This is a genomic window from Flavobacterium pygoscelis (assembly GCF_023162025.1).
Classification (GTDB): Bacteria; Bacteroidota; Bacteroidia; order Flavobacteriales; family Flavobacteriaceae; genus Flavobacterium; species Flavobacterium pygoscelis.
Genome location: NZ_JALNUB010000004.1, coordinates 1 through 57,671, shown reverse-complemented (window position 1 = coordinate 57,671; position 57,671 = coordinate 1). Strand labels below are relative to the sequence as shown.

General features: G+C 31.5%; 49 protein-coding genes. 15 read left to right on the top strand and 34 right to left on the bottom strand.

The features are described from left to right. Positions 1 to 177: 177 nt before the first annotated feature. From MW871_RS06970 to truA, 7 genes are all read right to left on the bottom strand, one after another. Positions 178 to 942 carry a LytR/AlgR family response regulator transcription factor gene (locus tag MW871_RS06970; RefSeq protein WP_188049850.1) on the bottom strand — a complete coding sequence of 255 codons (765 nt, stop codon included), beginning with the start codon at positions 940 to 942 and terminating at the stop codon, positions 178 to 180. A gap of 59 nt (positions 943 to 1,001) precedes the next feature. Beyond that, entirely contained in the window at positions 1,002 to 2,321 is a 1,320-nt protein-coding gene (locus tag MW871_RS06965) for a RagB/SusD family nutrient uptake outer membrane protein (protein ID WP_248428057.1), read from the bottom strand. 11 nt (positions 2,322 to 2,332) lie between these two features. Then, positions 2,333 to 5,671 (bottom strand): SusC/RagA family TonB-linked outer membrane protein, encoded by a 3,339-nt coding sequence (locus tag MW871_RS06960; protein WP_248428056.1) that lies wholly within the window; start codon positions 5,669 to 5,671, stop codon positions 2,333 to 2,335. A 9-nt stretch (positions 5,672 to 5,680) separates the two neighbouring features. After that, the gene (locus MW871_RS06955; RefSeq protein ID WP_248428055.1) at positions 5,681 to 8,278 is read right to left on the bottom strand and encodes a zinc-dependent metalloprotease; all 2,598 of its coding nucleotides are present in this window, start codon (positions 8,276 to 8,278) and stop codon (positions 5,681 to 5,683) included. Between the two features lie 86 nt (positions 8,279 to 8,364). Beyond that, a complete protein-coding gene (locus MW871_RS06950; protein WP_248428054.1) occupies positions 8,365 to 9,936 on the bottom strand; it encodes a sensor histidine kinase in 1,572 nt (523 codons plus the stop codon). A 46-nt stretch (positions 9,937 to 9,982) separates the two neighbouring features. Then, complete coding sequence (locus MW871_RS06945) at positions 9,983 to 11,737, bottom strand: ABC transporter ATP-binding protein (RefSeq protein WP_188049855.1); 1,755 nt, start codon at positions 11,735 to 11,737, stop codon at positions 9,983 to 9,985. 93 nt (positions 11,738 to 11,830) lie between these two features. Next, positions 11,831 to 12,586: a tRNA pseudouridine(38-40) synthase TruA gene (gene truA, locus MW871_RS06940; RefSeq protein ID WP_248428053.1), complete on the bottom strand. Its 756-nt coding sequence runs from the start codon at positions 12,584 to 12,586 to the stop codon at positions 11,831 to 11,833. Positions 12,587 to 12,828: 242 nt separating this feature from the next. On the opposite strand from truA, the gene MW871_RS06935 reads away from it, so the two are divergent. Continuing rightward, the gene (locus MW871_RS06935) at positions 12,829 to 13,326 is read left to right on the top strand and encodes a metallophosphoesterase family protein (protein WP_210643895.1); all 498 of its coding nucleotides are present in this window, start codon (positions 12,829 to 12,831) and stop codon (positions 13,324 to 13,326) included. On the opposite strand, the gene MW871_RS06930 is transcribed toward MW871_RS06935, so the two are convergent. The 3 genes from MW871_RS06930 to MW871_RS06920 form a co-directional block, all read right to left on the bottom strand. Further along, positions 13,301 to 15,028, bottom strand: coding sequence for a tetratricopeptide repeat-containing sensor histidine kinase (locus MW871_RS06930; RefSeq protein ID WP_248428052.1), 1,728 nt, complete (start codon positions 15,026 to 15,028; stop codon positions 13,301 to 13,303). The two genes, MW871_RS06935 and MW871_RS06930, sit on opposite strands and share 26 nt — an antisense overlap. A 132-nt stretch (positions 15,029 to 15,160) precedes the next feature. Further along, positions 15,161 to 15,823: a response regulator gene (locus MW871_RS06925; protein ID WP_188049859.1), complete on the bottom strand. Its 663-nt coding sequence runs from the start codon at positions 15,821 to 15,823 to the stop codon at positions 15,161 to 15,163. A 150-nt stretch (positions 15,824 to 15,973) separates the two neighbouring features. Continuing rightward, the gene (locus MW871_RS06920; protein ID WP_188049860.1) at positions 15,974 to 16,387 is read right to left on the bottom strand and encodes a DUF4293 family protein; all 414 of its coding nucleotides are present in this window, start codon (positions 16,385 to 16,387) and stop codon (positions 15,974 to 15,976) included. Between the two features lie 183 nt (positions 16,388 to 16,570). On the opposite strand from MW871_RS06920, the gene rho reads away from it, so the two are divergent. Continuing rightward, positions 16,571 to 18,367: a transcription termination factor Rho gene (gene rho / locus MW871_RS06915; protein ID WP_248428051.1), complete on the top strand. Its 1,797-nt coding sequence runs from the start codon at positions 16,571 to 16,573 to the stop codon at positions 18,365 to 18,367. Between the two features lie 101 nt (positions 18,368 to 18,468). Here rho and MW871_RS06910 read toward each other — a convergent pair whose 3' ends face one another. The 3 genes from MW871_RS06910 to MW871_RS06900 all read right to left on the bottom strand — a co-directional run bounded on the left by MW871_RS06910 (position 18,469) and on the right by MW871_RS06900 (position 23,351). Then, positions 18,469 to 19,692: an RsmB/NOP family class I SAM-dependent RNA methyltransferase gene (locus MW871_RS06910; protein WP_188049862.1), complete on the bottom strand. Its 1,224-nt coding sequence runs from the start codon at positions 19,690 to 19,692 to the stop codon at positions 18,469 to 18,471. Positions 19,693 to 19,829: 137 nt separating this feature from the next. Next, positions 19,830 to 21,791, bottom strand: coding sequence for a KUP/HAK/KT family potassium transporter (locus MW871_RS06905; RefSeq protein ID WP_188049863.1), 1,962 nt, complete (start codon positions 21,789 to 21,791; stop codon positions 19,830 to 19,832). 114 nt (positions 21,792 to 21,905) lie between these two features. Then, positions 21,906 to 23,351: a hypothetical protein gene (locus MW871_RS06900; RefSeq protein ID WP_248428050.1), complete on the bottom strand. Its 1,446-nt coding sequence runs from the start codon at positions 23,349 to 23,351 to the stop codon at positions 21,906 to 21,908. A gap of 115 nt (positions 23,352 to 23,466) precedes the next feature. On the opposite strand from MW871_RS06900, the gene MW871_RS06895 reads away from it, so the two are divergent. Next, complete coding sequence (locus MW871_RS06895; protein WP_248428049.1) at positions 23,467 to 24,522, top strand: WD40/YVTN/BNR-like repeat-containing protein; 1,056 nt, start codon at positions 23,467 to 23,469, stop codon at positions 24,520 to 24,522. A gap of 68 nt (positions 24,523 to 24,590) precedes the next feature. Here MW871_RS06895 and MW871_RS06890 read toward each other — a convergent pair whose 3' ends face one another. The 4 genes from MW871_RS06890 to MW871_RS06875 all read right to left on the bottom strand — a co-directional run bounded on the left by MW871_RS06890 (position 24,591) and on the right by MW871_RS06875 (position 27,262). After that, complete coding sequence (locus MW871_RS06890; RefSeq protein ID WP_248428048.1) at positions 24,591 to 25,049, bottom strand: sensor of ECF-type sigma factor; 459 nt, start codon at positions 25,047 to 25,049, stop codon at positions 24,591 to 24,593. Positions 25,050 to 25,092: 43 nt separating this feature from the next. Next, positions 25,093 to 25,509, bottom strand: coding sequence for a hypothetical protein (locus MW871_RS06885; RefSeq protein WP_248428047.1), 417 nt, complete (start codon positions 25,507 to 25,509; stop codon positions 25,093 to 25,095). Positions 25,510 to 25,541: 32 nt separating this feature from the next. Next, complete coding sequence (locus MW871_RS06880; RefSeq protein ID WP_248428046.1) at positions 25,542 to 26,084, bottom strand: RNA polymerase sigma factor; 543 nt, start codon at positions 26,082 to 26,084, stop codon at positions 25,542 to 25,544. A 62-nt stretch (positions 26,085 to 26,146) separates the two neighbouring features. Then, positions 26,147 to 27,262 carry an SRPBCC family protein gene (locus MW871_RS06875; protein ID WP_210643878.1) on the bottom strand — a complete coding sequence of 372 codons (1,116 nt, stop codon included), beginning with the start codon at positions 27,260 to 27,262 and terminating at the stop codon, positions 26,147 to 26,149. 604 nt (positions 27,263 to 27,866) lie between these two features. On the opposite strand from MW871_RS06875, the gene MW871_RS06865 reads away from it, so the two are divergent. After that, a complete protein-coding gene (locus MW871_RS06865) occupies positions 27,867 to 28,250 on the top strand; it encodes a pyrophosphohydrolase domain-containing protein (protein WP_248428044.1) in 384 nt (127 codons plus the stop codon). A gap of 112 nt (positions 28,251 to 28,362) precedes the next feature. Here the strand turns inward: MW871_RS06865 and MW871_RS06860 are convergent, their stop codons facing one another. Further along, positions 28,363 to 29,430, bottom strand: coding sequence for a branched-chain amino acid aminotransferase (locus MW871_RS06860; protein ID WP_188049871.1), 1,068 nt, complete (start codon positions 29,428 to 29,430; stop codon positions 28,363 to 28,365). A 294-nt stretch (positions 29,431 to 29,724) separates the two neighbouring features. On the opposite strand from MW871_RS06860, the gene mnmC2 reads away from it, so the two are divergent. Both mnmC2 and MW871_RS06850 read left to right on the top strand, forming a co-directional pair. Then, positions 29,725 to 30,387, top strand: coding sequence for a tRNA (5-methylaminomethyl-2-thiouridine)(34)-methyltransferase MnmC2 (mnmC2, locus tag MW871_RS06855; protein WP_248428043.1), 663 nt, complete (start codon positions 29,725 to 29,727; stop codon positions 30,385 to 30,387). A gap of 148 nt (positions 30,388 to 30,535) precedes the next feature. Then, entirely contained in the window at positions 30,536 to 30,733 is a 198-nt protein-coding gene (locus MW871_RS06850) for a hypothetical protein (protein WP_188049873.1), read from the top strand. A 29-nt stretch (positions 30,734 to 30,762) separates the two neighbouring features. On the opposite strand, the gene MW871_RS06845 is transcribed toward MW871_RS06850, so the two are convergent. Further along, positions 30,763 to 31,704 (bottom strand): LysR substrate-binding domain-containing protein, encoded by a 942-nt coding sequence (locus MW871_RS06845; protein WP_248428042.1) that lies wholly within the window; start codon positions 31,702 to 31,704, stop codon positions 30,763 to 30,765. A gap of 111 nt (positions 31,705 to 31,815) precedes the next feature. Here MW871_RS06845 and MW871_RS06840 point away from each other — a divergent pair, with 111 nt between their 5' ends. From MW871_RS06840 to can, 4 genes are all read left to right on the top strand, one after another. Next, positions 31,816 to 32,295 carry a Dps family protein gene (locus tag MW871_RS06840; protein WP_248428041.1) on the top strand — a complete coding sequence of 160 codons (480 nt, stop codon included), beginning with the start codon at positions 31,816 to 31,818 and terminating at the stop codon, positions 32,293 to 32,295. 132 nt (positions 32,296 to 32,427) lie between these two features. After that, positions 32,428 to 32,718: a hypothetical protein gene (locus MW871_RS06835; RefSeq protein WP_210643870.1), complete on the top strand. Its 291-nt coding sequence runs from the start codon at positions 32,428 to 32,430 to the stop codon at positions 32,716 to 32,718. Positions 32,719 to 32,791: 73 nt separating this feature from the next. Beyond that, the gene (locus tag MW871_RS06830; RefSeq protein ID WP_248428040.1) at positions 32,792 to 34,447 is read left to right on the top strand and encodes a SulP family inorganic anion transporter; all 1,656 of its coding nucleotides are present in this window, start codon (positions 32,792 to 32,794) and stop codon (positions 34,445 to 34,447) included. 107 nt (positions 34,448 to 34,554) lie between these two features. Continuing rightward, positions 34,555 to 35,193, top strand: coding sequence for a carbonate dehydratase (gene can / locus MW871_RS06825; protein ID WP_188049878.1), 639 nt, complete (start codon positions 34,555 to 34,557; stop codon positions 35,191 to 35,193). A 63-nt stretch (positions 35,194 to 35,256) separates the two neighbouring features. Here the strand turns inward: can and MW871_RS06820 are convergent, their stop codons facing one another. Genes MW871_RS06820 through MW871_RS06800 form a run of 5 tightly spaced genes read right to left on the bottom strand, consistent with a single transcriptional unit; the run spans position 35,257 to position 39,076 of the window. Then, positions 35,257 to 36,216, bottom strand: a complete 960-nt coding sequence (locus tag MW871_RS06820; protein ID WP_248428285.1) for an L-threonylcarbamoyladenylate synthase — start codon at positions 36,214 to 36,216, stop codon at positions 35,257 to 35,259. A 7-nt stretch (positions 36,217 to 36,223) separates the two neighbouring features. After that, positions 36,224 to 37,060 (bottom strand): DUF6671 family protein, encoded by an 837-nt coding sequence (locus MW871_RS06815; RefSeq protein WP_248428039.1) that lies wholly within the window; start codon positions 37,058 to 37,060, stop codon positions 36,224 to 36,226. 1 nt (position 37,061) lies between these two features. Continuing rightward, entirely contained in the window at positions 37,062 to 37,340 is a 279-nt protein-coding gene (locus MW871_RS06810; protein ID WP_188049880.1) for a hypothetical protein, read from the bottom strand. Positions 37,341 to 37,378: 38 nt separating this feature from the next. Continuing rightward, a complete protein-coding gene (locus tag MW871_RS06805; protein WP_248428038.1) occupies positions 37,379 to 37,621 on the bottom strand; it encodes a hypothetical protein in 243 nt (80 codons plus the stop codon). An 18-nt stretch (positions 37,622 to 37,639) separates the two neighbouring features. Beyond that, positions 37,640 to 39,076 carry an NADP-dependent isocitrate dehydrogenase gene (locus MW871_RS06800; RefSeq protein WP_188049882.1) on the bottom strand — a complete coding sequence of 479 codons (1,437 nt, stop codon included), beginning with the start codon at positions 39,074 to 39,076 and terminating at the stop codon, positions 37,640 to 37,642. 95 nt (positions 39,077 to 39,171) lie between these two features. Between MW871_RS06800 and MW871_RS06795 the strand changes: the two genes are divergently transcribed. Beyond that, positions 39,172 to 40,095: a LysR family transcriptional regulator gene (locus MW871_RS06795; protein ID WP_248428037.1), complete on the top strand. Its 924-nt coding sequence runs from the start codon at positions 39,172 to 39,174 to the stop codon at positions 40,093 to 40,095. On the opposite strand, the gene MW871_RS06790 is transcribed toward MW871_RS06795, so the two are convergent. Both MW871_RS06790 and MW871_RS06785 read right to left on the bottom strand, forming a co-directional pair. Then, positions 40,089 to 41,288 carry an LETM1-related biofilm-associated protein gene (locus MW871_RS06790; protein ID WP_248428036.1) on the bottom strand — a complete coding sequence of 400 codons (1,200 nt, stop codon included), beginning with the start codon at positions 41,286 to 41,288 and terminating at the stop codon, positions 40,089 to 40,091. The genes MW871_RS06795 and MW871_RS06790 overlap by 7 nt on opposite strands. A gap of 172 nt (positions 41,289 to 41,460) precedes the next feature. Further along, positions 41,461 to 42,075: a superoxide dismutase gene (locus tag MW871_RS06785; protein ID WP_248428284.1), complete on the bottom strand. Its 615-nt coding sequence runs from the start codon at positions 42,073 to 42,075 to the stop codon at positions 41,461 to 41,463. 377 nt (positions 42,076 to 42,452) lie between these two features. On the opposite strand from MW871_RS06785, the gene MW871_RS06780 reads away from it, so the two are divergent. From MW871_RS06780 to MW871_RS06770, 3 genes are all read left to right on the top strand, one after another. Beyond that, positions 42,453 to 43,367, top strand: a complete 915-nt coding sequence (locus MW871_RS06780; RefSeq protein WP_188049886.1) for a YihY/virulence factor BrkB family protein — start codon at positions 42,453 to 42,455, stop codon at positions 43,365 to 43,367. A 137-nt stretch (positions 43,368 to 43,504) separates the two neighbouring features. Further along, positions 43,505 to 43,936 (top strand): META domain-containing protein, encoded by a 432-nt coding sequence (locus tag MW871_RS06775; protein WP_188049887.1) that lies wholly within the window; start codon positions 43,505 to 43,507, stop codon positions 43,934 to 43,936. 70 nt (positions 43,937 to 44,006) lie between these two features. Further along, positions 44,007 to 44,528 carry a DUF4251 domain-containing protein gene (locus MW871_RS06770; RefSeq protein ID WP_188049888.1) on the top strand — a complete coding sequence of 174 codons (522 nt, stop codon included), beginning with the start codon at positions 44,007 to 44,009 and terminating at the stop codon, positions 44,526 to 44,528. A gap of 195 nt (positions 44,529 to 44,723) precedes the next feature. Here MW871_RS06770 and MW871_RS06765 read toward each other — a convergent pair whose 3' ends face one another. The 6 genes from MW871_RS06765 to MW871_RS06740 form a co-directional block, all read right to left on the bottom strand. Next, on the bottom strand, positions 44,724 to 46,514 hold the full coding sequence (locus tag MW871_RS06765) for an acyl-CoA dehydrogenase family protein (RefSeq protein ID WP_188049889.1): 1,791 nt from the start codon (positions 46,512 to 46,514) through the stop codon (positions 44,724 to 44,726). Between the two features lie 146 nt (positions 46,515 to 46,660). Next, positions 46,661 to 47,842, bottom strand: coding sequence for an acetyl-CoA C-acyltransferase (locus tag MW871_RS06760; RefSeq protein WP_248428035.1), 1,182 nt, complete (start codon positions 47,840 to 47,842; stop codon positions 46,661 to 46,663). A gap of 32 nt (positions 47,843 to 47,874) precedes the next feature. Beyond that, positions 47,875 to 48,255, bottom strand: coding sequence for a four helix bundle protein (locus MW871_RS06755; RefSeq protein WP_210643850.1), 381 nt, complete (start codon positions 48,253 to 48,255; stop codon positions 47,875 to 47,877). A 30-nt stretch (positions 48,256 to 48,285) separates the two neighbouring features. Further along, positions 48,286 to 50,676 carry a 3-hydroxyacyl-CoA dehydrogenase/enoyl-CoA hydratase family protein gene (locus MW871_RS06750; RefSeq protein ID WP_188049892.1) on the bottom strand — a complete coding sequence of 797 codons (2,391 nt, stop codon included), beginning with the start codon at positions 50,674 to 50,676 and terminating at the stop codon, positions 48,286 to 48,288. A 98-nt stretch (positions 50,677 to 50,774) separates the two neighbouring features. Continuing rightward, entirely contained in the window at positions 50,775 to 51,248 is a 474-nt protein-coding gene (locus tag MW871_RS06745) for a MarR family winged helix-turn-helix transcriptional regulator (protein ID WP_188049893.1), read from the bottom strand. Between the two features lie 176 nt (positions 51,249 to 51,424). Then, positions 51,425 to 53,200, bottom strand: coding sequence for an AMP-dependent synthetase/ligase (locus tag MW871_RS06740; RefSeq protein ID WP_248428034.1), 1,776 nt, complete (start codon positions 53,198 to 53,200; stop codon positions 51,425 to 51,427). Between the two features lie 381 nt (positions 53,201 to 53,581). Here MW871_RS06740 and MW871_RS06735 point away from each other — a divergent pair, with 381 nt between their 5' ends. Next, positions 53,582 to 54,532, top strand: coding sequence for an NAD(P)H-dependent flavin oxidoreductase (locus MW871_RS06735; protein WP_248428033.1), 951 nt, complete (start codon positions 53,582 to 53,584; stop codon positions 54,530 to 54,532). Positions 54,533 to 54,681: 149 nt separating this feature from the next. Here the strand turns inward: MW871_RS06735 and MW871_RS06730 are convergent, their stop codons facing one another. After that, positions 54,682 to 55,065, bottom strand: a complete 384-nt coding sequence (locus MW871_RS06730; protein WP_188049896.1) for an acyl-CoA thioesterase — start codon at positions 55,063 to 55,065, stop codon at positions 54,682 to 54,684. A gap of 205 nt (positions 55,066 to 55,270) precedes the next feature. Further along, positions 55,271 to 57,034, bottom strand: a complete 1,764-nt coding sequence (locus MW871_RS06725; RefSeq protein WP_248428032.1) for an N-acyl-D-amino-acid deacylase family protein — start codon at positions 57,032 to 57,034, stop codon at positions 55,271 to 55,273. Between the last annotated feature and the right edge of the window lie 637 nt (positions 57,035 to 57,671).

Genomic DNA, 57,671 nt, shown 5'->3' with positions numbered 1-57,671 from the left:
TAAAGTATTTATTTTTTTAAATTATAATAATGCAATTCGCAACAGCGCATTTCACTTTATATTGAACTTTATTCATTAATTGAGATGGCGAATTTAAGGATTTATTTTTAAAATTGAACTTAGTATTGAGTTGCATTCCTTTTTTTTAGGTAAGTGAAATCTAAGCACAAATTAATCTTAGTGATTAAGCCATTTTTTGAAATTATTTATTTCTTTTTTACTAAGAATAATAGGATCGTTCTCTACTGCTTTGACCGTGAGTTTTAATTCTATTTTTTGATTAGAATGTTTGATTATTTCACTAATAATGGTTCGTCGAACGATATATTTTCTATTTACCTTAAAAAAATGTTCCGAATCTAAATTGTGAATCAAATCTTTGATAGTATTGTTGTATAAATAGCTATTGCCAGAATTAGTATGTACAAATAGGTGTTTTCCAGTGGCTACAAAATAACTAATATCAGTTTCATTTATAGAAATAAGTTTGTATCCGTGATTGACTAAAAAGTGATGCTGAATCTTTTTTTGTTCAGGATTAGCAATGGCGTAAAGTGATTGTAAGGTGGAATCGCTTTTGAAACGCTCTTTTATCTTGGTAAACTTTACTAAGGCTTCTAGTAATTCTTGCTCTTCGAAAGGTTTTAAAAGGTAATCAATGGTAAAGTGTTTGAATACTTTAATGGCATACAAATCATAAGCGGTAATAAAAATAACAGGACATGAAATATTCGTTTTCTCAAAGATTTCAAGACTTTTTCCGTCTCCTAAATGAATGTCCATGAAAGCTAGATCGACTTTATAATCTGTAAAGAAAGTGACTGCATCTTCTACTGATTTTAAAATGGTGATTTGATCTATGACAATCACTTCTTGCTGTTCTAAAATTGATTTTAGATAGCTCGAAGCAAGATGTTCATCCTCAACAATGGCAATTTTCATTTGCTTTTTTATGTAAAGTTAAAAAAAAAGTCCAGCTATAAAAGCTGGACTTTTCTTATTTACAAATCAGGATTGTTTAATCGCACATTTGCCGGAAAGGGTAGGGTATAACGCGGATCATTCTGAGTTAATGTATAGCTTGTACCGTCGAGCATATGAACAATTTGTTTTTGAGAAGCTCTTCTTAAATCAAACCAACGGTGGCCTTCTACTGTAAACTCTCGTTGTCTTTCTTGAGAGATAAAATTAGAAAGAGCCACTTTATCCATTGCATTGATTTCTAAGGTCAGTTGGTCAAAACCTGCTGCAGTATATCTTTTTTCGATAAAAGTTAGTAGCGTAGTTTTGGCTGCAGCCAAATTGTTCACTTCATTTAAAGTTTCTGCTTTTGTAAGATACAATTCAGCCGTTCTAAAAGAAGATTTTTGATTGAGCTCACCGCCTTTTTTGAATTTGAAACGGCTTCCGTTTGCTAGAAAATAAATAGGAAAGCGCAAATCAGTTTGCTTATTAAATGCTGCAATTAAATCTACAGAAACATACGAAGCACTTTTTAAACTATTGATAAATGTATCTTCAAGCGCTAGAATTGATTCGGCTGTGTCGTAATTGTTTGGCAAAACACTTTTGGTGTTCAGGTTTACTAATTCATTTTTATATGCCAATGCATTATTCACAGCTTCCAGCGCTTTAGACCATTCCTTTTGATACAAATAAATACGAGATTCAAATGCATATAAGGCCGCTTTTGAAAAACGGTAATTAATTCCCTTAACTTGTGTTTCTATATTCAATAAGCTTTTTGCCTGCTCTTTGTCTAATTGAATTTGGTTGTAAATGGCAGCCACACTTTCTGGAACATAGGCTTGTTCTAAATCTATTTTTAGTGCTAACGGAACTCCTTTATCTGTAGGGGCGGTTGCAGGGTTATAGGGTTTTGCAAATAAATTGATTAGATCAAAATAAGCCATTGCTCTAAGGGCATGAGCTTCGCCAATTAGTTGGTTTTTCTCCGGTGAGTCGGAAACTTTTTTACTTGCTTCATTGATTACAACATTCGAATAAAAAATCACATTATACAATTGTTGGTATTGGAAATCAGTTGTTAATCTATCAGGATTAGCATCTTTCCAGATGTAGATGTCTTTGTAGTACACTAAATCATCACTATACTCATTTAACATTAACTCATCGCCTCTCAAAGAAGTTAACGATTTGTGTTGTGGATATACTTCGTAGCCTTTTGTTAGTACGGCTCTAAAATCATTTAAAGTTTCTGGAATAACTTTTCCCACTGGTTTTACGTCTAAATAATTATCACAACTTGTTACAGCTACCACAGTGATAAACAAGAGTATATATTTTGTTATATTTTTCATCTTAAATTGGTTTAAAAAGTTATGTTACATCCTAAAGAGAATGACTTTGGAATAGGTTGAGCGTAAATATTTCCGAAAGTTTCTGGGTCAAAATATCCTTTGTAATCAGAACTAATCACGAATAAGTTTCTAGCCTCGGCACTAAAACGAATGCTTTCTATAAATATTTTTTCGCTTGCTTTTTTAGGCAAAGTATACCCCAAACGTACACTACTTAAGCGCATATAGCTCATTTCTTTAACCCATGTGTCTAACAATTTGTAAGTATCCAACGGACTTGCGCTTGAATACCAGTTGTACGCCATCCAGGAATCTCCAGTTCCTGAGTCTTTACTATTGATTGCTGGTAACTTTGATCCTGTATTAGTAGGAGACCAAGCATTTAAGATGTCAGTTGTGTAATTCTGACTGCGATCAACAGTTGTACCGTTGTAAGGAGGTGTTTGTACGACTGTTTGTTTGATGTTGAAAGTAGTAGCAACCGATAAGTCAAAATCATGCACTTTAAAAGTATTGGTAAAACCACCTATGAATTTAGGATCTAAATCTCCTGCATACGTAAATAAATCTCTAGTTGCTTCAGCAGTCAATTTAGATTGCGAAAGTTCTCCAGGGAAAAAATCAGCAAACGGATCAAACAATTCAAATAGTGTTTGTGTATTTACAGTTTCTCCTTTTTTGTTGATAAATAATGGGTATCCATTTTCGTCAATTCCTGCCGTTTTCAAAGCAAAAACTGCATTTACGGGATAACCTTCTCTTGACGGAAGGTAACTGTTTGATCGCACTTCTAAGCGATCTACATTACTCTTATTGTGCGAAAAATTGATGTTAGAAGTCCATTTAAAGTTGGGAAGATCAATGTTTTTTGTTGCAATAGCAATTTCATAACCTTTATTGGTTACTTGTGCCCAGTTTAGTGTTGTAAACTCGAAACCATTTTCTAAAGGAAGAGAACGAAGTCCAATTAAATCGCTACTTTTTCTACCATAAACATCGGTTACAAAGCTTATGCGATTATTAAACAATCCTAAATCAAGCCCTAAGTTGGTATTTGTTGTTTTTTCCCAACGCAACTTATCGTTTGGAGGACTTGTAATAGTGATAGTTGGTTCAGTCTGACCAGGAAGTATCGTTGCATTTTTATATTCACCAACTACATAAGGGGATGTGCCTTTGTCTATGTTTCCTTGTAGTCCGTAGGAAGCGCGCAGTCTAAAATTAGATATAACACTGTTGTCTTTTAGGAAATCTTCTTGTGAAACCAACCACGAACCAGAGGCAGCCCAAAGTGGCAAATATTTATATTTAGGATCTACTCCAAACAAGTCTGATCCGTCATAACGTACACTACCAAAAACAGTATATTTTCTATCATAAGTATAAGCTGCAGTCGCATAAAAAGAAGCATATGCATTTTCATTTTCGTTTTTTCGGTATGTTTTGTAAGCTTCTTCATTTGCTAAACTTTCATTCGGAAATATAATTTGTGTTGTATTTAATGTTTTTGGATCAAATCCAAAACCTTTAGTTGCAACAGCAGTACTATAACTTCTTCTTAACTCATTTCCTACCATGAAATCTACCTCATGCTTTTCATTAAAAACAGTAGAGTAATTTACCATTGTTTTCCAGTTGTATTGAAAAAAATCAGTATTTGTATTTTGAATTATACCACCATTAGGAAGAAAATAGTTGTAGCTCCCGTTACTATATCTACGAGTTTTTTCTCTTTCTTTTCTTGTAAAATAAGTTTCTTTATCGGCAAATTTCTCGCTTGAAGTGTTATCTAGCTGCAAACCAATTTGAGAGCTTATTTTTAAATCTTTAATAATTTTGTAATCTAAATCAAAAATTGCTTTGAAGGCTCTGTTTTTTAATTCATAAGAACTATTTTCTCTTTCTTCTAAAATATTAAAAGGAACATATCGATCGGAGTAACCGGTAATATCTTTGTCATAATTATAACTTCCATCTGCTTTTAGTGGTGTTAGATAAGGATTTACAGAGCGTGTATAATTTGCCGGATTTGTGAATCCGTCTGTATCAGTTATGTACGATTTTGTGCTGCTTTGAGCACCAAACATAGCAATACCAACATTTAATTTATCAGTAAGGTCGTAGTTGTTTTTTAACGTCAAATTATATCTTTTAAAACCAGTTCCAATGGTCGCTCCCTCTTCATCAAAAACTCCCAAAGAGAAATAGTAATCTGATTTTTCTCCACCTCCAGAAAGGCTTAAGCCGTGTTGGGTGTTTACCGAATTTTGATACAATAGATTACCCCAATTCGTGTTGTTATTTCTTAAGCTATTGATTGATTGTTGCGTAGTAGGGTTTAAAGCTGAAAAGCCACCTGCTCTAAACGTATTTAACTCATTTGAACCATTTAAAATGCGGGCAATTTCTCCTCCATTATCTCTGTATGTCAAATCAGATCTACTAGCCATTGCAAGTTCAAAATCGACCTTTTGATTACTGTTCATCAAATTTAATTTTGAGAAATCAGGCTTTTGCGTGATAAAAGTGGCGGTATTGAAATTGACTTTCATGTTCCCTTTTTTACCTTTTTTTGTTGTAATTACAATTACACCATTGGCAGCTCTCGCTCCATAAATGGCTGTTGCAGCGGCATCTTTTAGGATAGTGATATCTTTAATATCATCAGGATTTAGGCCTGCAATAGAGTAATTTGTTAATTGATCTATATTGTCTTTGTCATAATTTTTAGGCACATCGTTACTCTCTAAGGGTAAACCATCCAGTACCCATAAAGGATCTTGTGAACCGGATAGTGAGGCTGTTCCTCTAATTCTTATTTTTGCAACCGCACCTGGAGCACCAGTTCCTGGAGTAACTGCAACACCTGTAATTTGTCCTACTAATAGTTGGTCTATACTTGCTACACCAGCCTGCTGAATATTTGCCATCGCTACATTAGCAACAGCAGCAGTCAATTTTCTTTTTTCTATTTTTTGGTATCCTGTAATAATAACTTCTTGCAACTGACTTACATCTGAAGTTAAAGATATTTTGTAATTTTTTTGAACAGTTATTGGTAAAGTATAAGATTTATAACCTAGATAACTGACTCTTAGAGAAGAGATATCTTTATTAATTTTTAATTCAAAATTACCATCCATATCAGTAATCGTTCCAATGCTTGCGCTTTCTATAACACCTTCTTGTTTGGTGCTATTAGATACTGAGGTATTCTCCGCATAAATTGAAACCCCTGGAATAGGAAGGTTGTCTTGTGAGTCAATTATTTTACCAGTGATAATTCTGGTTTCTTGTGCATATCCTGATATGGCGCACAAGAGGAGTAAAGTGAGTATTAATTTTTTCATTTTAGTGGTTTATAAAGTAGTTGTTAATGCTTTTTTGATGCGTTGTATTAAATCTAAATAATGATTCTTGGTAGATTGATTTCCGGTATTCTTTTTCATTTCTAATAATTGAAGAACTTTGTTTAATTCTCCTTTTTTATCAGAAGTGATTTCTGAAACGCGTTTCAAAGAAGATTGATTGATGTTTCTAGCCATCTGACTCTCATTGAGTTGATTACACAAATTAGGCATGGCTAGTGTTTGTTGAATATCTATTATTTTCTTGGCATCCGTTTTTTCAAATAGTTTATTTGTAGATACAATTAAAACATCAACATAATTTTTCTGCGTCATGCGTTCTAAAATCGACAATGATTTGTTTAGAATTGTTGGAGCAAATACGTGTTGATGAACTTTTTTGAATAAATTATTGACCGTAAATATATTTTCTTTGCTTCCATTTCTTTGATATAATTCATTTTCAGTCATTCTCATTAAACGTTCGTCACTAAACAGATCGTATAAAATACTATACTGTAATTCGCGCGATAAAGTATATGGGGTATATTCATAAGGTCCAACAGGAGAATCTTTTAAAGGATTAGTTTTGTCTAAAATTGGATTGAAAAATAACCATTCTGGAATTGTAAGAACATTTTTGATTAAATAATCGGTGGCATTATTTTGAGTTAGAGCAGCAACTGGAATATAACTTTGTTTGTTATCTCCATGAACGATGGCATTAAGGTAAACACCTCCAATATTATTCAAGACATGACGATTGTATAATTGCCATTGGCCAATGGTGCCAATATATAATTTTCCTGTTTCGTAATACGTATCATCCTTTTCATAAGTCCATTCAAGAATGTTATTTACAACACGCTTTAGATTTTTAAGACCATATTCACTAGCCTTTACAGCATCATTTCCTAAATCTTCAGATTGTGATCTTGGATCAATTGTTGAAGCTCCATCTTGTTGTTCACCATAAAAATAAATGGGATCGTTTTGATGTTTGCTAATCAATGCATTCAGTTTATTGGTTTCGTTCTCTTCTTCAGGATACCATCTGTATCCCCAATCTATGGCGTATTTGTCATATTCCCCAATTTTAGGAGTGATAGCAGTTACATTATCTTCAGGTTGTGCCACATAATTATAACGAGCATAATCCATAATTGAAGGTGCAGTTCCGCCCATTTTTTCTGTAAAATCTTTAGATCGTAACGACTCAACATCGTATGCAAAAGAAGAACCCATATTATGTTTTAACCCAAAAGTATGTCCAACTTCATGAGAAGATACAAAACGAATCGCTTCACCCATGTGCTCATCACTAAACTTATTGCCTCTTGCTTTTGGATCTATAGCTCCAGTTTGAATGCGCATCCAGCTGTGTAAAGAAGTCATCACATTATGCCACCAGATAATATCAGCTTCGATAATTTCTCCACTTCTAGGATCTACCACAGAGGGTCCCATGGCATTTGCTTTTTGAGAGGCAGCATATGTTATTACAGAATATCTTACATCATCAATATCAAAATCTAAATCAGCTTCTGTAGGTTCTTTAGCGATTATCGCATTCTTAAATCCAGCTCTTTCAAAAGCAATTTGCCAATCATGAACTCCGTCTATAATATATTGTCTCCACTGTTTTGGTGTAGAGGGATCAATGTAATATACGATAGGTTTTAATGGCTCAACTAATTCCCCTCTAAGGTATTTTTCTTGATCTTCTTTTTTAGGTTCTAATCGCCAGCGGGTAATTAGTTCTTTTTCCATCATGGCATGTTGCGCATCATTAAAATACCAATGTTTTTCTGTAAAATAACCAATTCGATTATCAGAAAAACGTGGTTTCATAGGTACTTTATCAAGAAGAATAATATTACTTGTAACTCCAAGTGTTACTGATAATGACGGACCACCTTCGGATACAGAGGTGGTTAATTGCGATTTGACTACAATGTTTTTTGGGAATGATTTTGCGCCTTCAATATAGGATAAGTCGGATTTTACAGAACCTCCAAATCCAATATTACTCAACACATCATTAAAACTTTTTTGTTTGCCATCAAAAATTTTATTGACTTTAATTACAACCGAAGTAGAGTCGTTATTTTTGGTTTCAATATCAAAAAACTCAATAATAGACTCAGAGAAATTATTGGCTACAGAAGTCGTTATGGCATCCTCTTTTGGAGATGAAACTTTAGGGACATAGGATTTTACCCAAACTTTTTTGGCTACTGCATCTTTATAAAAACTGATTATTTTGTTTTCATAGTTCATTCCTTTATTTAAACCCGCATCATTAACCTGAAAAGGAACTTGTGATAGTTTATTTACAACCAGAAATTCTCGGTTAAACAAACTGTCTTGAATTTCAAAATACAGATCTGTTTTTACCTCAATGATATTGAATAATCCTTTTTTTACTGTACCATCTTTGATCAAATCGTTGTACTTTTTACCTTTTTTGGAGGCTGTACTATCTTTTGCTATTTCGGTATTGTTTGCTTTTTTATTTTTCTTTTGCGAATAACTGGACACAGAAAGCAACAAGAATAAAAATAAAATGTAGATTGTTTTATAGTTTTGCAACAAAGCCTTTTCCCTCATTTGAATGTTAAGTTTAGGTTAATTTTCGGCGAAAACTATTGATTTTTTACGCTTTAAAAAAATAAACGGGAGTGAGTGGCTTTTTTTTAGGAGTGGATGTCAATAAGAGGTAAAATACAGGTAAAAGTTTCTTCTTTTTCTGATACTTCAAAATCATTTTTAGAATAATAATCATAAATACTTCTCAAGTAATTCAGACCAAACTTGGTACTTGGCTCCGTATTTGGCTTTTTTTGCAAATTATTTATCACAGTAACTTTATTTTTCTCTACTATTATTTGAGTATGCAAAGGTTTATCGTGTGTGGCTAAATTATGCTTTATAGCATTTTCTACCAGAATTTGAAAAGATAAATAGGGCAAACTCTTGCTTAATGCAGATTCATCCTCAATTTTTATGGTAAAAATTAATTCATCATTAAAACGGGTTTGCTGCAGGAAAATATATTTTTCAATAAATAATAGTTCCTGGTTTAGGGAGACAATATTTCCCTCAGGAGGATCTATTAAATAACGGTAAATTCGTGATAAATTTAATGTAAACTTTTTAGCAATTTTCCCATCACTATCAATTAACATATAAAGAGAATTTAGCGAATTAAATAAAAAATGAGGATTAATTTGCTCTTTAAGTTGTCGCAATTGAATCAATGCTTTTTCCTTAATTATTTTTTCGTTTTCTAAAAATAATGAGTTTTTTTCTTTGGTAAGCTGTGCTTTCTCTAAGTAAGACCTTCGGTTTGCTCTTGCAAATAAATAAAAGATAAAAAGAAGCATTGCTGTGGTAACCAAATAGATTAAGGTTGCATATTTTTTTACCAAATTTACATTCTCATCAGCAAAAACTTTTGGGAAATTCACGCTAATATACCAGTCTGATCCTTGTACATCAAGCTTTTTTGTGAAACGAATAACATCCAATTTTAAATACTCTGAAAGAGAGATTCTCTTAATGAAATTTTTGTCTTTATTGAATAAAGTATCAGAGGGTTTTAAATTGGAAATTTTAAAAATATTTTGGCCAATAAATAAAATATCTGGATGAAAAATACAGATTCCATTTTGATCAAACACAAAAATATAATTTGGAGCCTTTTCATCTACTGTTGAAAAATAGTTATGTAAGGCTTTTAAATTAATATCATAGCCATATCTAACGATCGTTTTATTGGTAGATTCAAGTTTAAAAAAACAACGCCAAACCCATTGATTTCCTTCTTTAATTATGCTACTATTTTGCGTTAAATCTTTATTTTTAGCTACAAAACGATTGATGTTATTTTGATAGGTTATTTCATTCTCTCCTTTTCCAAAATGAATTTTACCATCGTCTATCCTGAACCAGTTGTGAAGTACTAAAGAATCAGTAGCTTGAATAGCACTTACTACGGCAATATTTGAAACTAATTCTCTAGGAATACTTATTTTTAAAAGTTCCTTAATTTGTCTTTGAGGCTCTAGAAATTTAGAAAACTCCTGAGAAACTAATTCTTGTTTTTTAATAAAGTTACGTTGTGCCATTTCTTCATTTGACTTTTCAGTAATTTTTGTGATTAAGTTACTTAACACAAATACTGAAATTCCAGCAAGAAGTATAGATATGATGCCATAGACCAAAAAGGCGCGTCTAGTAGTGGTATATTTTAATTTAAATTTCAAATAGTTAAGGGTTAAATTTCATATCACGATACTCAAATAATAAAAGTTAGTTGGCCACTGAAAATTGAGAATCATACAAATTTTTATAATACCCTTTTTCACGACTAATTAATTCTTGGTGTGTACCTTCCTCAACAATTAGACCTTTATCCATCACCACAATTTTGTCTGCATTAACTATAGTTGCCAAACGGTGCGCAATAACAATCGAAGTTCTACCTTTAGTAATGGTTTCAGTGGCACGTTGTATCAACTCTTCAGAATACGTATCAATAGATGAGGTTGCTTCATCTAAAATCAAAATACTAGGATTACTTACATACGCTCTCAAAAAAGCAATCAACTGGCGTTGTCCAGACGACAGCATAACGCCACGTTCTTTAACGTCAAAATCATAACCATCAGGGAGACTCATAATGAAATCGTGAACACCAATTTTTTTGGCTGCTGCCAAAACTTGATCGCGCGTAATATCAGGATTATTTAATGTGATATTATTAAAAATAGTATCGGCAAAAAGAAAAATATCTTGTAACACAACGGCGATTTGTTTTCTTAACGAACTTAAAGTATACTGTTCGATATTGTTATTATCAACATAGATAGAACCACTATTAATTTCGTAAAAACGATTTAGTAAATTAATAATAGTAGATTTTCCTGCTCCCGTAGAACCTACAATTGCAATAGTTTGCCCAGCTCTTACTTCTAGGTCAATTCCTTTGATCACTTCCTCATCAGGAATATAACCAAAATGAACTTTCTTAAAGGTTATGTCTCCGTTAAAAACAGGTGCCTCTATAACTCCAGTATCTTGTATTTGATCTTCAGTGTCTAAAATATCAAAAACACGATTTGCTGCAATCATACCCAATTGCATCTCATTGAATTTGTCTGCAATTTGTCGCAAAGGATTAAATAACATTGCAATAAACATTGTGTACGAAAATAAATCTCCAAAGGTGGTAAAGGTATCACCGTTTAAAATCTTAAAACCTCCGTAAAGAACTATAAATCCTAAAGTCAAGGAGGAAATAATATCTGCAATAGGGAAGAAGATAGAGTTATAAAGAATTGTTTTTATCCAAGCTTTTTTATGTTTATCATTAATTTCTTTAAATTTTTCTGATTCAATTTTTTCACGATTAAAGAGTTGTACAATCTTCATTCCCGTTACACGCTCTTGTACAAAAGAGTTCATATTGGCAATTTGGTTTCTAACTTCCTCAAAAGCAACTTGCATTTTTCTCTGAAATATACGGGTAAAGAAAACAAGTATTGGCATAGCAACAATTACTATCCAAGTCAGTTTCCAGTTCATGTAAAACATAAAAAGCAAAACCACGACCATTTTCATAAGGTCACTAATAATCATAAATAAACCTTGACTAAAAATACGAGCAATAGACTCAATATCCGAAACAGAACGAGTTACTAATTGTCCTACTGGAACAAGATCAAAATATTTCATTCGAAAACTTAATATATGCTGAAATAGTTTTACACGAATGTCTTTTACAATATCCTGACCCAACCAGTTTGCCCAAAATACAAAGTAAAATTGCGAAAATACTTCTAATAAAAGTACAATTCCCATTAAAACAACATACAATAATAAACCATGCTGATCTTGGTTCGAGATGTAACCATCTACAGTTTGTTTCAACAAATAGGGACGCAATGCTGCAAACACCGAAAGGGAAATGGCAAAAATAATTACACCATTAAAACGCCATTGGTAAGGTTTTGTATATTTTAAAATTCTTTTAAATAATCGGGTATCAAATGCCTTTGCTTTCATATTTTTTTTTAGGAGCTATTTCCTGCTATTCGTTTCAATCTTTAGGGTTTCGTTTCGCAACGATTCCCTAAAGGATTTTAACTGCTATCAGGGCTATTTTGTAATATAATCGTACTCTATTTCGGTTAAATATAAGCCATGTGCCGGAACCGAAAAACCAGCTTTGTCTCTGCTTTTACTTTTTATAATGTTTTCAAAATCCTCTAAAGTGATTTTGTGCAGACCAATATTAATCAAAGTACCCACAATAGCGCGTACCATATTTCTCAAAAATCGATTGGCCGAAATCGTAAAAATTAATTTTCCATACTCTTCTTTTGTTGACCCTAAAGTCCAATGGGCTTTAAAAATGGTACAATCAAAAGTGTTTACGTCTGTATTTACTTTAGAAAAACATTGAAAATCAGTATAACTAAATAATAATTTTGCCGCTTCATTCATTAGATCAATATCTAATTTTTGGTAAAAATACCAACTTTGTTCCTGTAAAAAAGGATCTTTGAATGTGTTTATATGGTATTCGTATGTTCTTTTTACCGCATCAAAACGGCTGTGTGCTTGATCAGAAACAGGAATGATCGTATAAACTGTAATATCCTTTGGTAAATAAGAATTTAGCTTGTGTACCAGACTCGGGATATTAAATTGTTTATCATAATCAAAATGGGCAAACATCTGCTTAGCGTGAACACCAGTATCTGTTCGGCCAGCTCCCATCAAGTTTATTTCAGTATTTAATAAAGTAGAAACAGCGTTATTCATTGTTTCTTGTACTGAAGATGCGTTAGGTTGTAATTGCCAACCATGATAACGGGTTCCGTTGTAAGCTAATTTTATAAAATATCTCAAGTCTATTTTTTTGAAGCTACAAAGATACTTATTAATTTTTTGGCTACGAAGTCACCAATAGCCAAAGTTTGTTAAGTTTCTAATGGATTTTTTATTTGGAATCCTAATGTCTAATTTTGCAAGATTACATAGCCCAGATTGTAGAGGAAATCCTTTTTGTTCGCTACGGTGAACAAAAAGATTGAAACGAAAAGCTGGAAATAGCTCCAGAAAAATATTTAACTTGCATTGAGATTAAAAAAATGAAAAAAATTCTTCTTCTATCCGATACGCATAGTCATATTGATGACACGATTTTAAAATATGTAAATCAAGCAGATGAGGTTTGGCATGCAGGTGATATCGGCGCGTTGACAGTCACTGATACAATTAAAAAACTAAAGCCATTACGAGCTGTTTTCGGCAATATTGATGACGCACAAGCCAGACTTGAGTTTCCTTTGCACAATCGTTTTATGTGTGAGGGAGTAGATGTCTGGATTACTCATATTGGTGGTTATCCCGGAAAATACAATCCCAATATTAAAGAGGAAATTGCTAGTAATCCTCCTAAATTATTTATTTGTGGTCATTCGCACATTCTAAAAGTGATTTATGATAAAAAAAATAACTTTTTACACATGAATCCTGGTGCAGCTGGTAAAAGCGGTTTTCATCAAGTGCGAACCATGTTGCGTTTTGTGATCGATGGTGATGCCATCAAAGATTTAGAAATTATTGAGATAGAAAAACAGGGTTAATTGCTTTCTTGGGATAGGTGATAGGTACTATGATTTTTATTGAAGTTCCAAGATTTATTTTAGAATTAATATCCATAGTTCCTTTGAGATTAGTAAGGCGCGATCTAATCTGATTAAGTCCAAAACCTTCTAAAATATGGAATTTCTTGCAATCAAAACCTTTCCCATTGTCTATTATATCAATTTGCAAAGAGCCGTTATCTTCCTTAAGACTTAATTTGGCCTGATTTGCTTGGCTGTGTTTGATAATGTTGTTTAGGAGTTCCATAATGATGAAGTAGATTTTTATTTCAAAATCTTCATCATAACGTGTTTTTCTTTCTACACAGCTTGAATATTTAAAATTAAGAATTGAATTAGAATTCTTTTCGCATAAATCTTCTAATGCATCAAAAAGTCCAAATCGCGCTAATACAGAAGGCATTAATTCATGAGAAAGATTTCTTACTTGGTCGTGTGCTTCCTCTATAATGGTCTTTGTTTTAATTATTTCTTGAGAGGGTGATTCGCTTTGAGAAATATGCGCATACAAATGCATTCCGGCTGAAGAAAGTAAAGCGCTAATGTTATCGTGCAAAAAAGAAGCTATTTTTTTTCGTTCTAATTGTTGTCCATTTATAGTGGCATTAATTGTATTTTCCTGAACTTTACTTCGTAAATCCTTAAGTTTGTTTTTGTGTTTTAATTTTACGTTTTGAGAGTAAAAATAAAATAAGAAGAATAACAATAGTAACATGGATAGTAAGACTATGAAAATCTTTTTATTTCGGGATTGCTCATTCAATAATATACTTTCTTTACTTTTTAAACGGTTTTCTATTTTATCTATTTCTCTTTTAAATTCGTCAATTTGAAGATTTATACCCGCCACATTGGCTTTATTTTTTTTCTCTTCACTATTCAGTTCTTCGTTAAGAGTATTGTAAATGGCTAAATTTTTGTACGCATTTTGATAATCACCATTTTTACCTAAAAACTTTGAATATTCATGATAAGAATAGGATAAATCTGATTTTTCATTTCCTTCATTTCCTAATAATATGGCATTCTCAAAGTAGTATTTGGCTTTTGGTTTGTCATTTTTATGATTATAGTACATTCCGTTTAGCATGTTCAACACTACAACTGTAGTCGAGTCGCCATGTTTCTTATGGTACTTATTTATGTATTCTAGATAGGGTAATCCTTCTTCAAACTTATCAATATCAAAATAAGCCCATGTCAAATTGACTTTGGTAAACACTATTCTAGAGGAATCTTTAATTTTGATACTGTATTCTAAGGATTTTTTGTAATAATAAATTCCTTTTTCATATTGCTTTTTATCAAAGCAATAAATATTACCCAAGTTGTTATTTATCCAGTTCTTTAAAATGTCATTATTGGTCTTATTAGCATAAGTTAAGCCTTTGTGATAATAGTAAAACGCTTTGTCGTATTCGGACAATTGATCAAAATTGGCGGCGATTGTATTGTAAGCACTAGCGATTAAGTTATTGTCTTTTGAACAAATTGCTAGTTTTAAACCAAGTCTAGAGCGTATTAAAGATTTTTCATAGCTTCCATTTCTCATTAAATCAATAGCTTCTTTAATAATTGCCTCAGCATTATTTTCTACTTTTTTGTCTTTAGCTGCTAAAATGGTAAAAGAGAAAAAATTGAATCCCAAAAATAATGCAATAAAAAGATGTTTTAGCGGCATAAATAGTTGTTTTGAGCTATTGGTTAAATAGGTTTTTGGTTTAGTTAGAGTAGTATTGTTATAGTATAAAATTGATGTTTAAGACTTTTTCCTATAATTAGGATTTTATTCATGCTTGGGTAAAAGTCTCTTTTAGGGTTTTATCAATTTATTTTTAATGGCGTATTTTACCAGACTAATGGAGTTCTTTGCGTCTAATTTTTTCATGATATTTTTACGATGTGTTTCTACCGTATTGCAACTAATAAATAATTGGTCGCTAATCTCTTTTCCGCTAAATTCTAATGATATAAGAATGATAATCTCCAGTTCTCTTTCCGTCAAAATATCGTTACAAGGTAATTTTGGATTGTCTAGTTTTGGATTTCCTTTGGTGACTTTACTAAAAATTTTCTCTCGAACATCTTTACAGAAATATTCTTCACCATTAGTAACAGCAAGAATAGATTTTATAATGTTTTCTCCGGCGCATTTTTTAGTTAAATAACCGCTACTGCCTAGTTTCATTACTTCTTTGACAATTCTTAAGTCATCATGACTCGACAAAACGATAATTTTACAAGGAAAACCTTTTTCTGCAAATTCTTTAATAACCTCAATTCCGTCTTTTCCGGGCATATTGATGTCTAGAATTAGCACATCTGTTTTGTTCTCAACTACTTCGTCATATAAATTGTTACCGTTTATAGAACTGCCAACAACTTCAAATGCAGCGTTGGTGTGCAATATAGTTTTAATGCCATCCATAAGAATTTGATGGTCATCAGCAAGGTGGATTCGTATTTTTTCTGACATAGCGTAATTATTCACACCAAATTTAAAAAAAATATGTAGTTAGCGTCTCATTTTGTTGTTTTTGTTTAGAAAATTTAGATTTTGGATACAAAAAAACCCGAATTGTTACATTCGGGTTTCCTTCGCACTAATAAACTAAAATTTATAGGTTTACCTCAATCTGTCCACAGATTTTACAAGATCTTCATCCTTTTTGATGGCCTTATTAGCTAAAACTAATAACACGACAGCAACTACAGGTAGAAACATCCCAATACCTTTCTCAGAAACAGCAGGTGTCTCTCCAGATAAGTTTAGTGAACGATATACAAACAATCCTAATAAAATCAAATTTAATAAGATATTCAATCTGCCGATAACAAATTGATTCTGTCTTTTTTTATAATATACTATACTTACTAAGGACAAAGTAGTACTTAATCCTAATAATATGGTATAAACTTGGCTTTGCATAAAATAGTATGGTTTATTATCGCTCATAGTCCATAACGGAATGAAAAATAATAAGATGCCCGTAACAACAAAGGCAAGAAATAAATATATGGTTTGAATTCTCTGTATCATTTGCTAAATATGTTTCACAAAAATATATTTTCTTTTTTAAAAATACTATTGTCTGATAAAAATTTATTCGTATTATTGCATCATAATACCGTAAGCACTTCATACTGCGGTTGATTCAATTTAAAGTTACTACCTATCTTTTACAGTATTCCTCAAAAAATTAATTAAACTCATAGAACATTCATGTTTGATATTTCTGCATTAAAAGAAATGAAGCTTTCTGAGCTTCAAGAAATAGCTAAAGCGGCTAAAACTATAAAATTTAACGGTGTAAAAAAAGAGACTTTAGTTAGTCATATTTTAGAGCATCAAGCAGCTCATGTTGAATCTACTACTACAAAGACAGAAAGTAATCTGCAAGAGGATAAAACTAAAAGAGTTCGAATTCTACCCGTAAAAAAAGTTGCTATTCAAAAGAATAAAGTAAATTCTCTTTTTGAAGCGGAGCCTATTGTAACAGAAAAAGAGGTTGCTCTTGAAAATAATGCTACTATCCAAGCAGATACAATAGAAAAAGAAGAATCTCTTAATAAAGAATCTTTAGTAGAGGAGAAGAAGGCTGGAAAAGCCATAAAATTTAATAAATCTGCTTACGAGAAAAAAATTGCCTTGAAAAAGGACAAGGAGGAATTAAAAGAAACTTCAAAAGAACCAGAAACTGTTGTTGAAGCTACAGCAGAGACTACAATTGATAGTAAAGCTGAAGTTGCAACTCCCGTAAAAAAAATAAATCCAAACCAATTGCAAAAACAGAATCCAAATCCAAATCAAAATGGAACTGCAAACGGGAACGGAAATCAAAATCAAAACCAAAATCCCAACTTCAAAAACAAAAAAAGCAATTTTGCTGCTTCTGATTTTGAATTTGATGGAATTATAGAAAGCGAAGGAGTTCTAGAAATGATGCCTGATGGTTACGGTTTCTTAAGATCTTCAGATTATAATTATTTAGCTTCGCCAGATGATATTTATTTATCAACTTCTCAAATCAGATTGTTTGGTCTTAAAACTGGAGATACTGTAAAAGGAGTGGTTCGCCCACCAAAAGAAGGAGAGAAATTTTTCCCATTAGTGCGTGTTTTAAAAATAAACGGACACGATCCTCAAGTAGTTCGTGATCGAGTTTCCTTCGAGCATTTAACTCCTGTTTTTCCATCGGAGAAATTCAAATTAGCTGAAAAACAAAGTACTATTTCAACTCGAATTATTGATTTGTTTTCACCAATAGGTAAAGGACAACGTGGAATGATTGTGGCGCAACCAAAAACAGGTAAAACAATGTTGCTTAAGGATATTGCAAATGCAATTGCAGCCAATCATCCAGAAGTATATTTAATTGTTTTATTGATTGATGAGCGTCCAGAAGAGGTTACTGATATGCAACGTTCGGTTCGTGGAGAAGTAATTGCTTCTACTTTTGATAGAGAACCACAAGAGCATGTTAAAATTGCCAATATCGTACTAGAGAAAGCAAAACGTTTAGTAGAATGTGGTCACGATGTAGTGATTCTTTTAGACTCTATTACGCGTTTGGCAAGAGCTTATAATACCGTTCAACCTGCTTCAGGAAAAGTATTAAGTGGAGGTGTAGATGCGAATGCGTTACAAAAACCAAAACGATTCTTTGGAGCGGCTCGTAATGTAGAAAATGGTGGTTCGTTGAGTATTATTGCAACTGCACTGACAGAAACGGGTTCTAAAATGGATGAGGTTATCTTTGAAGAATTTAAAGGAACTGGTAATATGGAATTGCAATTGGATAGAAAAATTGCGAATAAACGTATCTTCCCAGCTATAGATTTAACTTCTTCCAGTACAAGACGTGATGATATGTTGTTGGATCCAAAAACATTACAACGCATGTGGATTATGAGAAAATACCTTTCGGATATGAATCCTGTGGAAGCAATGGATTTTATCAATGATCGTTTCAAGAAAACTAAAAATAATGAAGAGTTTTTGATTTCAATGAATGATTAAAAAAAATAAATCAAAACATTTTAAAGTTGATTAAACATAAAAAAAAACTCCAATTTTCAAATTTGAAAATTGGAGTTTTTTTTATTTTACTAATAAGTATTTTAAACTGTCTGTTCGTTTCTTTCTAGCAATGCCATATAAAAACCATCAAAACCAGACTCAGAAGCTAGGATTTTTTGATCTTTTATAAATTTAAATTGTTTTCCAATATCAGTTGTAAGGAAACGAGCCACTTGGTCTTGATTTTCAGAAGGTAAAACAGAACAAGTTGCATATACTAATTTTCCACCTGGTTTTACAATTTTAGAATAACTTTCTAAAACTTCCGATTGTACTTTACGAATATTGTCGATAAACTCTGGTTTCAGTTTCCATTTTGCATCAGGATTTCTTTTTAGAACTCCTAGGCCACTACAAGGTGCATCAATAAGAACACGATCTGCTCTTTCATGTAGTTTTTTGATGATTTTTGTAGAGTCGATAATGCGGTATTCGATATTAAAAGCGCCGTCTCTTTTTGCTCTAATTTTTAATTGCTTCAATTTGCTTTCATACAAATCCATAGCAATCAATTGTCCTTTATTTTCCATTAAAGCGGCAATGTGCAACGTTTTTCCACCAGCACCAGCACAAGTATCTACCACACGCATTCCTGGTTTTACATCTAGGAAAGCAGCAACTAATTGTGAGTTGGCATCTTGAACCTCAAAGAAGCCTTGTTTAAAAGCATCCGTCAAGAATACATTAGCTCTTTCTTTAAGAACCAAAGCATCTGGTTGATTTTTTAAGGTTTCTGTTTCAATGTTTAAATCCATTAGAATAGCACGAAGTGCTTCTCTAGTAGTCTTAAGTGTATTTACCCTTAAAATCACTTTAGCAGGTTGGTTTTGAGCTGCAATTTCAGTAGCCCAAACTTTTTCACCTAATTCTTTAACCCCTAATTCATCCATCCAATCCGGAATAGATTCTTTCAAAGCTCTCACTTTTGAAAGTTCGTCAAAGCGACCTTTTATTTTTCGATCAGGAGTTCCTTCAAGCTGACGCCAATCCGGAATAGGATAACCTCTTAAAACAGCCCAAACAGAAAACATTCTCCAGAGATTATCTCTGTCAAACGGCTCTTTTACTTCGGCAATTTCTGCGTATAATCTCTTCCAACGTACAATTTCGTAGATGGTTTCTGCAACAAACTTTCTATCTGAACTTCCCCAACGTTTGTCTTTTTTTAAGGATCTTGCTACTACTTTATCTGCATATTCCCCTTCATTAAAAATGGCGTTTAATGCGTCTATTGTTGTGTAAACTAAATTTCTGTGTAATCTCATTTTAAATAATTGAGGTGCAAAGGTACTATTTATTGATTGAATGTTATATTTTAAATAATGATTCTTATTTTTTTAATTTTTAAACAAAAAAAACACTGTAAGTGATACAATGTTTTTAATGTTTTTGGATGATAAAATTATTTTATTCTAATTAAATCTACTTTTTCAGGAGCATGAAGCACCATAGGAAATTTTTCAATTTTAACAGAACTACTATCTAAACCAAAAGCTTTTTCCTCGGACAAACTTAATTTTTTAAGTAGGAAATAGGAATTCATTATTATCTTTTCGTGCCATCTTAAACGACTGTCATTAGAAAGGAATTTTTCTGAAAGTACAAATTTAAAGTCACCAATAATATTATTTTTATTTAATGATTCATATCTACTGGTAATATCTACTTCGCCTTTTTTAACCATGTCTTTAATGACCTCTCTAAACATTAAGTTTATTTTGGTAGGTTCTCTAAAACCAAGATTAAAGTCGACACGATATAAATCATCTTTTGCGATTTCAGTAACTTTATATTCCGCTTTGTAAGGTTCTGACAATATGTTTACATGAACAAACCAGTAAATATCAGCTCTTTTAGGTCTTTTTTGTAAAATAGAGTACATTACTTTTTCTTCTATTTCATCAGTTCTACCTGCATTAGTCATATAAACTAAGTGGGTTGCATATTTTGGAATCGATAAATCAGCACTCAATTCAGCAAGTACTTTTTTATAATCTTCTACTTTAACAAGTTTAGTGTAGCTTTTGTTAATTTGTTTAGCAAGATACCAAGTTGTCATTATGCTAATTAATATCGCTGCTATGATTAGTGTAACATAACCACCATCGGCAAATTTTGTAATATTTGCGGCTAAGAAACTAAATTCGATTAATAAATAAGTTGTGATAAGCGGTACAATTAGATATAATTTTACTCTTTTCATTATCAAATAATAGTTAAGTAAAATGGTTGTCATTATCATACATAATATAATTGCCAAACCATAAGCATGCTCCATATTATTTGATTCCTCAAAGTGTAATACGATTCCAACACATCCAAAAAACAACAACCAGTTTATAGAAGGTATGTATAACTGCCCTTTTAATTCCGTTGGATATTTTATTTTTACTTTGGGCCAAAAGTTTAATCTCATAGCTTCATTAATAAGAGTAAAGGAACCACTAATCAAAGCTTGTGATGCAATTACAGCGGCTAGAGTTGCTACTACAATACCAATTGGCTGAAACCAATCTGGCATGATAAGATAGAAAGGATTCCCATTCTTTCCTCCTAAGGTTTGTAGTGTTTCACCTTCTTTACCGATTAAATAAGCTGCTTGTCCAAAATAATTTAGGACTAAAGTTGTTTTTACGAATACCCAACTTATTCTAATGTTTTTGCGTCCGCAATGTCCCATGTCTGAGTACAAAGCTTCTGCACCAGTAGTACATAGAAATACAAATCCTAAAACAAAGAAACCTTCCGGATGAATAGAGAGTAAATGGTACGCGTAATATGGATTTATCGCTTTTAGAACTGTAAGGTTTTGTCCTATTTGTGATATTCCTAATACTGCAAGCATGGCGAACCAAACCATCATCATCGGAGCAAAAAACTTACCTACTAATTTTGAACCAAATTGTTGGATAGCAAAAAGCACGAATAAAATACCAATAACGATTGGAATTGTATTTATTTCTGGATAAAATTTTCTAATTCCTTCTACAGCGGATGATACAGAAATTGGTGGTGTGATAATTCCATCGGCTAGAAGTGCACTTCCTCCCACAATTGCGGGGACAATTAGCCATTTTATTTTTGTTTTTTTTACCAAAGCATATAAGGCAAAAATACCACCTTCACCATGATTATCAGCACTTAATGTTATCATTACATACTTTATGGTGGTTTGCAAAGTAAGAGTCCAAAATACTGCTGATACTCCTCCTAAAACAACATCAGCATTTATAATGTGATCGCCAAGTATGGCTTTCATTACGTACAAAGGTGAGGTTCCAATATCACCATAAATTATTCCTAAAGAAATTAATAAACCGCCTAAAGTTAATTTACTATGCAGGTCTTTGTGCGATGCGCTCATGTAGTGATTTTAAATAACTTGTCAAAAATACAATTTTAAAGTAAATTGTAGCTTTTTATACAATAAAAAAAACACGGCTAAAAACCGTGTCTTAATTTCTTTAAAAGAGTTTATTTAAATTCGTCTATTATTATTATTTCTAGGAGAGGAATTACCTCTTTGTGATTCACCTCTTTGAGGTGCTGATTCACTTGCTCCGCTTCCTCTATTTTGTGATTGCGCTCTCTCAGGAGTAGACTCTCGAGCCGGACTCATTCTGTTCTGAGAATAATCTCTAGAAGAATTACCTCTTTGAGGAGTTGCTTCTGTAGAAGGGCTAGTTCTGTTCTGAGAATAATCTCTAGAAGAATTACCTCTTTGAGGACTTGCTTCTGTAGAAGGGCTAGTTCTATTCTGAGAATAATCTCTAGAAGAATTACCTCTTTGAGGACTTGCTTCTGTAGAAGGAGTTGTTCTGTTCTGAGAATAATCTCTAGAAGAATTACCTCTTTGAGGACTTGCTTCTGTAGAAGGAGTTGTTCTGTTTTGAGAATAATCTCTTGAAGAATTACCTCTTTGATGAGTTGCTTCTGTAGAGGGGCTAGTTCTGTTCTGAGAATAATCTCTAGATGAATTACCTCTTTGAGGATTTGCTTCTGTAGAACGGCTAGTTCTGTTCTGAGAATAATCTCTAGAAGAATTACCTCTTTGAGGAGTTGCTTCTGTAGAACGGCTTGTTCTATTTTGAGAATAATCTCTAGAAGAATTACCTCCTTGTAGGCTGTTTTCTCTTGATGAATTACCTCTTCTACTAGCATAACTTACTTCATTTCTAGATCCTCGTCTTTGATCAAGTTCGTAACGATTTACAACATTTACATTTCTTCTAGAAAAAGAATAATTTGGATTTTGTCTCTCATAACCATTCGATCGTCTTGAATTATAGAAAACCAAGGTGCGATCATTTCTTCTGTGATTTACATAATTGTAATTATTATTGATATTGATACTAATATTGATATTATTTCTATATCGAAACACTGGAAAAGGATTCCAAGCATAATAATAAGAAGGATAATAATTCCAGTTCCAGGTAGAATAATAAGGGCGATAATTGGTCGACCAAAATGAGGCGTAAATTATTGGAGGTGTATAATAAACGGGTTCGTATATGTAATTGTCTCCATACATGAACACATCACCCACAACTTGAACATGAATTTTATTATCTCTATCTTTTTCTACATCTATAGTAGCTACATCTTGATAAACATCTTGATCAAGTACAGATTGGATAATAATTAAGTGCGTTCTGTTTTCAACTGTTTCAATAACTCTTAAGTAATCTACTTCATCATCATTATTTAAATCTAAATTTGAAATTTGAAGCTCAGGATCGTTAAGGCGTCTTTCAAAATCTTGAAGGTCTCTAGAATCTCCAAAAATAGACGCAACTGCTCTCAAATCAAGATTATCACTTATTTCTGAATTCTTAGCGTTTACCGATGTTCTTTTTTGCGCTTGAATTTGTGTTGCGAAAACAGTAGTCAAAAGACTCAATAATAGTAATTTCGTTTTCATAATTTATGGGATTAAATGTTCCTTTTTTTTTACAATCCAATTACTATGCCAATAAAATTTAGAGTAAGATTGTAATTGTTCAAATAGTTGTAAATTGTCGCAAAATTTATTAGTTATGAAAAATTCTATACTATTTCTACTTGTCTTGATTTTCTTTTTATCGTGTAACATAAAACAAGCAAATACTTTAAGTCAAGAACACTTTAAATCAGTAAAGATTGATACTTTATTTCAAGATAAAATAAGTATTAGAGCCATACAGATTGACAAAAATAAAATTTGGTATGCTGCTGATAAAGGGAGATATGGTTTTTTTGATTTGAATACCAAACAAAAAAAAGAGAATTTAATCACCAAAGATTCTTTAAAACTAGAATTTAGAAGTATAGCGCAAACAGCAAAGCACGTTTTTGTTTTAAGCGTTTCAAATCCAGCATTACTCTATCAAATTTCTAAACATGACGCTACTGTAAAATTAGTTTATCAAGAAAACCATGAGAAGGTTTTTTTTGATAGTATGCAGTTTTGGGATAACAACCAAGGAATTGCTATGGGCGATCCAATAAATAATTGTTTGAATATAATTATAACTAAAGATGGTGGAAAATCATGGTCAAAAATCCCATGTGATAAATTACCAAAGGTAGAAGAAGGGGAAGCCGCTTTTGCAGCAAGTAATACTAATATTGTTATAAAAGGAAATGATACATGGATCGTTTCTGGTGGCAAAAAATCTAGAGTTTTTTACTCTCCAGATCGCGGTGCTAAATGGATGGTTTATGAAACACCGATTGTTCAAGGAAAAGCTATGACAGGAATATTTACAGCTGATTTTTATGATTCGAATATCGGATTTGTTGCCGGTGGTAATTATGATGATTTAAAACAGGATTTTTCTAACAAAGCACTTACTATAAATGGAGGTAAATCATGGAATCTTGTTGCGGAAAAGGAAGGTTTTGGTTATGCATCTTGTGTTCAGTTTGTGCCTAATACAAAAGGCAAATCTCTTGTAACGGTTGGAACTTCAGGAGTGTATTATTCTTCAAATAGTGGAACTTCATGGAGTCAATTAAGTACAGATAAGAGTTTTAATACCATACGTTTTATAAATAAAAATACTGCTATTGCTGCTGGACAAAATAAAATGGTTCGCATGCGCTTTGAATAAAAAAACCTAAAAAGTAAAAATAGTTATACTTTTTAGGTTTTTTATGAATTAATAAAAAAAATAAGAGGTTATTTTTGTATACTTTTATTGCGATATTGTTGTAGCAATTTTCTATTGAAATCCTCTTCGGCTTTTCTAAGCTTTATAATTTTTGTAGCGGGTAGGACTGCTTTTACATTTTGAGTGAATTTTTTTCGAAGTGCAAATAATTCTTCTTCGGTGTCCTCAATTTGGCTTAAAAAATTACTCGCTTCTTTTTCCGATAATTTGTCAAGAGAACCATCATTCATTCTTTTCATAAAAGCTCTCATTTTTTGATGTCTTAACTCAAATTGATTGTCATCATAAGTGTTGTATAATGGCCAAAATTTTTCAGCTTCAGCGTTGGTCAAATCTAATTCTGTCGTGAAAAAAGCAACTTTTAGAACTTTTATTTTTTCTTTTTTTTCTTTCATGCTTTCGTTTTGAGCATAAAAGGAGACAGAAACTAGTACTAGTAAAATTGATAATAGTTTTCTAATGTTCATTTTTTTTATTTTTTTTAATTGTAATTTAAATCACGGTTAGTGGTTATTCTAAAATAAGATTTTCTAAATTTGAATTTAATGATAACACATCTTCTATGGCCTTGTCTTCAAGAACCATACTTATTTTTATGTTATTAATATCTTCTGTTTCCAATACATTAATTAAATCATATTGATTTACATTCGTTTGATAGGTAATGTAATTTTCTAATGCAGCTGCATCCATATTTGATTTTTGCGGAGTAGAATAATTATATAAAGTTGGAACTAGAAGTGCAAGCACTAAAATTGCTGCTATCAGGAGAAATAAATTCTTTCTTCTATGAAATATTGAAATCACTTTAGGTTCATTCATAGGTAACCTCTCCATCATTTTAGCGGAGAAATTATCAAAATAATTATCTGGTGTTTTAAATCCAGATTCGATTTTAGTCTCGTTTTCTAATTTAAATGTTTTCATATGCTTATAAGACACTCTTATTTTAAAAAGGTTTAATTTCTATTGATAAATGCTTCAATTTTTTTTACTGCAATGTGATAAGAAGCTTTTAAACCGCCTACTGATGTGCCTAAAATTTCGGAAATAGCTTCATATTTAAGTTCTTCAAAATATTTCATTTTAAAAACCAACTGTTGCTTTTCAGGTAATAACGCTATTGCTTTTTGTAATTTTAATTGTATTTCATTTCCATCAAAATAAATATCTGCTTCAAGATTTTCTATAGCTTTATTTTGAACCGCTTCAGAAGGAATTTCATTTCTTTTTGATTTTTGCTTTAAAAAATTTAATGCTTCATTAGTAGCAATGCGATACATCCAAGAGAAGAGTTTACTTTCTCCTTTGAAATTTTTTAAATTTTGAAAAATTTTCACAAAAGTATTCTGCAAAACATCATCAGCGTCATCGTGATTGAGAACGATATTTCTGATATGATTGTAGAGAGGCCTTTGCGAATCCACTATCAACTTCTCAAACGCTTGGTTTTGCGTTTTAAGATTTAATAATTGGTCTATAAATTCCTTTTCTTCTTGCAAAATTGTTTTTTCTAGGTTAGAATAGAATTTAGTAAAAAGGTTTAATGTAAAGGATAAAAAAGTTAAAACTCAGATTGTTCCTCTGGCTTATTTACCGCAGGTTCTGTTACAACTGCAGGTTCTGGTTTTCTAACCGGAATATAGGTGTTTACTGGTACTACTTTGATTTTTATAGGAAAGTAAATCTCCGTAATCCATTTTGATGGACTTTTATTTTCAGACCTACTAGTTTTAAAAATTTCTAAGTGAGAGAATGATTTATCCAATTCTATAACATTTGTGTTACTGTATGCTATAGTTTTTTCTATTGCTTTTTTAGTATGAGAATAATCTCCTGTCATAGTTGTTTTAACAGCGTCAAATCCTTCGAGTTTTCCGCTTAAAATATCGCTTCCAGAACTCGTTAATATTTGATTTTTTATTGGTACACAAACAGAAATTCGTGTTAAGTCATTGGTGACATCGTAATTATGATAAATAATAAATGGCTTGCCATTTAGATCTATTTTGTTTTGATTACAGAACTTAATAATCTTATAAAATACTATTCTTGAATTTTTTGTTACATTAGTAATTTTACTAGTAAAAGTTTGATTTAAATAGAAAGTGGTAGCTACTTTTGATAAACCATCTACTTTTACGTTGTATGTATTTATTTCGTAATCAAGAATCTTATCTAAATTGGCCAAACTCTTTTCGTACGTTTTACCTATAATTCTGTAAATTCCGCCATTAAAAGCAGTACTCACTTTCATATAAAAATTCATTTTACCAATGGTTTTCCAAGTTACCTTAGTACCGCCTATTGTATCTTTGAATTTCCAAAAAACTGACGATGAAGTACCGTCATAGTTCATTTTTTGTGCAATACTATCGTTTTCTTTTACAAAAATAGTTTTCAAATCACCAGCGCCCTCTTTGCCTTGCCAAGTGTATGAAGCGCCAGGTCCAATTGTTTTGTTTGAATAGTTGATTTTTATAGTGGGATCTTCAATCAATAGTGAACTAAAATCTTCCCAATTTCTTAAATCATTCACGTAGCTAAACACGTTTGCTTTTGAGGAATTTATAATTTGACTTCTTTCTACAGTAAAATCCCCTTTTTGAGTTGCAACAAAAATAGATATAGCAACTAAGCTAAGAAGTAGTAAAAGAAACAAATATTTTAAAATCCTCATAATACACGGGTTTATTAATTTCTGTAAAGTTAAAAATTTAATTAACAAGTTATAGAAACTGTTAAATAATTATAATGGTATTTTCTGAATAAAACTTTAAGGTAAATATTTAATTTTTTTGAATGATTTAATAAAAATCACCCTTTTGTCTTTAAATATTTTGCATTCCTAACTGATGTTTTTTTTAATTATTTATCACTAGTTTTTATTTGCAAACATTTGGTTTTTAGCTATCTATTAAGTTTTAAGAGAAATGTAAAGAATAAATACTTTTAAAATTTTATAAAAAAAGTCCACCAAAAGGCAGACAATAGATGGTTGAAATTAAAATTTATCTTTTAAAGAAAATTTTGATTAAAAATAAAATACCAATAAAAGTGATAAATCCGATCAATATTTTATAGCTTCCTTTATAAAATATCCTATGTAGTCCTATATCTTTTCGATAAGCAAATGTTATTGCAATGACAAATACAATAAAAAAAAGACCTGCAAATATTAATTGATCCTTACTAAACATAATTAAAAATATTTTTTTACAAATTTAGGGATTAGTTTAATAATAGTTTACTAATTTGTCTTTTCATTTTATAAATAGTAATAGATGCAAAAACAAATAAATGCCGTAAAAGAATTTCATACAACTTTTAAATTAAATTTTAATGAAATGCCTACTGCCGACTTGGGATCAAATACGCATGAACTTCGCTATAATTTAATGAAAGAAGAGAATGAAGAATATCTCGAAGCAGTACAAAATAACGATTTAACCGAAATTGCTGATGCTCTTGGTGACATGTTATATATTTTGTGCGGTACAATCTTAGAACATGGATTACAACATAAAATAGAGGCTGTTTTTGATGAAATTCAACGCAGTAATATGAGTAAGTTAGATGAAAACGGAAATCCTATTTACCGAGAAGATGGAAAAGTAATGAAAGGGCCAAGATATTTTAAACCTGATTTTTCTTCTATTTTAAAATAGTAATTTAGAAGCTGTAATTTTACATTAAATAGAAACTGCAATAAATTTTTCATAAATAAAAAAGGCGATAATCATTACGTTATCGCCTTTTTATATTTGGTATTCTACTTTTTTAGATCTTAACAGTCCATCCAAAAGTATCCTCTTCTAATTTATTTTGAATATTAGTTAATTTATCTTTCAATTGAATAGCTACTGACTTTTCAATTTTAGGCAAGTCATAATATACATCTTGATATGAAAATCCTGATATTGGGCTAACAACTGCTGCTGTTCCTGCACCAAAAATTTCTTTTAAACTACCGTTTTTTGCAGCCTCTACAAGTTCAGAAACTAAAACTGGACGAATTTCTACCGCTATATTTTCACTTTTAGCCAATTCAATAAGTGTTTTTCTGGTTACACCGTCTAAAATACGCTCACTTACTGGAGCAGTAAATAAAGTATCATTTATTCTAAAGAATACATTCATTGTGCCTGCTTCCTCTAGTTTTGTATGTGTAGCGTCATCTGTCCAGATAACCTGTTGAAATCCTGCTTGATTAGCTAGGTTGGTAGGATAAAATTGTGCTGCATAATTACCAGCTGCTTTTGCAGCTCCAATTCCACCATTTGCAGCTCTACTAAAGTGTTCTGCAATAAGAACTTTTACATCACCAGAATAGTAAGAAGTCACAGGAGATAAAATGATCATAAATTTATAATCATGAGATGGGTTAGCAATTACACCTGTACCTGTTGCAATCATAAAAGGACGAATATACATTGCATTCCCTTTTCCTTTTTTTATCCAAGCTTCGTCCAATTGCAATAATTGATTTAGTCCGTTCATGAATATTTCTTCAGGAACTTCAGGCATAGCCATTCTCAAAGCTGATTTGTTAAAACGATTGTAATTTTCATCAGGTCTAAAAAGCCAAACATCATCATTTGCATCTTTATAGGCTTTCATTCCTTCAAAAATCGCTTGACCATAATGAAAAACCCTACTTGATGGGTCTAACAAAAAAGGCGCATAAGGCTTAATGACTGGTTTTTGCCATTCCCCATTTTTAAAATCACATTCAAATAAATGGTCCGTAAAAACTGAACCAAAGCTTAAGTTTCCAAAATCTACTTCGTTTATTTTTGAAGTAGCAGATTTTAAAATTTCAATTTTGTTAGTTTGAGTAGTACTCATAATATTGTATTGTTTTTAATTTTAATGTTGTAAGCATTTTTTTAAATATAGAATGCTTAATAAGCTGTATTTTAATAACTGCAAAATTAGATAAAAAATAAGCAGAACTCTTATCTAAACATTATTATTTATAGCTTTTAACTATCTATTACAAATCAGTTATAAAATTTGATAAAAAGAATAGCTATTCTATTGATTTTATAATAAATAATACCTTTTTAGGAAGGGAGAGTTTTAGTTTTATTAAATTTGACAACAGGTAAATATTTAGTAACCTAACTTTAAAATATAATTTTGAAAAGAGAAATAATACAAACACTCGATGGTTCTACAACCATACAACTTACAGATTGGGATGAATGTTATCATTCTAAACATGGAGCGATTCAGGAAGCTCAACATGTTTTTATTAAAAACGGACTTTCTTTATTTAAAAATAGAGAAGTGGCTATTATGGAAATTGGATTTGGTACTGGGTTAAATACATTCATTACTGTTTTGGAATCTCAAAAAATGGAACAAAAGATTGATTATGTAGGTGTTGAGGCTTATCCAATTTCGGCAGAAGAAGTAAAGCATATGAATTATGTTGCTGAGTTAGGAGCGCAAGCAGAGAGTGTAATTTTTGAAAAGATACATGAAAGTAACTGGGAAGAAAAAATCTTATTGAAGGAAAACTTTTCACTAACTAAAAGGAAACAGTTTTTTGAAGAAATTATTGATGAAAACAAATTCGACTTAATTTATTTTGATGCTTTTGGATATAGAGTTCAACCGGAATTATGGAGCACAGAAATTTTTAGAAAAATGTACCAAGCTCTCAAGCCAAAAGGTGTTTTAGTCACTTATGCTGCTAGAGGAGTGGTCAAAAGAAGTATGATTGAAGTTGGATTTACAGTTGAAAAACTTGCAGGGCCACCAGGAAAAAGAGAAATGTTTAGAGCAAGTAAATTATAAAATTGAAAAATTAATTACTTAAAAATCAGTCAATTATAATTTAAAAAAATAAAAACCAAAAACTTCGTTAAATTATGATGCAGTAACTAAAAAGGATGTATTTTTACATTGATTTAGAATTTGAATATAACCAAATCTGCCTTAAATTATGTCGAAAATTATGTATGATTATACGAAATCAGTTTTAGAAAGAGTAAGTTTTGATGCTAGCCTTTTTTGTAAGGAACTAGAAAAAGCAATCAAAATGTTGTTACCTTATGAAATGGAACAATTGAGAGAATGGTTAGAAAATTTCACCATGGAGAAACCAGAATTAAAACAATGCTTACTCATAGTAAATTCATAAAAAAAAGGAACCCAATTGGGTTCCTTTTTTTATTTCTTATGTATTGAACTTATAATTTGTACATTTTGATAAACAATAGCCCCTTTAATAACTCCAGCTATAGTGCTTCGGAGGGCTTCAATAATCTGAATTTTCAACTCGTTTTTTGGAAAAATCAAGCTAACTTCTCTAGCAGGTTTTGGCTCTTTAAAATGACGCAGTTTTAACTTGTCACTCTCTTTTAGATCAAGTGTATGCAAATAAGGCAACAATGTTGTCCCTAATCCTTCATCGGCTAATTTAATAAGCGTTTCAAAACTCCCACTTTCTAACTGAAAATGACCTTTATCGCTACGAGGAGAATTTTTGCATAAATTTAAAATTCCATCTCTAAAACAATGTCCGTCTTGTAATAATAGAATTTCATCTAAGTTTAAGTCAGAGATTTCTATTTCTTCTTTCTGAAAATGATGATGGCTTTCTGGTATGTATGCTACAAAGGGCTCAAAATACAGTACAATTTCTTTGATTTTCTCTTCCATCAAAGGAGTAGCAGCAATGGCAGCATCTAGATGACCGTTGTTGAGTTTTGTAATGATTTCATCTGTGTTTAACTCTTCAATAATCAGTTTTACTTTTGGATATTTTTTTATGAAATTATTCAGAAACATAGGAAGTAAAGTGGGCATTATAGTAGGAATGATTCCTAATCTAAACTCTCCTCCAATAAAACCTTTTTGCTGTTCTACGATGTCTTGAATGCGATCCGCTTCATTGACAATATTTTTGGCTTGATTTACTATTTTGAGACCAATATCAGTAAGTTTGATTGGTTTTTTGGTTCGATCAAAAATTTGAATGCTCAATTCTTCTTCTATTTTTTGAATTTGCATACTCAAAGTGGGTTGCGTCACAAAACATTTTTCAGCAGCTAGCGTGAAATTTTTGTGCTCAGCAACTGCAAGAACATATTTTAATTGTGTGATTGTCATGGTATACTTTTTTCTAATGCAAATTTAGTAAAACAATAACTTTTTATTATGGTGTTTTTCTTTAATGTTTGACTAAATTTACAAAACAACCTAATTAATAAAAATTGAACAATGAAAACTAACATTTTAGGACTACCAGTTAAGGAATCTGAGTTGATTATTAATGATCTAAATACGCTCTTATCAAATTTTCAAGTATATTATCAAAATTTAAGAGGAATTCATTGGAATATTAAAGGAAAACGATTTTTTGATCTACATGTAAAGTTTGAAGAATTATATACAGATTCGCAATTAAAAATTGATTTGATTGCCGAAAGAGTTTTGACAATAGGAGGAACCCCTCTTCATACGTTTGAAGATTACATTAAAAACAATACTTTAGTTGTTGGTAAAAATATTTCTGTTGACGAAAAAGCAGTTCATTTGATTGTGAATTCTTTATCCCATTTATTAAAAATTGAAAGAGAAATTCTTAATAAATCTGCCGAAATTAATGACGAAGGAACCAACTCAATGATGAGTGATTTTATTGCTGAACAAGAAAAAACAATTTGGATGATGCAAGCTTGGTTAGAAGAAAGTTTATAATATTTATTAAGTTTTTATAACAAAGCAGAATACTAATCAGTTAGTGTTCTGCTTTTTTTGTGGATGTTAAATTTATTTAAAATTTTTAATAGTTATAAAATTTATTCTTCCTTATTAACTATTTTTGCCTTAATGAAAATAATAGCAAGTCTTTTTTTATTCTTATTTATTGCGTTTTTATCTACTCCTGCAATTGTAACAGTGATAGAAAAGTCTTGTGATATATCTATGTTTTTTAATATGTCTGAAGAGGAGCATCACACTCATAAAGAAATTAAAAGCATAGTTTATATAAATAATTCTTCTTACATCGGTTTTAACGATGAAAAAATCAACAACTCTAGTTTAATACTATCTGAAAACTTATCTAAACATGATAATGTTTCGGCATCTATTTTTTCTCCCCCGCCTAATAAAGCATAATATTTCGATTAAAATTAAATTACTACATTCTTTGTGATATGTAGCATATTAACTTACAATTTAATGTAATATTATGTCAAAAAAAGTCAATCTTTTGGCCAATTTAAAATCTGATTTTGCATCAGGATTGGTCGTTTTTTTAGTTGCACTTCCTTTATGTTTAGGGATTGCAATGGCCTCAGGCGCACCATTATTCTCTGGAATTATCTCTGGAATTATAGGTGGTGTCGTAGTGGGTTATTTAAGTCAGTCTCATATTAGTGTTAGTGGACCTGCAGCTGGTTTAACAGCAATTATTTTAACAGCAATAACCGATTTAGGAGCTTTCGATGTTTTCCTAACGGCGATTTTTATAGCAGGATTATTGCAATTAGCGCTAGGTTTTCTGAAAGCGGGAAGCATTTCTAATTATTTTCCAACGAATGTAATTGAGGGAATGCTTGCAGGTATTGGAGTAATAATTATTTTGAAGCAAATTCCTCATGCTTTTGGTTATGATGCTGATTTTGAAGGGAATAATTCTTTTGCGCAGAACGATGGGATTAACTCATTTTCTGCATTATTTGAAGTCTTTAACCATATTCAATTGGGAGCAGTTGTCATTACATTAGCCTCTTTGGTTATCTTAATTTCATGGGATAAATTTTCTTTTTTGAAAAAATTGAAACTAGTGCCAGGTGCTTTGGTCGCGGTAATAATAGGAATTATTTTAAATGAATTATTTATACAAACAGGAAGTTCATTAGCAATTTCCAAAGAACATTTAGTTAGTTTGCCTATTCCTCAATCTTTTGAAGAGTTTAAGGCTATCATTGTAACTCCTAATTTTGCTGGAATTACAAATCCTCAAGTATGGATAGTTGGTTTAACGATTGCCATAGTTGCCTCAATCGAAACATTATTGTGTATTGAAGCCTCCGACAGAATGGATGCTCAAAAAAGGTATACTGATACTAATATTGAGCTAAAAGCGCAAGGTATTGGTAATATTGTGAGCTCTCTCTTAGGAGGATTACCTATGACATCAGTTGTTGTTCGATCATCTGCTAATAATAATGCTGGTGCTAAATCTAAAATGTCAGCCATTATTCATGGTGTATTACTACTGCTAAGTGTATTGGTTATCCCTGCTATTTTGAACAAAATACCATTGGCAACTTTGGCAACAATTCTTATTTTAGTTGGATATAAACTAGCGAAACCAGCAACTTTTATACATTTTTGGGAAAAAGGGAAGTATCAGTTTGTTCCTTTTATTGCCACTTTGGTTGCAGTTGTGGTCACAGATTTACTTAAAGGAGTGTTATTGGGGATTATCATCAGCGTTATTTTTATCCTAAGAGGAAATCTAAAAAGAGCATATAGTTTCAAAAAAGAGCAATATGTTGACGGTGATATTATTCATATCGATTTAGCTCAAGAGGTGTCTTTCTTGAATAAAGCGGCGATTAAATTGACTTTGAGTGAAATACCTGAAAATTCTAATGTGATTATCAATGCTAAGGATACAGTGTATATTTCTCATGATATTCTAGATTTAATAAAGGAGTTCAAAGCAACGAGAGCAGTAGACGAGAATATTAAGGTAAAGTTAAAAGGTTTTAAAAAGGCTTATGAGCTAGAAAATACTCCAGAATTAACAAATCACGTTACGTTTGAACATTATTATGATGTAGCCAAAAGAGCAATGGTTAAAAAGGAAAAATTTAATGAAGTTTATCAAAATTAATAATTAAACAAATAAGAGGCCGATGTAATTCAAGCTTTAAAAAAAAGATTTTATTATCAATTTTTTGAAGTTCTGTGCCAAATTTAAATTAAAAAACAAATAGAAAGATGAGTGATTTTTATAAGAAAATATTAGAGAATAATAAAAAGTGGGTAGAAAATAGCTTATTAAAAGACCCAAACTTTTTTAAAGATTTAGCAAAAGGTCAAACACCACCCTTGTTATGGATTGGATGTTCCGATAGTCGTGTTCCAGCCAATGAGATTATTGGAGCTAAACCCGGAGAGGTTTTTGTTCATAGGAACATTGCTAATATGGTGGTGCATTCCGATATGAATATGCTAAGTGTACTGGATTATGCAGTAAATGTTTTGAAAGTAAAGCATGTCATTGTTTGTGGACATTATGGATGTGGAGGTGTAAAAGCTGCAATGGGTAATGATTCAGTAGGTATTATTGATAACTGGCTTCGTCATATCAAAGATGAATATCGTTTGCATGACAAATATTTAAATTCCATTGAAGACGAAACGGAACGTTTTAATACTTTTGTTGAGGTCAATACTAAAGAACAAGTTTACAACCTAGCTAAGACTTCAATTGTACAAGGGGCATGGAAAAATGGCCGAGATTTAACTATTCATGGTTGGGTTTATGGATTGAATTCAGGTTTTGTAACAGATTTAAAAGTTAATATTGGCTCAAATGAAGAGCTTGATGATGTGTATCAATTGCTAAATTTATAAGTAATAAAAAATCGCCTTCGGGTGATTTTTTTTATTAGAAGAAGCGTGTAAAGTCTGCACATACTATTCTTTTGTTGCACGTTCTAAACGATCGTTTATAGATTTTCCCAAACCTTCTTCCGGAAATTTTTGTGCAATTATTAAATCTAATTTTAATTTATCAAGTCTATGCATTGCTGCATATAAATTGGACATTGCTTGTTTTAAATCTCCCTTTTCTGAAAGAATTTCAGTATAATTAATGTTTGTTTTATCTATTATAGTTTTAAAAACGATAACTCCAATTCTTTTGTCAGTATGTAAGGATAGCTCTTTTTCTATATCTTCAACTAAAATAGTTTTTGTTTTTGGAGCATAATGCCGAGATAACATTCCTGGTGATTCTGGTAACTTTTCACTGTGGTTTTTTACTTTAAGCGGTCCAACTAGTACTTCGATTTCCTCAATACTTATGGATCCTAAACGATACATAATAGGTTCATCGTTTTTAAAACCTATAATGGTAGATTCTATACCGTTTTCACAATTGCCACCCTCTAAAACCATGGCAATATCATTTGAAAAATAATCGGCTACATGCTGAGCTCTGGTGGGACTTATAGATCCAAATGGGTTTGCACTAGGTGCAGCCAAAGGAAAATTTAATACTTTTAATAATTCCAAAGTCAAAGGATGATTAGGTACTCGAACAGCAACTGAATTTCTACCTGCAGTAACAATATCCGGTATTTTATTATTCTTTTCTAAAAGTAAGGTTAGTGATCCCGGCCAGAATGCATCCGCTAATATTCTTGCTTTTTCTGGTATATTTATCGCTATTTCATCTATTAGCTTTTTATTGTGAATGTGCACTATTAAAGGATTATAGAAGGGTCTTTTTTTGGTCTCAAATATTTTTTTTATTGCAGTTTCGCTGTAAATATTGCCTGCTAAACCATAGACTGTCTCCGTAGGAATAGCTACTAATTCATTGTTTTCAAGAATTTTTTTGGCTTTGTTTATATCTGTAGATATTTCAATCATCATTTTATTAAGGATTACAATTGTCACAATAGGTTGGATCTTCCTTTTCAATACCGCGAGGAAATTTTTTTTCATGCGTATAGGCGCATTTTTTACATTGATAAGTATAACTCAAAGTGGAGCGTGTAGGAAAAGAGCAGCTTTCACAAGGTAAACCTGGTTTGGCTGAAATAATATCAAAACCAGGTGTTTTACATCTTGGACATTCATTTTTAATTTTCGCTATAAGATTTTCAGTTGCTTTTTTAATAGCCTTCATACGAGTCGGATTGTAAAGTGCTCGCATATCCGTTTCAGCAGTTATATTTCCATTCTGATTTTTTAAAGTGTTATACAACAGCAGTAAGTCTTCTATATCTTTAAATTCCTTTCTAATTTTTGTACTATTATTTTCTTCTAATTTTAGAATAATTCCATGCGATGGAAAATTTATTTTTTTTGCGAAATCAATTAGATTAGCTTGTGTTAGTATAATTTCACTATCCATATTAGTCTCTAGAGTTAGTTCTCTTCCCACAATCTCAAGATCATTTTTAAAATCTTTCAGCATTACTAGCTCTTCATCAGCAGCTGCAAAAAACAGAGTAGGATGAGCTCCAAAAGAACCTTCACTAGCAACTACTAAATCACAATTGGTGAGCTTGTGACCTAAAATGCATTTGTTTCTTAATGTTGACAGTGCATCTTCTTTCCTAGAAATTTCTCCAGAAAAAGTACCTAATATATCTGTATCCAAGAAATCAGAGGTGTAACAGTACGCCCCAAGTTTACTTTCTAAAAGTGGGGCAATAACTGTTTCTTTTTTATGTTTGGTTGCAATAAAAATTGATCTTCCTTTATACATATTATTTTTCCGTACGAATTGAAATGGTACCTTGGATAATTAGATTTTCATTATTTGCTTTTGAGTTCTCTATGATTTGCTCAATTGCTTCTTTTGATTTAATTAATTCTACAATTCTATTTTTAGAATAACCAATGTCTTGATTAAACCGAATATGATTGCTGAAATCTTGTCTGCAGTGGTAGTCAATTTTATAATTAAAAAGCGCTCCTAAGAGATCACTGGCTTCTTCAGTTGTAAAACGACCTTCAATTAATTTAAAATCTCTTTGATTATCCATACATTATTATTTAGGAAGTTTGATATAAAAATAGACAACTATTTAATTTGTATAGATGATTCAAGATGTACACTTGTTGCATTTTTACTCAAATTAAGTCTGATATCGTGTATTGAATTTTGAAGTTTTTTTATTTTATTTTCTCTGCTTTTAATATCTTCTTCTTGATGGGAATTGCATATTTTTCCCTCATGAAATTTTATTTTTACAGCAATCATTTTAGTAATTAATTCTAAAGCTTCATTTGTATTAAATTCGCCTTCAAGAAGTTGTATGTTCATAGTTTTTGTTTTTATTAATTATTGTCCTTGACCTAAAGAATATCCTGCTTTTCCATCAAATTCATAAAGATTTTCTGTTTTAATAACATCTATTTTTGATAATTGTGCATTTGATAAAAGAGCTATAATTTGTCCTTTGGTCATTAAGCTACCATTTGTTGGCTTAAAGCGACAACGCCAGTGATCTGTGCAGAATGTTTCTTTAAAGCCTTCTGGCCAAACTTTTATACCACGATTAGTAATCATCGTGAGATTTATATTTTCAAGGATAATCCTTTTCATTTTTTCTGCAATTTCATCAGGATCTGTACCTTTCCAGTCTACAAATAAGTCAACTCCAACTAATTCTTTTTTAGCGCTTGGTTTTTTTACATATTTTGGTAGGTTTAGAACAGCATCTTTAGAAAAGGAAACTTCTTTTAAAATGCTAGGTTTATTTCCTAAATTAGTGATAACTGCTTGCGCAAACTCTTTGGTTCCTACTTTTTGTTTACTAATTCCTTCTTTAAAAATATCATAAGTATGAATACCATCTTCTATCGTTTTAAGCCAAGCGTTTTGAACTTTTTCAGCAATTTCGGTTTGTCCGATATGATTTAGCATCATGACAGCTCCTTCTAGTAAACCTGAAGGATTGGCCATATTTTGACCCGCTCTACGTGGTGCCGATCCGTGAATGGCCTCAAACATCGCACATTCTTCACCAATATTTGCTGATCCTGCAAGACCTACCGAACCTGCAATTTGAGCAGCAATATCTGATAAAACATCACCATAAAGATTTAAAGTAACTATTACATCAAAAATTTCTGGTGTATCGGCCATTTTTGCAGCACCTATATCAATAATCCAGTGTTCGTTTTCAATTTCAGGATACTCGAGTGCTATTTCGTCAAAAACTTGGTGAAACAATCCATCTGTTTGCTTCATAATATTGTCTTTGGTAAAGCAGGTCACTTTTTTTCTTCCATATACTTTTGCATATTCAAAAGCATAGCGAACAATTTTTTCACAACCAGGTCTACTTATCAATTTTAGACATTGAATTACTTCGTCGGTTTGTTGATGTTCGATACCAGCATATAAATCCTCTTCATTCTCCCGAATTATTACAATATCCATTTTTGGATGTTTCGTTTCTACAAAAGGGTGTAAGCTCATACAAGGTCTTACATTCGAATACAAACCTAGAAATTTTCTTGTGGTTACATTTAAACTTTTGTAACCACCACCTTGTGGAGTGGTAATGGGTGCTTTTAGAAAGATTTTATTTCTTCTAATGATGTCCCAAGATTCAGACGCAATACCTGATGTGTTCCCCGATAAATAAACTTTTTCACCAACTTCAATCTCATCGATTTCAATTTGCGCTCCTGCAGCCTTAATAATTTCTAAAGTGGCATTCATGATTTCTGGTCCAATTCCGTCTCCTTTTGCTACTGTAATTCGTGTCATGTTGTTTTGTGTTTTACAATTTGATGGGACAAAATTCGAATTTTTAATTCATATATTTTTATTTATATTTGTAATGAAATACATAAAATAAATTTATGAACTATACTTTGCATCAGCTTCAGGTTTTTTTAAAAGTGACTCAGACTTTAAGTGTTACTAGAGCGGCTGAAGAATTGTTTTTGACACAACCTGCCGTTTCTATTCAGTTAAGAAATTTTCAAGATCAGTTTGAAATACCATTGACAGAAATAATTAAAAAGCGTTTGTATGTAACTGATTTCGGAAAAGAAATTGCTATTGCTGCAGAAAATATTCTTAATGAAGTTCACGCTATAAATTATAAAACAGTAGCCTTTAAAGGTAAACTTTCGGGTAGATTAAAACTTTCGGTCGTTTCTACCGGAAAATATGTAATTCCTTATTATTTGAGTGATTTTTTAAAATTACACAATGAAATAGAATTGGAAATGGACGTAAATAACAAAGTGAAAGTCGTAAAAGCATTAAAAAATAATGAAATAGATTTTGCTTTAGTTTCTGTTTTACCAAAAGATTTAGATATAGAGTCGGAAGTTTTAATTGAAAATAAACTTCATTTGGTTGGAAATTCAAACGTAATTCAGGTTACAAAGAAAAATTTCCTTACTTTATTTTCTAGTGCACCACTTCTTTCTAGAGAATTAGGATCGGCAACGCGAATTGCAATGGAAGAGTATATTATTAAACAAAAAATAGAGCCCAAAATGAAAATTACTCTAACATCTAACGAAGCAGTAAAGCAAGCTGTTATTGCCGGAATAGGGATTTCTATCATGCCAGTAATTGGTCTTAAAAATGAGTTAGATAATGGTAGTTTGATCCTGCTTCCAGCCAATGGATTACCAATTATTACATCTTGGAGACTGATTTGGTTAAAAGGAAAGAAAATGAGTCCTGTAGCAAAATCTTTTTTAGAATATATTACAAATAATAAAGAAACGATTCGAGAAAATCATTTTGCATGGATAAATAATTATTGATCTTCTAGATTTTCATTAAATGCAGAAGGTAGTAATTGCGGGATGAATTTGATCAAAATAGGTAATAATAAAGTACCTCCAGGCAATAAAAAGATGGCTAATGAGGGAACTGTTTTACAAATTTCTAATAATTGCTTTTTTACCTTTTTTTTCTCTTTTTCGTCTAAATCTCTGCGTGTAGAGTAAGATAACAAAACAACCAATTCTTTGCTTTGCATAATTTCCTTTATCAGCCTATTTTTATTTCTACTAATTAAGGTAACTACGCTTTGAGTAGTTTGATCATAGAAGTGCTTTACAGGATTGGAATAATTGAAATAAGGAATTTCCTTTTTATGGTTAAAAATAAAGTCATGGGTATTAGCAACACTCTCCTCTACAAATTTATCTGGTATTGACAGAATTTTACCCAAAGTATGTAAAAAATACATTTCGTCATTTTCAATCTTTGCATCACTCCATAATGCCATACCAGCCATGTCTATCAAATAATATTTTTCTAAATCGGTTGTAAAATAGTTTAGCTGTAGTGTTTCTAAACTTTCAACAGAAACCTTTGAAAATTTTGTATACCGTATTGAGGCTTCAAATAGTTTAATTAATAAGTCATCATATTGAGACTTTTTGGATTTTACCTTTAATGCTATTGTAACAATATTTACAATTGTTTCCTCAATTTTTTTAAGGTATTTATCGGGTATTTCTCCGTGAATTAGATATTGTCTAAAAGCTAGTACATCAATAAATAATAAGGCATTTGTTACCAGATGAGAAAAGTTTTTACTGATAATGCTATCATTAGTTTGAACTCGCTCATCAATGATTTTTTCTAAAGTTAGAGAAGGAGAGCTCTTAGGAAGAATTTTTTGAAATAGATTAAAACCTTGCGGATGCATTTCATTATAAAAACGAACTGTTTTATCAATGAACTTTATAGGACTTATATCGGTATTGTTTATGCAAAAAACACCGTATAAGGTGTTTAGTAATGCTACTTTAGAGATTTCATCTTTAAACCAACCTTTGGTTTCAATAGGCTCTACAGTATGAAAAGAAATTATATGGCCGTATATAAATCCGGTGTTTCTTACATTAGTATAAAAAATATCCGTGTTTTTAGAAATGGTTTCTTCTGAGAATTTTTGCTTAACAAAAAACTTATCTATCCAACCAGATGCCGAAGGGTTTATCATTATTTTAATTTGGTGATGCAAAGCTATACATTTTTAGCCCCACTGTAACTTTTTATAGTTTAGTTTAACATAGAAATAATCTTGTAAAACCAATGAATTCATAATTTTTTCAACTCTTTTTTAAAATAAGGCTCTAAAGTATTCTTGTAATTTAGAGCCTCAAAAATATAATTTAAGAATTGAATAAATTTTCAGCAGCGTCCCAGTTTACTACATTCCAAAATGAAGTAACATAATCTGCTCTACGGTTTTGATTTTTTAAATAATAGGCATGTTCCCAAACATCTAAAGCCAAAACAGGTTTCCCTTTTAATCCTTTACCGCGCAATCTCATCAAAGGATTATCTTGGTTGGCAGTAGAACCAATTACTAATTTTCCGTCTTGAACAACTAACCAAGCCCAACCGGAACCAAATCGCTTCATCGAGGCATCACTAAATTGTTTTTTAAATTCCTCAAAAGAACCAAAGTCATTATTTATAGCTTCGGCTAGCTTTCCTTTAGGATTTCCACCACCGTTTGGTTTCATTAATGTCCAAAATAAACTGTGGTTGTAATGTCCTCCAGCATTATTCCTTACTGAATCAGGAAATTTTGATATTTTTTCAAAAATATTTTCTAAAGTTTTTGATTGTTCAATTAGATTTTTATTTAATGATTCAATTGCTTTATTCAAATTGGTGACATATCCCTGATGGTGTTTCTTGTGGTGAATTTCCATAGTCGTAACATCTATATGAGGTTCTAAAGCATCATATGAGTATGCTAATTTAGGAAGCGTATAAATATCTTCGGCATTTACAATTGCTGCCTCTAAAATGTGTTTCTCTGAATTTGTATTCTTTTCGGAAGCAAAAGCAGTATTAAATAAACTGGATCCAATTATAGTTCCTGTTGATAAAATGGCTGTTTGTTTTAAAAAATTTCTTCTTGTATTGCTATTTTCCATAAGTAGTGTATTTATTCTTAAAGTTGTCTTTAAATATTTCACATAAATTTATACATAAATTTTTTAGTAGGGATTAAATCATTTAAAATTAACTTAATCTTTACATTATCATTGGTATTTAAGGCTAGTAATTGTTAGGAATTATGTAAATTATATTTCAAATTGCTAGCTGCGGTTTTTGTAATTTTGAATTTGTAGAATAGAAACATATATGTATGAAAAGTAAGAAGGTATTTAAAACTACTTGGGGTTTATTAAAACAAACCTATCAAGAATTTGATAAAGACAATGGCATAAAACTAAGTGCATCGCTTTCCTATTATACTATATTTTCATTACCTCCTTTAATGATTATTATATTATCTATTTTTAGTTTTTTCTTTGGTAGAGATGCAGTTACGGGACGTTTTTTCAGTCAAATTAACGGTATGGTTGGTAACAAAGCAGCTATTCAAATTCAGGAAACTATAAAGAACATAGAATTATCAGATAGCAATACTTTTGCTGCAATATTTGGTGGAATTATGTTATTAATAGGAGCTTCTGGAGTTTTTGCTGAAATACAGAGTTCTATTAATTATATCTGGGGATTAAAAGCCAAACCTAATAAAGGCATTATGAAATTTGTTAAAAACAGATTGATGTCTTTTTCTATGATTGCTTCAGTAGGTTTTTTATTGATGGTGAGTTTAATGGTCAATACGGTGATGGATGTTATGAATGCAAGGTTAGTGATCTACTTTCCGGATACTGCTGTCTATATATTTTATATTTTCAACATTTTAATTTTGTTTGCAACAACCACAATTTTATTTGCTATCATTTTTAAAACCTTACCAGACGGCGATATTGCTTGGAAAGATGCATTGATTGGCTCTAGTTTTACTTCGTTTTTCTTTATGTTTGGAAAGTTTGCTATTGGTTTTTATTTAGGTAGTTCTACTGTAGCTACTGTTTATGGAGCAGCAGGTTCTGTTATAATAATATTGATTTGGGTATATTACTCTGCTATTATACTATACTTTGGAGCTGAATTTACTAAGGTCTATTCTAACGAAAAAGGAAATAAAATCACGCCAAATTCCTATGCAGTGAGTATTGTCACGGAAGTTTTAGAAATTAAGAAATAAAACAAAATAAGAAGTCTTTTTTTAACGAATGGTTTTCAAAGAGGTATGATAATTTAAGAAAATAAATAAATAAAAAAGCAAATTGGCAATGTTCTTGCCTTATATCAATTTTAAAATAATAATAAACAAACTATCTAATGAAAAAATTAATCCTATTGCTTGCTATCTCATGTATGGCATTCGTTTCTTGTAATTCTGCTAAAAATGACAACACCAACACCACCATGCTTCAAGGAGAATGGGAGTTAAATTATATTTCTGGACCTAAAATTGCTTTTCAAGGTTTATATCCTGATGAAAAACCAACCGTAAATTTTGATTTGAAAACAGATTTAGTCTCTGGTAATACTGGTTGTAATCGTTTTTCAGGCAAATTAGACGTAGTTGGAAATAAAATTAATTTTAAAAATGATAATATGGCTTTAACAAAAAGATATTGTCCTGGTGAAGGTGAAAGTGTTTACTTATCTACACTTCAAAAAATTGATTCTTATTCTATTTCTGAAGATGGAAAAACGTTAAGTTTTATAATGGGTGAAGTTGAGATGATGCGTTTTGTAAAAAAATAGATTTTAAAAAAGATACTCTTTAACGAGTATCTTTTTTTTGTTTAATGGACTTAATTTAAAAGTAAAAATTATGATACATAAAAAAATAATTACACCAGTATTTTTATTGTTTTTCGTTGCATTTAGTTTTAGTCAAATAACAACTCGGAAACAACAAAAAGAAAATATTAAACAGGAAAGAGTAAGCCAAATAATCCAATTGGTAAATTCAAAAGAATTTAAATTTGTAGCAAGAAGAGCATTTCCGCAAGGATACCAATCGATTGATTTAAGCACCAACAACAATTATATCGAATTTAAACCAGATTTTATTACTAGCGAAATGCCATTTTTTGGAGTAGGATATAGCGGAATAGGATATGGTAGAGACAAGGGCTTAAGTTTTGAAGGTAAACCAATAGAATATTCAATAATAAAAGTAAAAGAGGTATGTGAGTTAATAGCTAGAGTAAAAGGAGATCAAGATTTTTATAGGATATCGTTATCTATTTTCTCTGAAGGTAATGCAACACTTACGATTAGTTCTAACAACCGCAGTTCTATTTCCTACGAAGGTGAGATTTCTAAAATCGTAGTTAATAAGAGTAATTAGATATAAATTCTTGATAAATTTTATTTTGAAAATTTAGAGTTGAGGTAAAGTTTTACAAATAGAAATTTATTCAATTATTATTTTAAGGTTTAGTTGAGTTAAATAAATATTTAGCTTTGATATAAAAAAAAACCGTCTTGTTATAAATAACTTGACGGTTTTTTCAGCATTTTGAATTAGTATAATTGTTTGCTATTAAAAGCAATATGCATTTTCAGCAACTACTTTTGAAGTAATAGTTTCTCTTAAGGCAACAATATTAGGCATATTAGTATATTTTGTAAAACGTCTTAAGCCCATAAGCATCATACGTTGTTCATCACCTTCTGCAAATGAAATTACACTTTCTTTTCCTTTTTGAGTTACGATATCAACTGCTTTGTAAAGATAAAGTTTAGCCATTGCAATTTGCTCTTGAACTTTTGATTCTCCTTCTTTTTTAGCTAATTTTTCAGTTCTAAGAATAGTACTTTCTGCCATATAAATTTCAATTAATATATCAGAAGCTGCCATTAATAGCTGTTGGTGTGAGTCTAAATCCGGACCGTATTTTTGAACTGCTCCACCTGCTACCATAAGGAATGCTTGTTTCAATTTTCCAATCATTTCTTTTTCTTCAGCAAACAATTCAGAATAATCTGGAGTTTCAAATGAAGGAATACCCATTAATTCTTCTTGTACTTTAGAAGCCGGTCCTAATAAATCAATATGGCCTTTCATCGCTTTTTTGATTAACATACCTACAGAAAGCATTCTGTTGATCTCATTTGTACCTTCGTAAATACGAGCAATACGAGCATCTCTCCAAGCGCTTTCCATTGGTGTATCTTCAGAGAATCCCATTCCACCAAAAATTTGAATTCCTTCATCAGCACAGTTTTGAACATCTTCAGAAACTGCTACTTTTAAAATTGAACATTCAATAGCAAATTCTTCAACCCCTTTCAATTCTGCCTCTTGATGAGTAGAACCTTCTTGTTCACGAATAGTAATACGATCTTCAATATCTTTAGCTGCACGATACGTTGCACTTTCACCTGCATAACAACTCGTTGCCATTTCTGCAATTTTTGAGCGAATTGCACCAAATTGAGATATAGGAGTTTTAAATTGAATTCTTTCGTTTGCGTATTTTACAGAACTAGTGATTACTCTTCTTTGAGCATCTAAACAGGCTGCTGCCAATTTAATACGACCAACATTTAAAGCATTCATCGCTATTTTGAAACCATTTCCTCTTTCAGAGAGCATGTTTTCAACCGGTACTTTAGTTTCATTAAAGAAAACTTGACGCGTAGAAGAAGCACGAATACCTAATTTATGCTCTTCTTCATTCATTGAAATTCCGTTATCAGGAGTGTTTTCAACAATGAATCCAGTAATGTTTTTATCATCACCAATACGTGCAAAAACTATAAATACAGAACAAAATCCAGCATTCGAAATCCACATTTTTTGTCCGGTGATCGAATAATATTTTCCGTCTTCAGATAAAACGGCTTTAGTTTTTCCTGAATTAGCATCTGATCCTGCTCCAGGTTCAGTTAAACAGTAAGCACCAAACCATTCGCCAGAAGCCAATTTAGGTACATATTTTTGTTTTTGCTCTTCTGTACCGTATAAGGTAATTGGCATAGTACCAATTCCTGTATGCGCACCAAAAGCCGTAGAAAACGAACCTGTAGCGCCAGAAATGTAATCACAAACTAATACTGTATTTACAAATCCCATTCCCATTCCACCATATTCTTCAGGTACAGCTACGCTTAAGAAACCTAAGTCTCCTGCTTTTTTCATGCTTTCTTCTGTAAAAGCATAATCTTTTTTCTCAAAACGATTTTTATTTGGCCATAATTCTTTATCAACAAACTCTTTTACAGAGTCACGCATCATTATTTGCTCTTCATTGAAATCTTCTGGAGTAAAGATATCTTCACACTTTGTTTCTTTTACTAGGAATTGTCCTCCTCTTGTTTTGTCGCTCATTTTTTTATTTTTTAAAGATTTTAGAAATAGAATGTATATTTAAAACCATCCTTATTTAAAAAGGTCCTGTTCTATATTTCAACTATTTCTTTTCTAATTTTTTAACTAACTTTAATTTCTAAAATTTACTTATGTTTAAATTGGTATTACATCAACTCGTAAATCCCAGCACTACCTTGTCCTGTTCCTACACACATGGATACAATTCCGTATTTATTACCTCTTCTTTTCATCTCGTCGAATAATTGAACCGATAATTTAGCACCGGTACAACCTAATGGATGACCAAGTGCAATTGCACCACCATTTACGTTTACGATATCAGGATTTAATCCTAGTTCACGTGTTACTGCTATTGCTTGAGAAGCAAATGCTTCGTTTAATTCAATTAAATCTATATCTTTTAACTGCATTCCAGCTTGTTTCAAAACTTTAGGGATAGCTTTTACAGGCCCCATTCCCATGATTCTTGGTTCAACTCCAGCTGAAGCAAAGTTTACTAAACGAGCAATTGGTTGTAAATTTAATTCCTTTACCATTTCTTCACTCATTACCATTACAAAAGCAGCACCATCACTCATTTGTGAAGAGTTACCCGCTGTTACACTTCCATCCGCTGCAAAAACAGGTCTTAATCCCGCTAAAGCCTCTTTAGATGTTCCTGCTCTAGGACCTTCATCTTTGTTTACTACATAAGATTTAGTTTCCTTTTTGCCATTTTCATTAATGAATGTTTGTTCAATTGTGATGGGTACGATTTGTTTGTCAAATTTTCCTTCTGCTTGTGCTTTTAAAGCTTTCATGTGAGAATGATAAGCAAATTCATCTTGATCTTCTCTTGAAACATTAAACTGATTGGCAACAGCTTCTGCTGTAAGTCCCATTCCCCAGTAATAATCTTCGTTTCCCGCTTTTGCAACAGCATAATCAGGAGTCGGTTTGTAACCTCCCATAGGAATAAAACTCATGCTTTCTGCTCCACCTGCAATAATACAATGTGCCATTCCAGATTGAATTTTAGCAGTTGCCATACCAATGGTTTCTAACCCAGAAGCACAATATCTGTTCACAGTTACTCCAGGAACATCTTCTACTTTTAATCCCATTAAAGAGATTAATCGTGCTACGTTTAACCCTTGTTCTGCTTCAGGCATGGCGTTTCCTACCATAACATCATCGATACGAGTTTTGTCGAAGTCAGGTAACTCATTCATCATGTACTGAATGGTTTCTGAAGCCAATTCATCAGGTCTTTTAAATCTAAAAACTCCTTTTGGTGCTTTACCAACGGCAGTTCTGTATGCTTTTACTATATAGGCTGTTTTCATAAATGATTGTATTAAGATTGGAGAATTAAGAATTAAGATTTTCCAATTTTTGTGTTTATTTTATCTTTTAATGCTCTTTGAAATGAAAAATTCATATTTGAAACCTCTACTAATTGATTAATAGTTGGTTGGATTAAATCTTCATTGACAAGATTAAGTCTTTTAGCAAGTATTAATTGAGTTATTAATTCAAAAGTTGAACCATTTGCAATTCCTAGAAAATGCATGAATTCTTTGTCTGAATTTCTACCAGAACCTTCAGCTATATTTGAAGGAATTGATACCGCACATTTTTTTATTTGATGAATTAAATTGAATTTTTCATCATTGGGTAACAACGAAGAAATTTCATAAACATGAACCGCTACATCCATTGCTTTTTGCCAAATTTTTAATTTTTCAAATTGGTGCATCTCTTAATACTTAATTCTTATTACTTGATACTAGTTTCTTAAAGGTTTCCCTTTGGTTAACATAAACTGAATTCTTTCTAACGTTTTTCTTTCTGTACAAAGTGATAAGAAAGCTTCACGTTCTAAATCCAATAAGTATTGCTCTGTTACTAATGTTGGTTCAGATAAATCACCACCGGCCATAACATAGGCTAATTTATTAGCGATTTTTTTATCGTGTTCAGAAATGTATTTTCCAGCTTCCATTTGGTCTGTTCCTACCAAGAACATACCCAAAGCTTGTTTTCCTAACACTTTCACGTCCGTTCTTTTTATTGGTTGTGTATAACCCGCTTCAGCCATTACCAATGCATGTTTTTTAGCCTCTGCAATCTGACGGTCTTTGTTAACCACTATAATATCTTTACCATGTTGTAAAAGTCCTGTGTCAAAAGCTTCATAACCAGAAGTAGATACTTTTGCCATTGCGATGGTCAAGAAATACTCTTGTAATACATTCAACTCAACATCATTTTTATGGAATAAATCGGATGCACGCAATGCCAATTCTTTCGAACCTCCACCGCCAGGAATTACTCCAACACCAAATTCAACTAATCCCATATAGGTTTCAGCAGCAGCAACTACTTTATCAGCATGCAAACTCATTTCACATCCTCCACCAAAAGTCATTCCGTGGGGTGCAACAACAACAGGAATTCCTGAATAACGTACGCGCATCATTGTGTCTTGGAACATTTTGATTGCCATATTTAATTCATCGTATTCTTGTTCTACTGCCATCATAAATATCATTCCGATATTAGCTCCAACAGAGAAATTTGCTGCTTGATTACCAATAACTAATCCTTGATATTCTTTTTCAGACAAATCAATCGCTTTATTGATCGCTGTTAAAACATCGCCACCAATAGTATTCATTTTCGATTGGAATTCTAAATTTAAAATTCCGTCTCCTAAATCTTGAATAATTGCACCACTATTGCTCCAAACTTTTTTGCTTTCGCGAATGTTATTCAGAATAATAAAGGAATCTTGTCCAGGAACTTTAGTTTGCGCTTTAGTTGGAATGTTGTAGAAAAAAGTTGCGCCTTCTTTTATAGAATAGAAACTTTTATTTCCAGAAGCCAACATTTCATTTACCCATGCAGCAGGTTCTAGACCTTCTGCCTTCATGATTTCAATTCCTTTTTCGACACCGATAGCGTCCCAAATTTCGAATGGACCATTTTCCCATCCAAAACCGGCTTTCATCGCGTCATCAATTTTGTATAGATCATCTGAGATTTCAGGTATTCTGTTGGATACATAAGCAAACATTCCAGAAAAGCTTTTTCTGTAGAATTCTCCTGCTTTGTCTTTTCCTTTTACTAAAACTTTAAAACGGTCAATTGGTTTATCAATCGTTTTTGTTAGCTCAAGAGTGGTAAAAGAGGCTCTTTTATTCGCACGATATTCTAAAGTGTTTAAATCTAAAGTAAGAATATCTTTTCCTTCTTTTTTATAAAATCCTTGACCTGTTTTGCTTCCAAGCCAATTATTTTCCATCATTTTGTTTACAAAATCAGGAAGTTTAAACAATTCATGTTGTTCATCATTTGGACAATTTTCATAAATACCATTAGCAACATGCACCAAAGTATCTAAGCCAACTACATCAACGGTTCGGAAAGTAGCTGATTTTGGACGACCAATAACTGGACCTGTCAACTTATCTACTTCTTCAATGGTTAATCCCATTTCTTTTACCAAATGAAATAAACTCTGAATTCCGTAAATCCCAATTCTATTTCCAATAAATGCTGGAGTATCTTTGGCTACAACCGAAGTTTTTCCTAAGAATTTCTCACCATATACTGTTAAGAAATCTAAAACCTCAGTAGAGGTTTGTGGTCCAGGAATGATTTCGAATAATTTTAAGTAACGTGCTGGATTAAAAAAGTGAGTTCCGCAGAAGTGTTTCTGAAAATCTTCACTTCTTCCTTCGCTCATAAAATGAATAGGAATTCCAGACGTATTTGAAGTTACTAATGTGCCTGGTTTTCTGTACTTCTCAATTTGCTCAAACACCATTTTCTTGATGTCTAAACGCTCTACAACAACTTCTATAATCCAATCGACACTAGCAATTTTTGCCATATCATCCGTTGTGTTTCCAGTTGTAATTCTAGAAGCAAATTTTTGACTGTAAATAGGAGAGGGTTTCGACTTCAATGAATTAGCTAAATGCTCATTCACTAAGCGATTACGAACAACCTTACTTTCTAAAGTTAGGCCTTTTTTAGCTTCCGCTTCCGTTAGTTCTCTTGGAACAATGTCTAGAAGTAAAACTTCTACACCAATGTTTGCAAAATGACAAGCAATTCCCGAACCCATTATTCCGGATCCAATTACTGCGACTTTTTTAATAGTGCGTTTCATATATTGATATTTGTTGTTTTTATGGCACCTTCTAATAATACAAACGTAATATGATTTTCAAAATCATTTTATGTCTTTTAGTTTACTATTAGGTTAATTTATTTTATGTTAGTCGATTCTTTTTCAGGATTTTCAGTATAATTAAAAATATTTTTATCTTGAATCAGTTCATTTATTTTTTCTGCTACTTCTATAAAGTGTTGTAGCTTTTCTTCCGAAATAGTTTGCTTGACACTTTCATTAAATTTTAGAACAGTTTTTTTTGATAAGTCTCTTTTTTCTTTACCAAATTCAGTTAGGTAGATTAAAACGCCACGTCCATCTTCTGGATTTTTTTTTCTAATAATTAAGCCTTTTTCCTCCATAGATTTTAAGGTCCTAGTCAAGCTTGTGGCTTCCATTCCCATTTTAGGACCTAAAGATGTCGATGGAGTTCCTTTATCTTTATCGATGCTTAGCAATGCAAATCCTGTTGCCATAGTAGCACCGTATTTAGAGGCTTCTTCATTATACATTCTGGAAACTGCCTGCCATGTAGCACGTAGGATATAATCTATCGTTTTGTCTTTCATATTTTTATATATACCGATTTCAAATATAATCAAAAATACTATGCGTGCATAATAAATTGAATTATTTTTTTGTTAAAAACTATTAAATATAAAAAAACTCCTCTAAATTAGAGGAGTTTTGTTTTGAAAAAGTATGGTTTAGTTGTTTTTTGTTTAATTAAAAGCAATAGAATTGATTAACTATATATTTTATCGAATAAATCTTTGTATTTATCCATTATAATTTTTCTCTTTAATTTTAAAGTTGGTGTTAGTTCTCCACCTTCTATAGACCAAATTTCAGGAGTAAGTTCAAATCTTTTTATTTGTTCCCAATGACCAAATTTTTCATTGTAAAGATCGATTTCTTCTTGAATACGTTTAATAACTTTTTCATTAGTAATAATAGCCTCATTAGTACTTCCGATATTCAGTTTGTGAATATTTGCCCATTCTTTTACGAAATCAAAACTAGGTTGGATAAATGCAGCTGGCATTTTTTGTCCATCTCCAATAACCATTATCTGATCAATAAAACGCGATTGTTTCATTGTGTTTTCAATAATTTGTGGCGCAATGTATTTACCGCCTGAGGTCTTGAACATTTCTTTTTTACGATCCGTAATTTTTAAAAAACCTTCTTTGTCAATTTCGCCAATATCACCAGTATGAAAATATCCATCTATTACTGCTTCGCTGGTTAATTTTTCATCTTTATAGTACCCTAACATTACGTTTGGTCCTTTGCAAAGTATCTCACCGTCTTCGGCAATTTTTACTTCTACATTGGTGATTACCTTACCAACAGTTCCTACTTTAAATCCTTTGTTTCTTAAATCGTTTACAGAAATAACAGGAGAAGTTTCAGTTAAGCCGTAACCTTCCATTACTGGAATTTCTGCAGCAGCAAATACACGAGCAAGTCTTGTTTGCAGTGCAGCACTACCAGAAACCATTAAATCTAGGTTTCCGCCTAAACCGTCTTTCCATTTACTGAAAATTAATTTGCGCGCAATTTTAAGTTGTAATTCATACCAAGAACCATTTGCTCCGTAAGGTTCGTATCTCAATCCTAAATCGATAGCCCAAAAGAATAAACTCTTTTTTATACCAGTAAGTTCAGTTCCTTTAGCATATATTTTATCATATACTTTTTCTAGTAATCTAGGAACGGCAGTCATTACATTTGGCTTAACCTCTTTAAGGTTGTCACTTATTTTGTCAATGGCTTCTCCAAAATAAACTGAAACACCGTAATATTGGTATAAATACAAAATCATTCTTTCAAAAATATGACAAATAGGAAGGAAACTTAAAGCCCGACTATTTCCAGCTTCAAATGGTATTCTTGAGGCGCTGTTGAGAACATCTGAAACAATATTATCATGAGAAAGCATTACACCTTTTGGTCTTCCAGTTGTTCCCGAAGTGTAAATAATTGTGGCCAAGTCATTTGGACTTACATTATTTTTTCTTTCTTCAACTTCAGCTTGGTTGCTTTGATCTTCTCCAAGAGTTAATAATTCTTTCCAGTTTTTACATCCTTCGATAGTGTTGAAAGAATATACTTCCTTTAAATGTGGAACTTTGTCTCTGATCAAATTTATTTTTCTAAGTACTTCTTCATCCGAAACAAAACAATACATTGCTTCTGAATGATTTAAGATGTATTCATAATCCTCTTCAGAAATAGTAGGATAAATAGGAACTGTTTGTGCAGCAGTTTGCAAAACACCTATATCCATGATGTGCCATTCAGTTCTATTATTAGTAGAAATGATGGCTATTTTATCATCTTTTTTGATGCCCATGCGCAATAAAGCTCTAGAGACACTATTTGCTTTGTCAATATATTCTTGGGTAGAAGTTTTCTCCCAAATACCGTTTTGCTTAGTTACCAACGCATCTGAAATATTAGAATATTTCTCTTGCTGATAATACGGGAAATCAAAAAGTCTGGTTACTGAAATCATTATAAAAAGATTGAATTTTGATGCAAATTAATTAAAATTTAAGAATAACGATTGTTTTTTCAAAATAAAATAGAAAAATTAAAAACTAGCTTTTTTGATGATAATCAATATCTCATTTGCTTTTTGTGTAATACTTTGATTCTTAATAGTTTGTTTTTAAGTTTAATATTTCATATTACCTTATCTCATAATACCAATTAATAGTAGTGAATTAGTGCATAAGTAACGTAGATATTGATTTTCCTACTTTTAATTCTATTCTTTATTTCAATTAAAAAAAAGTCTTATAAAGTCCTTTTCGCTATCACATTTTTTTTGAGTTGTAAATACTAGGCACGCATAGTATATTTGGTTATATTTGTTTTTAATATATAAATAATTATGACTAAGCCATCTTTAACTGCACTTTTAAATATTAATAAACCACTAATAATAGCTCCGATGTTTCTCGTTTCAAATACTAAAATGGTTATTGAAGCTATGAATTCAGGAGTTGCGGGATGTATTCCAGCCTTGAATTATAGAACCTTAGAGGAACTGCGCGAATCAATTTTAGAACTTAAAGCGGCAAAAGTGCAGGGAGGGAGTTTTGGATATAATTTAATTGTAAATAAATCAAATATTAAATATAAAGATCAATTAGCTGTTTTGTGTACAGAGAAAGTGGACTTTATAATTACGTCACTTGGGTCTCCAGAAGAAACGATTCGTGAGGCTCATAAAGTTGGAATTAAAGTTTTTTGTGATGTTACAGATCTTGCTTTTGCTAAAAAAGTAGAGTCTTTGGGTGCAGATGCATTAATCGCAGTAAATAATGTAGCGGGTGGTCATAGAGGTAATCTTGGACCAGAAGCATTAATAAAAGAATTAGACTCGAAAACTACATTACCTGTTATTTCGGCTGGAGGTGTTAGTACCAAAGCCGATTTAGATACTATGTTAGGTTATGGAGCAGTAGGAGTATCTGTTGGTAGTCCTTTTATTGCTTCATTTGAGTCAAGTGTTTCGCAAGAATACAAACAAGCTTGTGTTGATTATGGTGCGAAAGATATTGTTCTGACAGAAAAAATTTCGGGAACACCATGTACAGTTATCAACACACCTTATGTGCAAAAAGTGGGTACAAAGCAATCGTGGTTAGAAAAGTCTTTAAGTAAAAATAAGACCCTAAAAAAATGGGTAAAAATGATTAGGTATTTATTGGGTTCAAATGCAGTCACAAAAGCCGCTACAGAAGTTACTTACAAAACAGTATGGGTAGCTGGACCAACCATAGAAAACACGAAATCGATACAACCTGTTGCAAAAATAATAGACACAATTACTTTATAATTTTTGCCGAATGACTTTTATTTTAGTTCAATGTAATTAATGATAAAAAGAGCCGATTGTTTACTGTATTAAGTAAACAATCGGCTTTTTTTATCATCAAAAAGACTTATTAGTAATTTCTAAAACAAATCTGTTTAAACATAAGCAACCTATAAGATTTTTGTTGGTTTTTTATCTTTATCAAGTGCTACAAAAGTGAAATTTCCTGATATTGCTTTTTCGCGAACGTCAGAATACATTTGTTCTATAAATATTTCAACGTTTACATCTAAACTTGTATTTCCAATTTTAGAAACTTTTCCAATCAGTTCAATTATAGTTCCAGCTGGTATTGGTTTTTTAAAATCTATTTTATCCGAAGAAACTGTTACGCAAACTTTACGTGTAAATCGGGTAGCAGTTATAAAAGCTATTTCGTCCATCATTAGCATTGCAGTTCCTCCAAACATAGTATCATAGTGATTGGTTGTGTTAGGAAATACAGCTTTAAAAATTCTTGTTTCACTTTTTTTTATTTTTTCTTCTAGATTCATTTTATATTTTAATTAGTAATATTAAGCCAATTATTAATTTCAATTTCTCAAAATTTAATAACGATTAACTAAAGGTTTTTAAAGTCATTTTTATTCAAAAGTAATGAATAAGTAAGAAAAATAGTCTTTAAGCATCAATTATTATATACTTGTTTATATGTTTAACATTCTATGTAATTAATACTTAGTTTTTTAAAAAGTACTATTAATGTTTTTTTTCCTTGTCAATTTTGGCCAAAAATCGTCCGTATTTTTTTGATTTACCGTAATCTTCTGTGAATTTTTCATTTTCAAAAATTGTTTTTCCTCCAACTAATACTCTTGTAACAACACCATCGTTTCTATTTACTAATCTATCAAAGTTCCCAAATTCTTTTATAGATTCCATTTCAACGTTTTCATTTATGTTTTTAAAATTCTCAGGATTTAATAGTACCAAATCTGCTGTTTTTCCTTCGGCTAAATGACCACAATCTAAATTAAACCAATCACTTTGCTCCTTTGTAAGTCTCCAAATACATTTTTCCATTGACATTATCGGACTACCTGCTTCTATTGATTCTTGGACATTTTTTATCATTTTTAAAGGGAAATTATAAAAAGCCATGTTGTTTAGATGAGCTCCAGCATCTGAAAAACTAATTAAATTGTATTTGAAATTGTAAAGATCTTTGTATTTTTCTTTTCGATCATTTGCTATTGTTGTTGTCCAACGTATTTTTTTATCATAAAGAATTATGGTGTCTAAGAAAACATCAATTGGGTGGCTATTGCGCTCTTTTGCTAAGTCGTAGAAATTCTTACCTATTAAACTAGTATCTGGACAATCAATAATAATGGATTTACTTAAATCTTTGTGCCAAACTTTTGGAGCAAATTTTTTCTTGATTTCTTTTTTAAATCGTTCTCTGTACTGCTGATCTTTTATGAGTTCATTTCTTTGGTCTAATTCTTTTGCAAGATGTCTCAAAGCTTCTCCACTTGGAAATTCTTCAAACATAACTGAATCTACTCCATCGTAATACACCGTAAAAGGACAGGGAGGCGATTGCATTCTAAAATTAGCATTCCCAAATTTATTTATAACGCTAGAGGCTAAAGCAATTATTGGATATATATAACGATCTCCAATTAAGTCCATCATAGCAATCATAGTTGTTTTTAATGGCTTTCTAAAAACACCACTACTAGCAAACATATAATTAAGAGCATTATATCTTGTTACAAGGTTGGGAGCACCTTGAAGAATCGCATCTCGTTTTCGAAGCACATCAATTAAATTTTTTCTTTCTTTCCAAGACGAGTAAAAAGATGGAGTTTTATGCGACCAATAACGATCACCATCCATTTTATCCCAAGGATTATCCATAGTAGATAATCCTATAAATCCTTCATCAAGCGCGTCATTTAACATATTAAACATTGCCAACTTTTCCGCTTCTGTAGCTGATTCTTTTTCAGACAAAGAGCGATTAATGCCCATCGCTTTCATTCGTATATCTGAATGTCCAATAAAAGAAGCAACATTTATTCCTAAGGGAAGTTTGTTTATATATGCTTTCCATTCTTTTGGAGAATTCCAATTTTTTTCCTTCTGTAGTAATGGAAGCATAATATCTCTAGGAATTGCTTCTACTCTTGCAAATGAATCGGTTGTATCCTCTGGGTTATTAAATACTGCCGACACAGAGCAACTTCCCAATATTATGGACGTAACTCCATGTCTAGCGGATTCTTTAAGACCAGGTGATGCAAGAACCTCGGCATCATAGTGCGTGTGAGAATCAATAAAGCCAGGCACTATCCATTTTCCGGTAGCGTCTATGATTTCTATATCTGATTCGGGTATTGAATAGTTAGATCCAATTTTTTTTATTTTTCCATTAGAATCGATTAATATATCTTGCTGTATCGCTTTTTCATTTAGATCACCTGAAAACAAAAGCCCATTTTTAATAAGTGTATTCATTGTTTACTGCATATTAAAGTGTTGTTTTTTTAAGATGGGATTTTAAATTTATTTAACTATAAAATTTAAATGCTTGATTGTATACGTGTAAATATAAGCATAAAGCATATTTTATTTTAATATAATTTAATTATCAAATAATGTTTGTAAAAGCCATTCGATTCCATTGATTTCCTTTTGGCGTTTCCCATTCTAAAAAAGAGGCTATATCCGAGTTCGGTTATAGCCTCTTTTTTAGAATGGGTCGGGCTATTCGCTTCAAGTCCTCATTAAGTTCCGTTGTACTTCACTTGACTGTGGGCTTTACGCTGCTATCCCTAACGCGGTTTTGTTTTTCTCAGACGTTTAGAAAAGGTTAGGCGTAACAAACAATTTACTATTCTAGATCTGAGCCTGCTCAATAAGATTACTACACCTATATATAGGTAATAAAAAAAATACCTACCTATATATAGGTGTAAAAAACAGCGGTTTTATAAATGGTAGTATTGCTTTACCTATATATAAGCCAACAATAGCAATCCTAGCGCGATATTATATTGACATTTGATTGTGGCTAAAGAAGAAACTCCTACCTATATATAGGTATCAAAACGGTGTTGATGTAAATTCTAGTATCGCTGTACCTATATATAAG

Excerpts from the sequence above, each read along its gene's own strand:
- MW871_RS06905 (WP_188049863.1), bottom strand. The coding sequence starts at position 21,791 with ATGAGCGCATCGCACAAAGACCTGCATAGTAAATTAACTTTAGGCGGT.
- MW871_RS06770 (WP_188049888.1), top strand. The coding sequence starts at position 44,007 with ATGATACATAAAAAAATAATTACACCAGTATTTTTATTGTTTTTCGTT.
- MW871_RS06805 (WP_248428038.1), bottom strand. The coding sequence starts at position 37,621 with ATGAACATACAACTTCTTGAAGGCGAATTTAATACAAATGAAGCTTTA.
- MW871_RS06830 (WP_248428040.1), top strand. The coding sequence starts at position 32,792 with ATGTCAAAAAAAGTCAATCTTTTGGCCAATTTAAAATCTGATTTTGCA.
- MW871_RS06860 (WP_188049871.1), bottom strand. The coding sequence starts at position 29,430 with ATGAGTACTACTCAAACTAACAAAATTGAAATTTTAAAATCTGCTACT.
- MW871_RS06740 (WP_248428034.1), bottom strand. The coding sequence starts at position 53,200 with ATGATTTCAGTAACCAGACTTTTTGATTTCCCGTATTATCAGCAAGAG.
- MW871_RS06730 (WP_188049896.1), bottom strand. The coding sequence starts at position 55,065 with ATGAATCTAGAAGAAAAAATAAAAAAAAGTGAAACAAGAATTTTTAAA.
- MW871_RS06895 (WP_248428049.1), top strand. The coding sequence starts at position 23,467 with ATGAAAAATTCTATACTATTTCTACTTGTCTTGATTTTCTTTTTATCG.
- MW871_RS06735 (WP_248428033.1), top strand. The coding sequence starts at position 53,582 with ATGACTAAGCCATCTTTAACTGCACTTTTAAATATTAATAAACCACTA.
- MW871_RS06925 (WP_188049859.1), bottom strand. The coding sequence starts at position 15,823 with ATGTCAGAAAAAATACGAATCCACCTTGCTGATGACCATCAAATTCTT.
- MW871_RS06765 (WP_188049889.1), bottom strand. The coding sequence starts at position 46,514 with ATGAGCGACAAAACAAGAGGAGGACAATTCCTAGTAAAAGAAACAAAG.
- MW871_RS06775 (WP_188049887.1), top strand. The coding sequence starts at position 43,505 with ATGAAAAAATTAATCCTATTGCTTGCTATCTCATGTATGGCATTCGTT.
- MW871_RS06790 (WP_248428036.1), bottom strand. The coding sequence starts at position 41,288 with ATGATAAACCCTTCGGCATCTGGTTGGATAGATAAGTTTTTTGTTAAG.
- MW871_RS06885 (WP_248428047.1), bottom strand. The coding sequence starts at position 25,509 with ATGAAAACATTTAAATTAGAAAACGAGACTAAAATCGAATCTGGATTT.
- MW871_RS06760 (WP_248428035.1), bottom strand. The coding sequence starts at position 47,842 with ATGAAAACAGCCTATATAGTAAAAGCATACAGAACTGCCGTTGGTAAA.
- MW871_RS06725 (WP_248428032.1), bottom strand. The coding sequence starts at position 57,034 with ATGAATACACTTATTAAAAATGGGCTTTTGTTTTCAGGTGATCTAAAT.
- MW871_RS06795 (WP_248428037.1), top strand. The coding sequence starts at position 39,172 with ATGAACTATACTTTGCATCAGCTTCAGGTTTTTTTAAAAGTGACTCAG.
- MW871_RS06900 (WP_248428050.1), bottom strand. The coding sequence starts at position 23,351 with ATGAAAACGAAATTACTATTATTGAGTCTTTTGACTACTGTTTTCGCA.
- MW871_RS06935 (WP_210643895.1), top strand. The coding sequence starts at position 12,829 with ATGAAAAAAATTCTTCTTCTATCCGATACGCATAGTCATATTGATGAC.
- MW871_RS06745 (WP_188049893.1), bottom strand. The coding sequence starts at position 51,248 with ATGAAAGACAAAACGATAGATTATATCCTACGTGCTACATGGCAGGCA.
- MW871_RS06845 (WP_248428042.1), bottom strand. The coding sequence starts at position 31,704 with ATGACAATCACACAATTAAAATATGTTCTTGCAGTTGCTGAGCACAAA.
- MW871_RS06875 (WP_210643878.1), bottom strand. The coding sequence starts at position 27,262 with ATGAGGATTTTAAAATATTTGTTTCTTTTACTACTTCTTAGCTTAGTT.
- MW871_RS06850 (WP_188049873.1), top strand. The coding sequence starts at position 30,536 with ATGTCGAAAATTATGTATGATTATACGAAATCAGTTTTAGAAAGAGTA.
- MW871_RS06780 (WP_188049886.1), top strand. The coding sequence starts at position 42,453 with ATGAAAAGTAAGAAGGTATTTAAAACTACTTGGGGTTTATTAAAACAA.
- MW871_RS06750 (WP_188049892.1), bottom strand. The coding sequence starts at position 50,676 with ATGAAACGCACTATTAAAAAAGTCGCAGTAATTGGATCCGGAATAATG.
- rho (WP_248428051.1), top strand. The coding sequence starts at position 16,571 with ATGTTTGATATTTCTGCATTAAAAGAAATGAAGCTTTCTGAGCTTCAA.
- MW871_RS06970 (WP_188049850.1), bottom strand. The coding sequence starts at position 942 with ATGAAAATTGCCATTGTTGAGGATGAACATCTTGCTTCGAGCTATCTA.
- MW871_RS06960 (WP_248428056.1), bottom strand. The coding sequence starts at position 5,671 with ATGAAAAAATTAATACTCACTTTACTCCTCTTGTGCGCCATATCAGGA.
- MW871_RS06800 (WP_188049882.1), bottom strand. The coding sequence starts at position 39,076 with ATGACACGAATTACAGTAGCAAAAGGAGACGGAATTGGACCAGAAATC.
- MW871_RS06945 (WP_188049855.1), bottom strand. The coding sequence starts at position 11,737 with ATGAAAGCAAAGGCATTTGATACCCGATTATTTAAAAGAATTTTAAAA.
- MW871_RS06840 (WP_248428041.1), top strand. The coding sequence starts at position 31,816 with ATGAAAACTAACATTTTAGGACTACCAGTTAAGGAATCTGAGTTGATT.
- MW871_RS06810 (WP_188049880.1), bottom strand. The coding sequence starts at position 37,340 with ATGGATAATCAAAGAGATTTTAAATTAATTGAAGGTCGTTTTACAACT.
- MW871_RS06965 (WP_248428057.1), bottom strand. The coding sequence starts at position 2,321 with ATGAAAAATATAACAAAATATATACTCTTGTTTATCACTGTGGTAGCT.
- MW871_RS06815 (WP_248428039.1), bottom strand. The coding sequence starts at position 37,060 with ATGTATAAAGGAAGATCAATTTTTATTGCAACCAAACATAAAAAAGAA.
- MW871_RS06890 (WP_248428048.1), bottom strand. The coding sequence starts at position 25,049 with ATGAACATTAGAAAACTATTATCAATTTTACTAGTACTAGTTTCTGTC.
- MW871_RS06835 (WP_210643870.1), top strand. The coding sequence starts at position 32,428 with ATGAAAATAATAGCAAGTCTTTTTTTATTCTTATTTATTGCGTTTTTA.
- MW871_RS06820 (WP_248428285.1), bottom strand. The coding sequence starts at position 36,216 with ATGATTGAAATATCTACAGATATAAACAAAGCCAAAAAAATTCTTGAA.
- MW871_RS06930 (WP_248428052.1), bottom strand. The coding sequence starts at position 15,028 with ATGCCGCTAAAACATCTTTTTATTGCATTATTTTTGGGATTCAATTTT.
- can (WP_188049878.1), top strand. The coding sequence starts at position 34,555 with ATGAGTGATTTTTATAAGAAAATATTAGAGAATAATAAAAAGTGGGTA.
- MW871_RS06955 (WP_248428055.1), bottom strand. The coding sequence starts at position 8,278 with ATGAGGGAAAAGGCTTTGTTGCAAAACTATAAAACAATCTACATTTTA.
- MW871_RS06755 (WP_210643850.1), bottom strand. The coding sequence starts at position 48,255 with ATGCACCAATTTGAAAAATTAAAAATTTGGCAAAAAGCAATGGATGTA.
- MW871_RS06920 (WP_188049860.1), bottom strand. The coding sequence starts at position 16,387 with ATGATACAGAGAATTCAAACCATATATTTATTTCTTGCCTTTGTTGTT.
- MW871_RS06865 (WP_248428044.1), top strand. The coding sequence starts at position 27,867 with ATGCAAAAACAAATAAATGCCGTAAAAGAATTTCATACAACTTTTAAA.
- MW871_RS06910 (WP_188049862.1), bottom strand. The coding sequence starts at position 19,692 with ATGAGATTACACAGAAATTTAGTTTACACAACAATAGACGCATTAAAC.